This window comes from Candidatus Pelagibacter sp. PS_43 (genome assembly GCF_059417795.1).
Genome location: NZ_CM182066.1, coordinates 1 through 57,671 on the forward strand (window position 1 = coordinate 1; position 57,671 = coordinate 57,671).

Annotated in this window: 53 protein-coding genes and 3 tRNA genes (1 of these 56 running past the window's edge); 33 read left to right on the forward strand and 23 right to left on the reverse strand. The window is 28.3% G+C overall.

All coding sequences use genetic code 11. The features are described 5' to 3' along the window. Both dnaA and dnaN read left to right on the forward strand, forming a co-directional pair. On the forward strand, positions 1 to 1,413 hold the full coding sequence (gene dnaA / locus AC5SLL_RS00005; RefSeq protein ID WP_494586585.1) for a chromosomal replication initiator protein DnaA: 1,413 nt from the start codon (positions 1 to 3) through the stop codon (positions 1,411 to 1,413). Further along, the gene (gene dnaN / locus AC5SLL_RS00010) at positions 1,403 to 2,515 is read left to right on the forward strand and encodes a DNA polymerase III subunit beta (protein WP_494586586.1); all 1,113 of its coding nucleotides are present in this window, start codon (positions 1,403 to 1,405) and stop codon (positions 2,513 to 2,515) included. The genes dnaA and dnaN overlap by 11 nt, the downstream gene beginning before the upstream one ends. Here dnaN and AC5SLL_RS00015 read toward each other — a convergent pair. The 3 genes from AC5SLL_RS00015 to argH form a co-directional block, all read right to left on the reverse strand. Beyond that, positions 2,512 to 3,213, reverse strand: coding sequence for a lysophospholipid acyltransferase family protein (locus tag AC5SLL_RS00015; RefSeq protein ID WP_494586587.1), 702 nt, complete (start codon positions 3,211 to 3,213; stop codon positions 2,512 to 2,514). The two genes, dnaN and AC5SLL_RS00015, sit on opposite strands and share 4 nt — an antisense overlap. 12 nt (positions 3,214 to 3,225) lie before the next feature. Beyond that, on the reverse strand, positions 3,226 to 4,440 hold the full coding sequence (lysA, locus tag AC5SLL_RS00020) for a diaminopimelate decarboxylase (RefSeq protein ID WP_494586588.1): 1,215 nt from the start codon (positions 4,438 to 4,440) through the stop codon (positions 3,226 to 3,228). Between the two features lie 117 nt (positions 4,441 to 4,557). Beyond that, a complete protein-coding gene (gene argH, locus AC5SLL_RS00025) occupies positions 4,558 to 5,946 on the reverse strand; it encodes an argininosuccinate lyase (RefSeq protein WP_494586589.1) in 1,389 nt (462 codons plus the stop codon). 24 nt (positions 5,947 to 5,970) lie between these two features. Between argH and AC5SLL_RS00030 the strand changes: the two genes are divergently transcribed. After that, the gene (locus tag AC5SLL_RS00030) at positions 5,971 to 6,486 is read left to right on the forward strand and encodes a TlpA family protein disulfide reductase (protein WP_494586590.1); all 516 of its coding nucleotides are present in this window, start codon (positions 5,971 to 5,973) and stop codon (positions 6,484 to 6,486) included. Here AC5SLL_RS00030 and AC5SLL_RS00035 read toward each other — a convergent pair. Beyond that, positions 6,483 to 6,686, reverse strand: a complete 204-nt coding sequence (locus AC5SLL_RS00035; RefSeq protein WP_271517065.1) for a twin transmembrane helix small protein — start codon at positions 6,684 to 6,686, stop codon at positions 6,483 to 6,485. The two genes, AC5SLL_RS00030 and AC5SLL_RS00035, sit on opposite strands and share 4 nt — an antisense overlap. 49 nt (positions 6,687 to 6,735) lie before the next feature. On the opposite strand from AC5SLL_RS00035, the gene AC5SLL_RS00040 reads away from it, so the two are divergent. Together AC5SLL_RS00040 and AC5SLL_RS00045 are read left to right on the forward strand one after the other, a co-directional pair. After that, entirely contained in the window at positions 6,736 to 7,392 is a 657-nt protein-coding gene (locus tag AC5SLL_RS00040) for an alpha/beta hydrolase (RefSeq protein ID WP_494586591.1), read from the forward strand. A 47-nt stretch (positions 7,393 to 7,439) separates the two neighbouring features. Further along, complete coding sequence (locus tag AC5SLL_RS00045) at positions 7,440 to 8,006, forward strand: HNH endonuclease (protein ID WP_494573188.1); 567 nt, start codon at positions 7,440 to 7,442, stop codon at positions 8,004 to 8,006. Here AC5SLL_RS00045 and AC5SLL_RS00050 read toward each other — a convergent pair whose 3' ends face one another. From AC5SLL_RS00050 to AC5SLL_RS00060, 3 genes are read right to left on the reverse strand one after another with little or no spacing between them, the layout of a single operon-like run. Next, positions 8,007 to 8,540, reverse strand: coding sequence for a demethoxyubiquinone hydroxylase family protein (locus AC5SLL_RS00050; RefSeq protein ID WP_494579905.1), 534 nt, complete (start codon positions 8,538 to 8,540; stop codon positions 8,007 to 8,009). It lies immediately after the preceding gene. Next, a complete protein-coding gene (locus AC5SLL_RS00055; protein ID WP_494586592.1) occupies positions 8,524 to 9,009 on the reverse strand; it encodes a disulfide bond formation protein B in 486 nt (161 codons plus the stop codon). The genes AC5SLL_RS00050 and AC5SLL_RS00055 overlap by 17 nt, the downstream gene beginning before the upstream one ends. Next, positions 9,010 to 9,606, reverse strand: a complete 597-nt coding sequence (locus tag AC5SLL_RS00060) for a YqaA family protein (RefSeq protein ID WP_494586593.1) — start codon at positions 9,604 to 9,606, stop codon at positions 9,010 to 9,012. It lies immediately after the preceding gene. Between the two features lie 67 nt (positions 9,607 to 9,673). Here AC5SLL_RS00060 and AC5SLL_RS00065 point away from each other — a divergent pair. Then, positions 9,674 to 9,758, forward strand: a tRNA-Leu gene (locus AC5SLL_RS00065). 7 nt (positions 9,759 to 9,765) lie between these two features. Further along, positions 9,766 to 11,469 (forward strand): AMP-dependent synthetase/ligase, encoded by a 1,704-nt coding sequence (locus AC5SLL_RS00070; RefSeq protein ID WP_494586594.1) that lies wholly within the window; start codon positions 9,766 to 9,768, stop codon positions 11,467 to 11,469. A gap of 355 nt (positions 11,470 to 11,824) precedes the next feature. Here AC5SLL_RS00070 and AC5SLL_RS00075 read toward each other — a convergent pair whose 3' ends face one another. The 6 genes from AC5SLL_RS00075 to AC5SLL_RS00100 form a co-directional block, all read right to left on the reverse strand. After that, positions 11,825 to 12,733 (reverse strand): CarD family transcriptional regulator, encoded by a 909-nt coding sequence (locus AC5SLL_RS00075; protein ID WP_494586595.1) that lies wholly within the window; start codon positions 12,731 to 12,733, stop codon positions 11,825 to 11,827. Next, positions 12,675 to 13,001 carry a ferredoxin FdxA gene (fdxA, locus tag AC5SLL_RS00080; protein ID WP_494579913.1) on the reverse strand — a complete coding sequence of 109 codons (327 nt, stop codon included), beginning with the start codon at positions 12,999 to 13,001 and terminating at the stop codon, positions 12,675 to 12,677. Before fdxA ends, AC5SLL_RS00075 begins: the two co-directional genes overlap by 59 nt. Further along, positions 12,998 to 13,426 carry a tellurite resistance TerB family protein gene (locus AC5SLL_RS00085; protein ID WP_494586596.1) on the reverse strand — a complete coding sequence of 143 codons (429 nt, stop codon included), beginning with the start codon at positions 13,424 to 13,426 and terminating at the stop codon, positions 12,998 to 13,000. The genes fdxA and AC5SLL_RS00085 overlap by 4 nt, the downstream gene beginning before the upstream one ends. Then, positions 13,426 to 15,906, reverse strand: coding sequence for a helicase-related protein (locus AC5SLL_RS00090; RefSeq protein WP_494586597.1), 2,481 nt, complete (start codon positions 15,904 to 15,906; stop codon positions 13,426 to 13,428). The genes AC5SLL_RS00085 and AC5SLL_RS00090 overlap by 1 nt, the downstream gene beginning before the upstream one ends. A gap of 134 nt (positions 15,907 to 16,040) precedes the next feature. Beyond that, the gene (locus AC5SLL_RS00095; protein WP_494573197.1) at positions 16,041 to 16,466 is read right to left on the reverse strand and encodes a PaaI family thioesterase; all 426 of its coding nucleotides are present in this window, start codon (positions 16,464 to 16,466) and stop codon (positions 16,041 to 16,043) included. Between the two features lie 121 nt (positions 16,467 to 16,587). Next, positions 16,588 to 16,664, reverse strand: a tRNA-Arg gene (locus tag AC5SLL_RS00100). A 74-nt stretch (positions 16,665 to 16,738) separates the two neighbouring features. Between AC5SLL_RS00100 and AC5SLL_RS00105 the strand changes: the two genes are divergently transcribed. From AC5SLL_RS00105 to AC5SLL_RS00120, 4 genes are all read left to right on the forward strand, one after another. Continuing rightward, on the forward strand, positions 16,739 to 17,926 hold the full coding sequence (locus tag AC5SLL_RS00105) for an acetyl-CoA C-acetyltransferase (protein ID WP_494586598.1): 1,188 nt from the start codon (positions 16,739 to 16,741) through the stop codon (positions 17,924 to 17,926). A 129-nt stretch (positions 17,927 to 18,055) separates the two neighbouring features. Then, positions 18,056 to 21,091: a pyruvate dehydrogenase (acetyl-transferring), homodimeric type gene (aceE, locus tag AC5SLL_RS00110; RefSeq protein WP_494586599.1), complete on the forward strand. Its 3,036-nt coding sequence runs from the start codon at positions 18,056 to 18,058 to the stop codon at positions 21,089 to 21,091. 1 nt (position 21,092) lies between these two features. Next, entirely contained in the window at positions 21,093 to 22,364 is a 1,272-nt protein-coding gene (locus AC5SLL_RS00115; RefSeq protein ID WP_494586600.1) for a 2-oxo acid dehydrogenase subunit E2, read from the forward strand. 6 nt (positions 22,365 to 22,370) lie between these two features. Next, on the forward strand, positions 22,371 to 23,258 hold the full coding sequence (locus tag AC5SLL_RS00120; protein ID WP_494586601.1) for a DMT family transporter: 888 nt from the start codon (positions 22,371 to 22,373) through the stop codon (positions 23,256 to 23,258). Here AC5SLL_RS00120 and AC5SLL_RS00125 read toward each other — a convergent pair. Further along, complete coding sequence (locus tag AC5SLL_RS00125; protein ID WP_494586602.1) at positions 23,255 to 24,022, reverse strand: undecaprenyl-diphosphate phosphatase; 768 nt, start codon at positions 24,020 to 24,022, stop codon at positions 23,255 to 23,257. The genes AC5SLL_RS00120 and AC5SLL_RS00125 overlap by 4 nt on opposite strands. 183 nt (positions 24,023 to 24,205) lie before the next feature. Here AC5SLL_RS00125 and AC5SLL_RS00130 point away from each other — a divergent pair, with 183 nt between their 5' ends. From AC5SLL_RS00130 to AC5SLL_RS00140, 3 genes are read left to right on the forward strand one after another with little or no spacing between them, the layout of a single operon-like run. Continuing rightward, positions 24,206 to 25,645, forward strand: coding sequence for an NAD(P)-dependent oxidoreductase (locus tag AC5SLL_RS00130; protein ID WP_494586603.1), 1,440 nt, complete (start codon positions 24,206 to 24,208; stop codon positions 25,643 to 25,645). Further along, positions 25,645 to 30,150 carry a glutamate synthase large subunit gene (gene gltB, locus AC5SLL_RS00135; RefSeq protein ID WP_494586604.1) on the forward strand — a complete coding sequence of 1,502 codons (4,506 nt, stop codon included), beginning with the start codon at positions 25,645 to 25,647 and terminating at the stop codon, positions 30,148 to 30,150. Before AC5SLL_RS00130 ends, gltB begins: the two co-directional genes overlap by 1 nt. A 1-nt stretch (position 30,151) precedes the next feature. Next, complete coding sequence (locus tag AC5SLL_RS00140; protein ID WP_494586605.1) at positions 30,152 to 31,033, forward strand: NAD-dependent epimerase/dehydratase family protein; 882 nt, start codon at positions 30,152 to 30,154, stop codon at positions 31,031 to 31,033. On the opposite strand, the gene AC5SLL_RS00145 is transcribed toward AC5SLL_RS00140, so the two are convergent. Beyond that, positions 30,998 to 31,753 (reverse strand): alpha/beta hydrolase, encoded by a 756-nt coding sequence (locus AC5SLL_RS00145; protein ID WP_494586606.1) that lies wholly within the window; start codon positions 31,751 to 31,753, stop codon positions 30,998 to 31,000. The genes AC5SLL_RS00140 and AC5SLL_RS00145 overlap by 36 nt on opposite strands. Before the next feature lie 42 nt (positions 31,754 to 31,795). Here AC5SLL_RS00145 and AC5SLL_RS00150 point away from each other — a divergent pair, with 42 nt between their 5' ends. The 13 genes from AC5SLL_RS00150 to AC5SLL_RS00210 all read left to right on the forward strand — a co-directional run bounded on the left by AC5SLL_RS00150 (position 31,796) and on the right by AC5SLL_RS00210 (position 44,025). Next, positions 31,796 to 32,950 (forward strand): glycosyltransferase family 4 protein, encoded by a 1,155-nt coding sequence (locus AC5SLL_RS00150; protein WP_494586607.1) that lies wholly within the window; start codon positions 31,796 to 31,798, stop codon positions 32,948 to 32,950. Beyond that, entirely contained in the window at positions 32,951 to 34,867 is a 1,917-nt protein-coding gene (gene thrS / locus AC5SLL_RS00155) for a threonine--tRNA ligase (protein WP_494586608.1), read from the forward strand. Beyond that, a complete protein-coding gene (infC, locus tag AC5SLL_RS00160; RefSeq protein ID WP_494586609.1) occupies positions 34,868 to 35,413 on the forward strand; it encodes a translation initiation factor IF-3 in 546 nt (181 codons plus the stop codon). Between the two features lie 53 nt (positions 35,414 to 35,466). Then, positions 35,467 to 35,673: a 50S ribosomal protein L35 gene (gene rpmI / locus AC5SLL_RS00165; RefSeq protein WP_168606837.1), complete on the forward strand. Its 207-nt coding sequence runs from the start codon at positions 35,467 to 35,469 to the stop codon at positions 35,671 to 35,673. Position 35,674: 1 nt separating this feature from the next. Then, positions 35,675 to 36,031 carry a 50S ribosomal protein L20 gene (gene rplT, locus AC5SLL_RS00170; RefSeq protein ID WP_271516858.1) on the forward strand — a complete coding sequence of 119 codons (357 nt, stop codon included), beginning with the start codon at positions 35,675 to 35,677 and terminating at the stop codon, positions 36,029 to 36,031. A gap of 43 nt (positions 36,032 to 36,074) precedes the next feature. Further along, positions 36,075 to 37,142 (forward strand): phenylalanine--tRNA ligase subunit alpha, encoded by a 1,068-nt coding sequence (gene pheS / locus AC5SLL_RS00175; RefSeq protein WP_494586610.1) that lies wholly within the window; start codon positions 36,075 to 36,077, stop codon positions 37,140 to 37,142. Beyond that, complete coding sequence (pheT, locus tag AC5SLL_RS00180; protein WP_494586611.1) at positions 37,139 to 39,547, forward strand: phenylalanine--tRNA ligase subunit beta; 2,409 nt, start codon at positions 37,139 to 37,141, stop codon at positions 39,545 to 39,547. Before pheS ends, pheT begins: the two co-directional genes overlap by 4 nt. A 2-nt stretch (positions 39,548 to 39,549) precedes the next feature. Next, positions 39,550 to 41,355, forward strand: coding sequence for a translation elongation factor 4 (gene lepA, locus AC5SLL_RS00185; protein ID WP_494586612.1), 1,806 nt, complete (start codon positions 39,550 to 39,552; stop codon positions 41,353 to 41,355). 3 nt (positions 41,356 to 41,358) lie between these two features. Continuing rightward, on the forward strand, positions 41,359 to 41,880 hold the full coding sequence (locus AC5SLL_RS00190; RefSeq protein ID WP_494586613.1) for a Gfo/Idh/MocA family protein: 522 nt from the start codon (positions 41,359 to 41,361) through the stop codon (positions 41,878 to 41,880). 28 nt (positions 41,881 to 41,908) lie between these two features. Continuing rightward, entirely contained in the window at positions 41,909 to 42,382 is a 474-nt protein-coding gene (locus tag AC5SLL_RS00195) for a hypothetical protein (protein ID WP_494586614.1), read from the forward strand. Further along, positions 42,375 to 42,845, forward strand: a complete 471-nt coding sequence (locus AC5SLL_RS00200; protein ID WP_494586615.1) for a hypothetical protein — start codon at positions 42,375 to 42,377, stop codon at positions 42,843 to 42,845. Before AC5SLL_RS00195 ends, AC5SLL_RS00200 begins: the two co-directional genes overlap by 8 nt. Before the next feature lie 14 nt (positions 42,846 to 42,859). After that, positions 42,860 to 43,183, forward strand: coding sequence for a hypothetical protein (locus tag AC5SLL_RS00205; protein ID WP_494586616.1), 324 nt, complete (start codon positions 42,860 to 42,862; stop codon positions 43,181 to 43,183). Positions 43,184 to 43,338: 155 nt separating this feature from the next. Further along, positions 43,339 to 44,025 (forward strand): class I SAM-dependent methyltransferase, encoded by a 687-nt coding sequence (locus AC5SLL_RS00210; RefSeq protein WP_494586617.1) that lies wholly within the window; start codon positions 43,339 to 43,341, stop codon positions 44,023 to 44,025. On the opposite strand, the gene AC5SLL_RS00215 is transcribed toward AC5SLL_RS00210, so the two are convergent. From AC5SLL_RS00215 to AC5SLL_RS00225, 3 genes are read right to left on the reverse strand one after another with little or no spacing between them, the layout of a single operon-like run. Then, positions 44,015 to 44,338, reverse strand: coding sequence for a glycosyltransferase 61 family protein (locus AC5SLL_RS00215; protein WP_494587079.1), 324 nt, complete (start codon positions 44,336 to 44,338; stop codon positions 44,015 to 44,017). The genes AC5SLL_RS00210 and AC5SLL_RS00215 overlap by 11 nt on opposite strands. Next, positions 44,299 to 45,093 carry a glycosyltransferase family 61 protein gene (locus AC5SLL_RS00220; protein ID WP_494586618.1) on the reverse strand — a complete coding sequence of 265 codons (795 nt, stop codon included), beginning with the start codon at positions 45,091 to 45,093 and terminating at the stop codon, positions 44,299 to 44,301. The genes AC5SLL_RS00215 and AC5SLL_RS00220 overlap by 40 nt, the downstream gene beginning before the upstream one ends. Positions 45,094 to 45,105: 12 nt before the next feature. Further along, positions 45,106 to 47,142, reverse strand: coding sequence for an outer membrane protein assembly factor BamB family protein (locus tag AC5SLL_RS00225; RefSeq protein WP_494586619.1), 2,037 nt, complete (start codon positions 47,140 to 47,142; stop codon positions 45,106 to 45,108). Positions 47,143 to 47,212: 70 nt separating this feature from the next. On the opposite strand from AC5SLL_RS00225, the gene AC5SLL_RS00230 reads away from it, so the two are divergent. The 3 genes from AC5SLL_RS00230 (at position 47,213) to AC5SLL_RS00240 (ending at position 50,757) form a co-directional block, all read left to right on the forward strand. Then, positions 47,213 to 47,302 (forward strand) — tRNA-Ser (locus AC5SLL_RS00230). Positions 47,303 to 47,416: 114 nt separating this feature from the next. Then, the gene (locus AC5SLL_RS00235; RefSeq protein ID WP_494586620.1) at positions 47,417 to 49,474 is read left to right on the forward strand and encodes a DNA gyrase subunit B; all 2,058 of its coding nucleotides are present in this window, start codon (positions 47,417 to 47,419) and stop codon (positions 49,472 to 49,474) included. A 2-nt stretch (positions 49,475 to 49,476) separates the two neighbouring features. Continuing rightward, positions 49,477 to 50,757 carry an ActS/PrrB/RegB family redox-sensitive histidine kinase gene (locus tag AC5SLL_RS00240; protein WP_494586621.1) on the forward strand — a complete coding sequence of 427 codons (1,281 nt, stop codon included), beginning with the start codon at positions 49,477 to 49,479 and terminating at the stop codon, positions 50,755 to 50,757. Here the strand turns inward: AC5SLL_RS00240 and AC5SLL_RS00245 are convergent. From AC5SLL_RS00245 to AC5SLL_RS00255, 3 genes are read right to left on the reverse strand one after another with little or no spacing between them, the layout of a single operon-like run. Further along, positions 50,754 to 52,562, reverse strand: coding sequence for a cobaltochelatase CobT-related protein (locus AC5SLL_RS00245; protein WP_494586622.1), 1,809 nt, complete (start codon positions 52,560 to 52,562; stop codon positions 50,754 to 50,756). The genes AC5SLL_RS00240 and AC5SLL_RS00245 overlap by 4 nt on opposite strands. Continuing rightward, positions 52,563 to 53,537, reverse strand: a complete 975-nt coding sequence (cobS, locus tag AC5SLL_RS00250; protein ID WP_494586623.1) for a cobaltochelatase subunit CobS — start codon at positions 53,535 to 53,537, stop codon at positions 52,563 to 52,565. Then, positions 53,527 to 54,054, reverse strand: coding sequence for a J domain-containing protein (locus tag AC5SLL_RS00255; RefSeq protein WP_494586624.1), 528 nt, complete (start codon positions 54,052 to 54,054; stop codon positions 53,527 to 53,529). The genes cobS and AC5SLL_RS00255 overlap by 11 nt, the downstream gene beginning before the upstream one ends. A 25-nt stretch (positions 54,055 to 54,079) precedes the next feature. Between AC5SLL_RS00255 and AC5SLL_RS00260 the strand changes: the two genes are divergently transcribed. Further along, positions 54,080 to 54,340, forward strand: a complete 261-nt coding sequence (locus AC5SLL_RS00260) for a BolA/IbaG family iron-sulfur metabolism protein (protein ID WP_494586625.1) — start codon at positions 54,080 to 54,082, stop codon at positions 54,338 to 54,340. On the opposite strand, the gene aroB is transcribed toward AC5SLL_RS00260, so the two are convergent. Next, the gene (gene aroB, locus AC5SLL_RS00265; protein WP_494586626.1) at positions 54,329 to 55,435 is read right to left on the reverse strand and encodes a 3-dehydroquinate synthase; all 1,107 of its coding nucleotides are present in this window, start codon (positions 55,433 to 55,435) and stop codon (positions 54,329 to 54,331) included. The genes AC5SLL_RS00260 and aroB overlap by 12 nt on opposite strands. Beyond that, positions 55,422 to 55,934, reverse strand: coding sequence for a shikimate kinase (locus AC5SLL_RS00270; RefSeq protein ID WP_494586627.1), 513 nt, complete (start codon positions 55,932 to 55,934; stop codon positions 55,422 to 55,424). The genes aroB and AC5SLL_RS00270 overlap by 14 nt, the downstream gene beginning before the upstream one ends. Before the next feature lie 38 nt (positions 55,935 to 55,972). Here AC5SLL_RS00270 and AC5SLL_RS00275 point away from each other — a divergent pair, with 38 nt between their 5' ends. After that, positions 55,973 to 56,170 carry a hypothetical protein gene (locus AC5SLL_RS00275; RefSeq protein WP_494573224.1) on the forward strand — a complete coding sequence of 66 codons (198 nt, stop codon included), beginning with the start codon at positions 55,973 to 55,975 and terminating at the stop codon, positions 56,168 to 56,170. Then, positions 56,145 to 57,671, forward strand: the 5' portion of a protein-coding gene (locus tag AC5SLL_RS00280) for a hypothetical protein (protein WP_494586628.1). Its footprint extends 237 nt past the window's final position; the window shows 1,527 of its 1,764 coding nt (coding positions 1–1,527); it begins with the start codon at positions 56,145 to 56,147; its stop codon lies beyond the right edge, outside the window. The genes AC5SLL_RS00275 and AC5SLL_RS00280 overlap by 26 nt, the downstream gene beginning before the upstream one ends.

Here is a 57,671-nt window from a genome sequence, read left to right on the forward strand (position 1 = left end):
ATGACAAGCAACAAATCAACACAAAGTACAAAAGATGTATCTTCTGAAGCTTTAGACTGGGTTGTAATTCAAAAGGATATGAAAAATAAACTAGGTAGCGATATATATGAAAGCTGGCTTAGAAAGATAGACTTTGTTGAAGAGATGAATAGCTATGTCTTACTTTCGGTTTCTACCAGATTTATCCGAGACTGGATTACCTCAAGATATTTAGATCAAATTTTGCAAATAATAAAAACTTATAAGAAAGATTTAACAAGAATAGAGTTTAAGATTATTGAAAAAAATTCTGAAAATGAAATAGAAAATAATATTACTAAAAATCAAAATAATGAAAACATATCCTTCATTAAAGATACATACTTGCAATACAACAGAATAGACCCAAATAAAAGATTTGATAGTTTTATTACAGGAACAAGCAATAAACTTGCTTATGAGGCATCTATGAAAGTTTCAGAAAATATTTCTCACTATAATCCACTTTATATTTATGGAGGAGTTGGAATGGGAAAAACACATTTATTAAATTCAATTGGTCTTTCATTAAAAGAAAAAAACAAAGTCATGTTTATTTCTGCTGAGAGATTTATGTATCAGTTTGTAAAATCAATTAAATCTAATGATATGGTAAAGTTTAAAGAGTACTTTAGAAATACTGACATATTATTGATAGATGATATTCAATTCATGAATGGTAAAGAAGCAATGCAAGAGGAGTTTTTTCATACATTTAATGCACTATTAGATAAAGGCTCACAAGTAATAATCTCTGCCGACAGAGCTCCAAACAAATTATCAAGAATCCAAGATAGAATTAAATCAAGATTTGCTGGAGGTCTTGTTGTTGATATACAAAAACCAGATTATGAACTTAGAAGTAAAATTGTTAAGCAAAAAACAGAAGAATTAAACATTTTTTATTCAAATCAAGTAAATATTTCAGAAGAAATACAAAAATTTATAAGCACAGAAATAACTACCAGTATTAGAGAGTTAGTAGGAGCAATTAATAGAGTTGTTTCCTTTTCAAGAATTTACAACAAAGTTCCAAATTTATCAGAAGTTAAAGTAGTTTTAAAAGATCTATTAAATATTGGTGAAAATAAAGTAACAATAGATTTAATACAATCAACTGTATGTAAGTTCTTCAAAATTAGTAAAAATGAGATGTTGTCCTCAAGAAGATCAAGATATTTAGTCAGGCCGAGACAAACAGCGATCTATTTAACTAAAATATTAACCTCAAAATCCTTACCAGAAATAGGTAGAGAGTTTTCAAATAGAGATCATACAACAATTATTCATTCTGTTAAAACCATTGAAAAATTAAAAGAAAAAGATCCAGAAATGACTAACAATATTAATAACTTAAAAAATCAGATATTGTATAATAAAGAAAATGAAATTTAACGTTAATCAACAAGATCTGCAACAAGCCCTTAATTATTGTCAGGGTGTGATAGAAAAAAGAAGTACACTTCCAATTTTATCTAATGTTTTGTTAAATGCCAGTAACTCAAACTTAACTATTACAGCAACAGATTTAGATTTAATTTTTATTCATCAAATTAATAATGTTGAAGTGTTAGAAGAGGGAAATACGACCACCACTTCATCTATTATGTATGATATTATAAGAAAATTTTCCTCTGGAAAAAAAATCAATTTATCTTTAACCGATGTTAGTAAGCTTCAAGTAGAGTCTGAAAAATCAATTTTTAATTTAAATTGTATTAGTGCATCCGAGTTTCCTTTGACTGATGAAAACTTCAATCAAAATGAGTTTATAATAAAATCAAAACAGTTATTAAAACTATTAAATAAATGTAAATTTTCAGTCTCTAATGATGAAACAAGACATTATTTAAGTGGAATTTTTTTTCATCAAACCCAAATAGAAGATAAAAACTTTCTAACAGCAGCTGCCACTGATAGTCACAGAATGTCTATATCTAAAATAAAATTAGATCAAAAGATTGATTTTGAGCCAATAATTCTTCCAAAGAAAACAATCTTTCAATTATGCTCATTGTTAGAGAGCTATGATGGGGATGTTAAGATTTCAAATGTTAAATCTAAAATTAAGTTTGAATTAAATAATAGTATTTTGATTTCCAAGTTAATAGATGGAAAATTTCCAAATTATATTCAAGTAATACCAAAAAATAATCAGAAAAAATTGGATATAAATTTAAAACTTTTTCTAGATTCAGTCGATAGAGTAGCATCGGTGTCATTAGATAAAAAAGATGGTGTGAAATTTAATTTATCAAAAGATGTTTTAAATTTATCTGTAAACAATACAAATAGCGGAGATGGAAAAGAAAGCTTAACTGTAAAATTCGATCATGATTTAGAGATAAGCTTTAACTCAAGATATTTAATTGACGTTGCTTCACAGCTTGATGGAGATAAAATAGAGATTTTCTTTAATGACACTGGCTCACCAGCATTAATTAAAGATCCGGGTGACTTTGACAGTATATTTGTAATAATGCCTATGAAAGGCTAATTAATAGCATCGAGCTCGCTATAAATTACATTTTCAAGCTTGTGTAAAAAGACATTTTTTTCTAATCCAGGTTCAATTGGTTCTAAAATTGAAATAGTTATAATTTTATCAATTTTTTTAGGTCCTTTTTTTGGCCAAGTATTTCCAGAATTAATAGCTATAGGTTGGCAAGATATTTTGAGTTCCTCATAAATTCTGCCTGAACCTTTTTTAAAAGGTGTGCGTTCCTCTGGAGACAATCGTGTACCTTGTGGAAAAATTATTAATGGTCTATCAGATGCATTTATTTGTTTTGATATATCATTAAAGAAGCCAAGATTATCTTTAGTTACTTTATTTCTTTTTATTGATATTGAACCAATTTTTTTTAAATACCAGCCAAATATGGGCATCATTAATAATTCCTTCTTAAGAATAAAAACTGGAGATTTAAAAATTGTTTGTAAATAAAAAGTTTCAAACATTGACTGATGAGAGGCAGCTATAAAAAACTTTCTATTATTGATAATATTTTCTTCTCCTTTAATTATAATTTTTGTTGATAAAAAAGTTTTTAAGCAAAAAGAAGTCCAGTATCCCATGATCTTACCACCAAATAAAACAATTTTTTTGGGAAGAAAAAGTGATGGTAGAAATAATAAAGAAATAAAAATAATTCCAATATAAAAAAATAGAGAGAATAAAAAATTTCTTATCATTTTAATCAAAAACTAGATTAATTGATCAAGTTTTTGTCTTTTTTTAATAACATTAATTTTAGTTCCTTTGATCAGTATTTCTGCAGCTTTTGGTCTGAGGTTATAGTTTGAACTTAAAGACATTCCATACGCTCCAGTATCACACATTACAACAAGGTCTTTCTCTTTTAATTTTTGAAACTTTTTTAAAGTTGTAAATTTATCTGTACTTTCACAAATTGGACCAACAAATTCATAAGTTTTCTTTGAAAGCCTGTTGTGTTTTGTTGCAGGTAAAGTTTTATGGTTTGCACCATACAAAGCTGGTCTCATTAGATCATTCATTGCAGCATCAAGTATTATAAAATCTTTTTTTTCATTTTGTTTTATATAAACAACTTGAGAAATTAGTGATCCTATATCACCAACTATAGATCTACCTGGTTCAAATATAATCTTAGATTTATGTTTTTTTAAAAATTTATTTATAGCCACATTGTATTTTTTATAGTTTAGTTTTTTACTATTTTTTTCGTAAGATATTCCCATTCCCCCACCAAGATCAATAAACTCAAAATTATGATTACTTTTTTTAATAATTTTATCTATAACATTAAGCATTTTTTCATATGGCTGATGATCTAAAATCTGACTACCAATATGAACACTTAGACATTTCAATTTTATATTTTTTGATAGTTTTGTGTAATTAATTAGTTCAAAAAATATTTTTTCATCTACTCCAAATTTATTTTCTTTTTTACCTGTGGAAATTTGTTTTAAAGTTTTGGCATCTGTATTAGGATTTAGTCTAATTCCTATATCAATTACTTTCTTTTTGTTTTTTGCAATTCTTTCTATTTCAATAATTTCACTTTTTGACTCTGCATTTATTAATAAAATTTTTTTATCAATAGCATAGCTTATTTCCTTAGCCGTTTTACCAACTCCTGAAAAAACAATTTTTTTTGGATTTACACCAGCTTTAAGGGCCATCATCAATTCTCCCATTGAAACAACATCTGCGCCCAGGCCTAATTTTCTAATTTCTTTAATTAAATTTACATTAGTATTTGATTTAATTGCAAAACAGACCAGCGGAGAAAATGATTTAAAATTATTTTTAAAATTATTTATATTATCTTTTAGTCTTTTATAAGAATAGCAGTATGTAGGTGTCCCAAATTTTTTGGCAATATCCTCAACTTTAATTTTTTCTATAGAAAGTTTTTTATTAATATATTTCATTAATTAATAGACTTAGGAAAAACCATTTCGTTCCCAACATATTTAGGGTCTCCTTTTTTTCCACAGGCAAATAACAAAGAAGAAAATATACAGATTAAGATTAATTTTTTCATCATTTTATAACTTCTTATATTTCATTATCATTTTTTTAATATTATCAAAAGATGTTCCACCATAGGATTTTTTTGAATTTACAGAGTATTTTACATTAAATACCTTTAAGACTTCAGTTGTAAGCTTTGGTTCTATTTTCTTTAATTCTTCAATGCTCAATTCATTTAATTTTTTATTTTTTTTCTCTGCAAAATTAACAATCGATGCAGTTGTTTGATAAGCTTTTCTAAATGGCATTGAATGATTTTTAACAAGATAGTCCGCTAAATCAGTAGCTGTGATGTAGCCTGAATTTGCAAGGTCTAGCATTTTTTGCTTGTTAGGTTTTAAATTTTTCAAAACTTCATTTAAAATTACTATGCAATTATTTAATATCTCATTAGATTTGAATAATATTTCCTTATCATCCTGAAGATCTTTAAAATAGGATATTGGAAGCCCTTTTAATATTGTTAACATCGAAAATAAGTTTCCATAAGTTGATCCTGTTTTTCCTCTTAAATATTCTAATAGATCAGGATTCTTCTTTTGTGGCATTATTGAAGAACCAGTAACAACTTTGTCCGATAGAACAATTAAATTGAAAGCATCAGAGTTCCAAATAATAAGCTCTTCAGCAATTCTTGAGATGTGCATTGAACAAACAGAAGAACTATACAAAAAATCTAATACAAAATCTCTATCTGCTACTGTATCAATAGAGTTATTAGTTGGTTTTTTAAATCCTAATTTTTTTGACGTAAAATTTCTATCAATATTAAAAGAGGTTCCTGTTAATGCTGCTACACCTAATGGACATTCTGATAAACTTTCCAGGTTATGTAAAAATCTTTTTTTATCTCTACTAAACATCTCTACATAAGCCATTAAATAATGAGCAAATGAAACTGCTTGAGCGTTTTTCAAATGAGTAAATCCTGGCATTATAGTTTCAATATTTTTTTCAGAAATTTTGAGAATTGTTTTTATAAGACTATCTAAATTTTTATTAATTTCTTTAGTAGCAGATGTTGTCCACATTTTAAAATCAGTAATTACCTGATCATTTCTTGATCTAGCAGTATGAACATAGCCAGCTTCTTCTCCTATAATTTGAAATAATCTTTTTTCAATATTCATGTGAATATCTTCATACTTTTTGTTAAATTCAAATCTATTTTTTAAAATTTCTTTTTCAATTTTGTTTAGTCCATAAATTATTTTATTTTTAATTTTAAAACTAATAATTTTTTGTCTAAAAAGCATCTCAACGTGTGCAATAGAACCTAAAATATCCTCCCTAAAAAGTTTTTTATCAACATCGATTGAGTTACCAACTTTTTGAAATAAGGTGGAAGCATCTTTTTTTATTCTTGTTCCCCATATTGCGGTATTGTTTTTATTTTTTAGCATGATAATTAATTATACATATTTAGTATGAAATTATTAATAATATTTATTTATTTAGTGGCTAGCACCTTTGGCCATGCAGAAGAAAAGCTAGATATAAAAAATTTGGTTTTAACTAAAAAACCTAAAACGTATGAAAATGTAATTTTTAACGATGCAAATCAGAATAGTGTTAATTTGAGTGATTTTAAGGGAAAATTACTAATACTAAATTTTTGGGCTACCTGGTGCGCTCCTTGTCGAGAGGAAATGCCATCACTCGATAATCTTCAGGTAAATTTAGAGCTTAATAATCTAAAGATTTTTCCAATTAATATCGGCCGAGAGGATATTTCAAAATCTGAGTCTTTTTTTAAAGAGTTAAATATTAAAAATTTAGATATTTATTTTGACTCGCCAATTACTTTGGCAAAAAAATTTTCCTTAAGAGGAGTTCCAACAACAATTTTTTTTAATAAAAAAGGTGAAGAATTTGCTCGTTTAATAGGATCAATCGATTTTAATGATGAAAAATTTATTAAATGGTTAAAAAATTATAATTAATTTTTAAAGAAGTAGGCAAAACAAACTAATGCTACTATAGCTAAAAATTGCAACAATACTCTAAGTTGCATTAGCTTATTGGAATATTTTTTACTTGTTTCACCACCTTTAAATAGAGTGCCAATTCCTAGAATCAAAACAACAGCCACCACTATCAAGAGAACTATACCAAGTATTTTAACTAATGTTCCTGAAATCATAATTATATTGTAGAGTGTTTTTTTTATATTAAAACATAATAAAATATCTATGACATTTTGCCTATCAACAACAATTGTAAACCCTGAAAAAGATATTCCAATTAAATATGCGGTTATTTTGCTTCATGGATATGGTGGTGATGGAAAAGACATAAGCATGCTAACACTAAACTGGAAGAGATTTTTACCCAATGCTATTTTTTTATGTCCAAACGGACATGAAAAATGTGAAATTAATCCAGGTGGCTACCAATGGTTTGATTTAACAAAAGATGATCCAGAATATATTTTAGAACAATCCAAAAAAGCAGAAACTAAACTGCATGAATTTATTGAAGAAATTAAAGAAAAATACAATTTAGAAAATTCACAAATTTGTTTATCTGGTTTTAGCCAAGGCTGCATGATGTCCATAAATTTAGGTTTAACAAGTAGTGAGAATTATAATTGTGTAGTTGGATTTTCAGGTAAAATAATTAATCAAGATGATTTAAAAAAAAGAAAAAAATCTTTAACAAAAATGTTTTTAATACATGGAGACAAAGATGCTGTTGTATCCCCTACTCATTTATTAGAGGCAAAAGATTTCTTAATTAGAAATAATGTAGAGGTAGAAACAAAAATGATTGAGAATTGCGAACATCATATTCCAATTGAAGCCTCAAGTGCTGCATTAAACTATATAAAAAATAGTTTTAATATTTAAAATTCTATTCATTGATAAAGTAATAATTTTCAGTTAAAGTTTTATTAATGATTTTTGGTGATCAAAATTTATCCTTAGAAAAGTGTCCAGCTTTAGTTTTAAATGCTGATTATAGACCTCTAAGTTATTATCCGTTGTCACTATGGAGTTGGCAAGATTCTATTAAGTCAGTTTTTTTAGATAGAGTTTCTATCGTTAGCAATTATGATAAAATAGTTAGAAGTCCATCTTTTAACATGCGATTGCCAAGTGTAATTGCTTTAAAGAGTTTTATAAAACCTCAGGCAAATCCAAGCTTTACGAGATTTAATGTATTCTTGAGAGATAGATTCTCTTGTCAATATTGTGGAAGTGCTGAAGAGCTAACTTTTGATCATTTACTTCCAAGGTCTAAAGGAGGTCAGACTAATTGGGACAATGTTGTAACTGCATGCTCGTCATGTAATGTAAAAAAAGGTGGTAGGTTGTTAAAAAATTCTGACATGACTCTTAATCAAGCACCATATCAGCCAACAACTGAAGATTTGCATAAAAATGGTAAACATTTTCCTCCAAACTTTCTTCATAAAAGTTGGATGGATTATTTATACTGGGATGTTGAGCTTGAAGCTTAATTATACTTTTTCAGATATAGAAATTGCAATCTTTGAGCCTGTTTTTATTATTTTATCTAAAATAGAATAAGCGCCTTGTTTTGTAGCACCTTCCTCGTATGCAATATCTTTATGATGTAATTCATCTTCTCTAAATTTGATTATTTTTTTCTTAAGTTCCTTTTCATCACTCTCTAGTTCATAAATTTGACTCGAGTAATGTTCATCAATAACTTCTTCAACAGATGCTGTACATAACATAGCTGCTTTTTTTCCTAAAATAGCCGTGCCAAAGCCAAGTCCAACACCAAGAATATCCCATAAAGGTAGAAACTTAGTAGGCTGAATATTTCTTTTTCTTATTTCATTTTCAAAATAATCACAGTGTTCTTTTTCATGGACTTTCATTTGTTCAATTTTTTTTTTTAAATCATCGTCTTTTATAAATGTATTAAGTGCTAGCAATTGACCTTCATAAATTTTTATTGCACCTCGCTCACCAGCATGATCTACTCTAATAAATTCTTTAACTCTATTTTTATTTGTTTTTTTCATAATTTAAAAAAAGTTTTATAACTATAACACTAATTATTAACGAGATAAAAATATTAAAAGTCGCAAGAGATAAGCCAAAAATTTTAAAAGTTACATCTTTACAGCTTATTGTTTTTTGCTTTAATTCATTTAGGATAGTCTCTTTTGTTAAATTTGTATTTGTTGAGCTTAAATCACAAACTAAAGACTCTTTAATAAATCCCTGTTCTATTCCAAAATGATAGAGGGATATGATAAATGCACTCATAAATATTATTATCAAAACTATCAAAAGTATTTTTTCAATTTTTTTAAAAATTAAGATAGCAGAAATAATTATTATAGAAGAGATATATGGAATTCGTTCAATTAAACAAAGGTTACATGGTTGATGTCCCAGCACATATTGAATAAAATAAGCAGATAAAATTGCAATAATACTAAATATTAATACTAGTTTAAGAATTGTTTCTCGTTTTATATTATTCATTTATTTAATAAAAAAATATATTACAGCAAAAATTATTATAATTAGAATACCTAAAAACATAAACCATTTAGCCGCATCAGTTTTCATAAAATTACTAAAAGCATCACCTAATTTATAAGAAAAATAAGCAACAATAAAAAATCTTAATCCTCTAGAAATTAAACAAATAAAAATAAATATAAATAAGTTAAAACTAATCATGCCACTTGTTATGGTAAAAACTTTAAATGGCAGAGGTGTAAAACCAGCAAGAAATAGGGTGGCAAGCCATATATAAAGACCACTACCCTTTGTTAAGTTTTCTTTCAAATTAAAGAGTTTTTCTTCATAGCCATAGAATTCTAAAACACTCATTGCAATTTCTAAGAAATAAAAACCTATAAAATATCCCAGTATTCCACCAAGTGTGGAAAATATTGTTGCTATCAAAAAAATTTTGAAATAATCGTTTTTTTTTGCAATGACCATTGGCACAATCATAACGTCTGGAGGAATAGGAAAAAAAGAACTTTCAATAAAAGATACAAATGCAAGAAATTTTTTAGAACTCTTATGAGCAGCTAGTTTTAAAGATTTCTGATACAATTCATTAAACATTTTTTCGTTTTAGTATAAATTAAGTTCTTATACTATTTAATTTTATAGTTATAATAATGATAATTAAGGGCGAATGGCGGAACTGGTAGACGCGCACGACTCAAAATCGTGTTTCGCAAGAAGTGAGAGTTCGATTCTCTCTTCGCCCACCATTTTTTTATGAAGATAGACAACATTAAAAACTTATTAGAATTATTTCAACACCAATACCAAAAAAAAAATAAAGAGGATATTTTTTTAAAATCGTTAAAACGACCCCAAAAAGAATATTCTTGGGAAAGTGTTTACTTGAATATTATAAAATTATCTGAAGAAATAAATAAATACATCAATAAGGGCGATAGATGTTTGTTAGTATCAGAAAATAGACCTGAGTGGCTGATATCCGACCTTTCAATTATGCTTTCAGGTGGAATAACTGTACCAGCATACACTACTTATACTGAAAGAGATTATGAATATATTATTAATGATTGTACTCCAAGCATTCTAATTATTTCTGATAAAACTTTATATTCAAAGATTAAAACAATAATTCCTAAAAAAAAATTTATAAAAAAAATTATTTTTTTTGAAAGTATAGATGATTTTGATAGTACATTTCATTTAAACATAGATGAAATTTTTGAAAAAAAAATTAGTAGTAGTAAAGATTTCTTTAATTTAGATATTCAAAGAAAAGATATAGCATGCATAATTTATACTTCTGGAACACAAGGAAACCCAAAAGGTGTAATGTTAAGTCATGGAGGTATTCTTAATAATTGTGAGGGTGCGAATCTATTATTAAAAGAGTTTATTTCTAAAATTCCAAAGTTTTTAACTTGGCTACCGCTTTCACATTCATATGAGCATACAGTTCAATTTGTACAGATAGTGGTTGGTGCACAAGTTTTTTATGCAGAAAGCATAGATAAACTTATAAAAAATATGGGTGATTGTTCCCCAGAAATAATGACAGCTGTTCCAAGATTTTATCAAAATTTATATCAGAAAATTAATTCAACATTTTCAAAATCAACGGGTTTAAAAAAACTGCTAGTAAATCAGACTGTCATATTGGGTAAGAAAAAATTAAATAAAGAAAAATTATTATTAAGTGAAAGTATTGTTAATTTTATTTGTGAGGCTTTAGTAAGAAAAAAAATTAAGAAACAATTTGGGGGAAATTTAAAAGCCTTTATTTCAGGAGGTGGAGCTTTAGACTATGAAGTTGGTTCGTTCTTAAACGCAATTGGTTTACCAACTTTACAAGGTTATGGTTTAACAGAAACATCACCAGTAGTTAGCTGTAATTCTATAAAAGATATTCGAGTTGATACGGTTGGAAAACCATTTATGGGAAATTCAGTAAAATTAGCAAATGATGGAGAAATATTGATCAAGGGTGAAAATGTGATGCTAGGTTATTGGAAAAATGAAGAAGAGACCAATAAAGTTTTAAAAAATGGATGGTTATCTACTGGAGATATTGGAAAATTTGATGGAGAGTTTTTAAAAATAACAGATCGAAAAAAAGATATAATTATTACACCTGGCGGAGATAATATTTCACCAATAAAAATTGAAAATGATTTAAATAAATCTAAATATATCGAACAAAGTTTAGTGTTCGGCGACAACAAACCTTTTTTAGTTGCTTTATTAGTACTAAGCGCAGAATACAATGACATTAGTGTAGATGAAGTTCAAATTGAATTAGAAAAAATAAATATTAATTTATCAAGAATAGAAAAAATAAAAAAATTTTTAATAATAAAAAAGCAATTTACAATTGAAAACAACATGATGACTCCAACATTAAAATTAAAAAGATATAAAATTATAGAAACTTATAAAAATGAAATTGAAAAACTTTTTTAATTTTTTTCAAATGGATTATTAATCGCATAAACTATAACTTTTTTTACTTAAAAAAATTTAAAGAAATAAAAATTTTTTTAGAAAAAATTTAAAATTGTTATTGAATTAAAGAATTGACATCACTTGCATAAAAAAATAAAAATAAGTAATCAACGAATCAATTTGATTCGTTTAACTTAAACAGGGAGCTAAAGATGGCTACAAGAAGAAAAGCTAAAAAAGCTAAAAAGAAAACTAAGAAAAAAGCTAAAAAAGCTAAAAAGGCTAAGAGAAGAAAAAGATAGTATCTTAATCTTTTCAAAAAACGCTTCTCATAACGTTATGTGTGAGGGGCGTTTTTTTTTGCTCTAATTTTTTAATCCTCAGTGTCGGTAATTGGATCAGCCTCAGGCTCATCAGGTTCTACAGCTTTAGTAGGAGCTGCTACAGCAGCCTTGGCTTGTCCTTCAAGATTTCTCTTAAGTGCCTTATCTAGTTTTTTCTGTGTATCCTCTAGTGATACACCCATTACTATTTGAAATTCAGATAAAATTCTTTCGTATGCTTTTTCAAAAAGTTGTCTTTCGCTATAAGATTGATCAACCATCAAATCATCACCTTTATTTAAATCTCTTACAACCTCAGCAAGTTCATAGATTTTACCAGAAGATATTTTTGCTTCATACTCTTGGGCTCTTCTACTCCACATTGATCTTTTGACTTTTGGTTTACTTTTTAAAATGGATACACATTTGTTAACTTGGTTGATGGTTGCAAGCGGTCTAAGGTGAGACTGTTTATTTACTGGCACCATTCCATTAGCTTTATCTTTTTCAAATTTAAGGACGTAAGTTTCAACATCTATTCCACCAATGTTGATTTTTTTAAATTCAGTAATTTGACCAACGCCATGTTTTGGATACACAACATAGTCTTTTACTTTGTATTCTTTTTTTTCAGTTTCTTGTTTTTTTACCTTTATAATTTCAGGTTTAATTTCATTACTTTTTGAAATTCTTAAATTATCAGTCTTAATTTCATTATTTTGAGGCGCAGTTTTTACTGAAATTGTTTTTAAATTTTTTTTTATTTTTACTGTAGTCTTTTTAATAACTTTAGTTTTTTTTGAAGTAACTACTTTTTTAACTTTTTTTATTTTTGGCTTCGAGACTTTTTTTACCACTTTTGCAGCAGTTTTCTTTTTAGTTTTTTTCTTAGTAGATTTTTTAAAGATTTTCGCCAAAATATTTGTCGTACTTGTTTTCTTCATTTTTATATTTTTCATTATCCTCAGGAGGATTTTTTTTAACTGTTATATTCGGCCAGATTTCTGAATACTTTGTATTTACTTCAAGCCATTTTTCGCTACCAGACTCAGTGTCAGCTACTATAGCGTCAACAGGGCATTCTGGCTCGCAAACGCCACAATCTATACACTCCTCTGGTTTAATTACAAGCATATTTTTTCCTTCGTAAAAACAATCGACAGGGCAAACCTCAACACAGTCCATTAATTTACATTTAATACATTTTTCATTTACTAGGTATGTCATTTTTTTAATTCTTGTTTTATTTTTTCTTTTAAATCACCCATTATTTTAGGATTTATATATAACAAACCAGCAAGTCTTCGCATTAAGTTTGCTTCATACATATCTGCATTATTATTTGAATAAATAATTTTCCATAATGATTCAATAATTTTAATTTTATCAGACTCTGGTGAATTTTTTATTTCTCTAGTAAAATCAAGTATTTGATTGGAATTTTCTTCAATAGTAGTTGCTTTTGAAATGATGTCATCTATGCTTGATTTTTCTGCTCCTAGTTCAATTAAAGTTTTTTTAATTATATCTTTTTCAGTCTCTTCATAATTTTCATCAATTTTTGCAGCATGTATAAGTAGAGCTGTAATCTTACATAATGAGTCATTATCTCCTGAAATGGTTTTTTCTTTATTTTTAAAAAAATTAATCATTAATTAAAATTAAAATTTTTTAGAACTTTAAAAGGACTATTTGAAGTTTCTTTCTTTTTAAAAGCTTTTTTAATTTGTCTTTTTGGATTATATCTAAAATATATCTCCTTATCTTTTTCTATTATTTTATAATTCATTTTCTTAATTAAGTTTTTAAAGTTATCCTTGCTGCATCCCAATAAATTTAGCATTTCAGGAACTAGTTTTATATCTTTATCTTTATCATTATTTGAGTTTATTATCTGAACAAATAACCTTTCTAAAATATCGATCCTAACATAATAATTATCAAAATTTTCAAATCCACAAAGAAGCATAAAATTTTTATTCTTAATATCTTTATCTTCTAAAAAATTTAAGCCAAATGTTGGAGGTGTTAGATCAAAGTATTTTTGATTAAAGTTTTTCCACAATAAAGTTCTTAAGGAGACAGCTTCTGGTTTTAGTAATCTAAATAAGAAAACATGATATCTCCCAAATTTAACACCCATATCTCTTAAAATCTTTCTTTCATCCTGGCCAAGTTTTTTTAAATAGTTAGAAACAATCTCTCTTTTTATAACGCCATTATTTTCATATAGCTGATAAGCCAAAGCTTTTATTGATGAATTACTTTCTTTTAGATTTCTTAAATCAATCAGACTTTTTAGTATGTAATTAATTTTTTCTTTAATCCATTTTTCAAGAAAATCAGATAGTTTTTGCTTATCATTATTTTCTAAAATATCATCTACAATTAAAAGTAAATCTGGATTGAGATAATCCTTACCAGTAGTTAATTTTGCAATAGGAAAATCTTTCCAATAAATTTTAAAATCATCTTTTATTTCTATTAATCCAGTTTCTATGATCGATCCAATCCGTTTTTGTAATTCTGGACCTACAGTTTGTCTGGCTGCTTTTTTTAGTGACTTAATATCAGTTTCCAAGGCTCCAACTTTTAAATCCATTTCAAATTTCAAGCCTTTTAAGCTACCAATAAATTGATCATCAATTATTACTTTATTATCTTCCATTATCTCAGTTTTAAATTCTATATCTTGTTTTAATCCTCTTGCTAGCACACTGGCTCTTTTGTCGATAAAAGTTTTGGTAAGCTCCTCATGTAATCTATCAGACAATCTATCTTCTAATAATTTTGTTTTTTCAATCCAATACCCCTGATTTTCAACCCAGTTAATTTTATTAGAAACATATGACCAAGTTCTAACATTTGCAATTCTATTTGATAAAGAATCTACATTTCCTTCTAATTTATCTAATTTCATCAGTTGTAGACGCATAAAATCATTAGTAATTCTGCCTTCTTTACTATTTAAAAAACCAAAAACTTTACTCACAACCTCTATATGATTGCCATACGTCTTTTTTACAAAGTCAGGTATTTGACAGCATTCCCACAGCAATTCTAGGGTCTCTTTATTGTTTTCAATATTAAATCTTTTTAAATCTTTTAAAAAATATCTTAAAACCTTTTCATCTCCACACTCATGTATTTTTCTTAACCAATGTGTATTTGGTTTTTCTTCTAGTGATTTAATTAAACTTAAAGCATTATTAAAATTTAAATTTGAATTTCTCCAAAACAACATTCTAATCTCTTCAAATTTATGACCTTCAAGTAATTCAACTTCTTCTGCAGCAATTTCTTTGCAATCTCCAGTAATACCAAAATTTCCATCATTTAAATATCTGCCTGCTCTTCCAGCTATTTGACCAATCTCAGACATATTGAGGCGTCTTTGTTTTTTTCCATCAAATTTTTTTAAATTTGAGAAATAGACATTCTCTAAATCCATATTAATACCCATTCCTATCGCATCAGTAGCAACTAAAAAATCAACATCACCTGATTGATAAAGTTCTACTTGTGCGTTTCTAGTTTTTGGACTTAAAGAACCCATAACTATTGCTGCTCCACCTTTTTGTCTCCTTACAAGTTCTGCGATTGCATAAACTTCTTCAGTAGAAAAAGCTATTATAGCTGTTTTTCTATTTATTCTTGAAATCTTTTTATGGCCCACATATGAAAGTTTAGAAAGTCTTTCTCTATTAATGAATTCGGTATCTTCATCTAATTTGTTTATGATATCTTTAATAGTGCTAGACCCCATAAACATAGTTAGCTTTTCTCCACGAAGGTTTAATAGTCTGTCAGTAAAAATATGACCTCTTTCATGATCTGCACACATTTGTATTTCGTCAATTCCAACGAAATCTAAATGTTTGTTAACTGGCATTGACTCTACCGTACAAAGAAAATATTTTGCATTTGCTGGAATAATTTTTTCTTCACCAGTAATTAGTGCAACTTTATCTAGGCTAATTTTTTTTATTATCTTGTCATATACCTCTCGTGCAAGCAGTCTTAATGGAAAACCAATCATTCCCGAATCAAATGATAGCATTGTTTCAATCGCTAAATAGGTTTTGCCAGTGTTAGTTGGACCGAGAACAGCAGTAATTTTATTTTTACTCATTTCTATTTATGGTATCTTTAATTTATACCCCACCATATGTTGTTAGTGATAAAGAACAAAAATAGGTTAAAACATGACCGAATCGTTAGGGAAAAAGTTCTCATTTTTTTGTTTAATATTAGATTTGTTAAAACTTAACCACCAGGACCTAAATTAGATGGTTTTATTTTTAGAATTTTCCACAAACCTGATGCCGAAGTTATAATTTTATCGTTACACTTTAGCTCACAAAATAAAAATACTAGTGTATTTGTTTTTTTTAATATTTTTGTAAAACCAATTATTTCATCACCTACTTTTGAAGAACCAATAAATTTTAAATCTAAAGAAATAGTTACACACGGTGCATTTCCAGCAGCCCTGTGTGCTGCTGTGCCTGCTCCTGCATCGATTAAAGCTGAAAGAAAACCTCCATGGGTAATTCCAGCAGCATTTAAATGATTTTTATTAATTGTAGTTTTAAATTCATATTCAGTATCAGAAATAGTTCGGAATAAAACACCACCGTTGTGCTGCATAAAGCCAGGTTTAATACTTATCTGTTCAAATTTGTTGCTCATGGTTATTTATAATGTGAAAGTTAAAATTAATAAGATTATAAAAACTATAATAAAAAAATATATTACTGATTTTTGTAGTGATGATTTTAATAACCAATCTAACATTTTATTTTATCCTTTTTGGTGGACCGCCCAGAACTCGAATCTGGAATCTCCCGGTTCGTAGCCGAGCGCCTTATCCAATTTGGCCAGCGGTCCTTATTAAATAATTTACCCAACATATCAAAGTTTTTAATGTAAATTAACTTATAAAATATTATGATGTATTAGCAATGACCAAAAAATCAAACGATGTGGTGATTACAGCTGCATTGAGAACACCAATAGGCTCATATAAGGGATCGCTAAAAGATATTAGTGCTGAAAAATTAGGTGCATCAACTATTAAAGAGGTAATCATTAGATCAGATTTAAAACCTAACGAAATTGATGAGATAATCATGGGTCACGTTCTTACTGCTGGACTTGGACAAAATCCTGCAAGACAGGCATCAATTTATGCTGGAGTTCCAATTTCAAAACCTGCCCATATTATTAATCAAGTATGTGGATCTGGATTAAGAGCAATAGTTTCAGGATATCAATCAATCAAATTAGGAGAAAATAATATTATTATTGCAGGTGGTCAGGAAAACATGTCTAGGGCACCTCACTCTATATTCTTTAGAGAAGATAAAAGATTAGATGAAAAAAAACTATTAGATACAATGCTAAACGATGGATTAATAGACTCATTTAACAATTATCACATGGGAGTTACTGCTGAAAATGTTGCTGAAAAATATAAAATTTCTAGGGATGAACAAGATATTTTTGCTTTAAATTCTCAAGAAAAAACTCAGAAAGCAATAAGTAAAAATAAATTTGATAATGAAATAATCAAATTAGAATTTGATATTGATAATCATAAATTAATTCTGGGTAAAGATGAACATCCAAGGGATAATTTAAATATAGAAGATTTAAAAAAATTAAAAACTGTATTTAAAAATAATGGAACAGTCACAGCAGGAAACTCATCAGGAATAAATGATGGTGCAGCAGCAACTGTATTGATGTCAAGAAAAGAAGCAGAACTACGAGGCATTGAACCATTAGCGAAGATAACATCTTGGGCAACTTGTGGGGTCGATCCAGCATTAATGGGACTGGGTCCAATTCAGGCTATTAATTTGGCATTAAAAAAGGCTGGCTGGAATATTGAAGATATTGATCTATTTGAAGTTAATGAAGCTTTTGCAGCACAATGTATTGCAGTTATAAGGGAACTTAAAATACCAAAAAAAATTGTTAACGTTAATGGTGGTGCAATCGCATTAGGTCATCCAATTGGCGCATCTGGAGCTAGAATAATGGTAACCTTAATTCATGAAATGATTAGAGAGAACAAAAGTAAGGGCTGTGCCTCTCTTTGTATTGGTGGTGGAATGGGCATAGCTATGTGCATTGAAAGAACTTAAAACTTTATTTTTATATAAATTGATAAGATTTATTAATTTTTTAAATAAAGTTGTTACAAAAAAGCCTATTTATTTCCATAAAATAATACCAATGTTAGGTTATATTCAGTGTATAAGTCATTTTAATATATGAGTGAAAAGCTGCTTGTCCCAGATATTGGAGATTTTGAAAAAGTTGAAATTATAGAACTTTTAGTAAAAGTTGGAGATGAAATTAAAGTTAATGATCCAATAATTACTATAGAGAGTGATAAATCTAGTGTTGAAATTCCAGCAACAGTTTCTGGAAAAGTAGAATTTTTAAATGTTAAAGTTGGTGACAAAGTATCCAAGGGAGATTTAATACTTAATATTAAATCTACAAATGATGCACCAGTTGAAAAGATTATACCTAAAGACACTGAAAGTATTATTAAAGAAGCGGAGTCTACTTTAGTTGCTGAAAAAGAAAAAACGTTATCACCAGAGCCAATTAAAGAAAAAAAACAATCTTCAATTCAAGTTATTAGTGAAAATGATATCGATCCTTTAGAAACTCAAGATTGGATAGAATCTTTATCTGCCGTTGTTGAAAAAGATGGAAATCAAAGAGCTCATTTTTTAATTAAAGAATTAATCAATAAAGCATATCAAAAAGGGGCCAATATTCCTTACACTCAAAATACACCTTATATTAATACAATCCCACCTGAAGCTGAAAGTAAATCAAATGGTGATCAAAATATAGAGAGAAGAATAAGATCATTAATTAGATGGAATGCAGCTGCAATGGTTGTTAGAGCAAATAAAAAATTTCCAGAATTGGGAGGACATATAGGTACCTTCGCATCTGCAGCTACTTTATACGATGTTGGAATGAATCATTTTTGGAGAGCAAAAAATAATAAATTTGGTGGGGACTTAATATATTTTCAAGGCCACAGTGCACCTGGCATGTATGCTAGAGCATTTTTGGAAGGTAGATTGAATGAAAAGCAGCTTGATCGCTTTAGGCAAGAAGTAAAGCCAGGTGGACTTTCATCATACCCACATCCCTGGTTGATGCCAAAATTTTGGCAGTTTCCAACTGTCTCAATGGGTCTAGGACCAATGCTTGCGATTTACCAAGCAAGATATATGAAATATCTAATTAATCGGGGTTTAATTAAAGATGAAGGTAGAAAAGTTTGGGCATTTCTTGGTGATGGAGAAATGGACGAGCCCGAATCTTTAGGTGCTATAGGATTGGCAGCAAGGGAAAAACTAGACAACTTAATCTTTGTAGTAAACTGTAATCTTCAAAGATTAGATGGGCCAGTAAGAGGTAATGGAAAAATTATTCAAGAATTAGAGGGAAGTTTTAGAGGCGCTGGATGGAATGTAATAAAAGTAATCTGGGGCTCATATTGGGATTCTTTAATTGCTAACGATAAAACTGGTCACTTAGTTAAACTTATGAATGAAACTGTTGATGGTGAGTATCAAGCAATGAAAGCTCGTGATGGTGCTTATGTTAGGAAAAAATTTTTTGGAAAATTTCCTGAAACTAAAGAAATGGTTTCTAGTTTATCCGATAAAGATATTTGGAGACTTAATAGAGGAGGTCATGATCCACATAAAGTTTATGCAGCTTATGACAAAGCATCAAAAAATATAGGTAGCCCAACAGTTATAATAGCGAAAACGATTAAAGGCTATGGAATGGGTAAAACAGGGGAAAGTGTTAACACTACTCACCAAACAAAGAAACTGGATGTAGATGATTTACTATATTACAGAGATCGTTTTGATGTTCCTTTAACAGACGAACAGGTAAAAAATATTGAATACTACAAACCAGATGAGAAGTCTCTGGAGATTAAATACATCAAAGAGAGAAGACTAAGTCTTGGTGGATACCTTCCAGAAAGAACCAGTTATGCAAAACCGATTAAAGCACCTCCAAAAGATATTTTTGATTTTATGAAAGTATCAACTGGTGAAAAAGAAATGTCGACAACCATGGCAATGGTAAGAATGTTCACAAATTTATTAAGAGACAAAAATGTTTCGCCAAGATTAGTTCCTATAATTCCTGATGAAGCACGTACATTTGGAATGGAAGGTTTTTTTCAAAAAATTGGGATATATGCACATGAAGGTCAAAAATATGAACCAGAAGATTCAGCTCAATTGAGTTCTTACCGAGAAGATAAAAGTGGTCAGGTATTAGAAGAGGGAATTAATGAGGCGGGCGCAATGTCTTCATGGATTGCAGCTGCTACAGCATATACAAATCATGATATTGAAATGATACCAATCTATATTTTTTATTCGATGTTTGGTTTTCAAAGAATAGGCGATCTTGCTTGGGCTGCTGGAGATAGTCAGGCTAGAGGATTTTTAATTGGGGCAACAGCAGGAAGAACAACTTTAGCAGGTGAAGGATTACAGCATCAAGATGGTCATAGCCACTTAATAGCTTCAACAATACCGAATTGTGTAACATATGATCCAACATTTCATTATGAATTAGCAGTAATTTTTAGAGAAGGCCTAAGAAGAATGCATGAAAAAAATGAGAATGTTTTTTATTATATTACAACAATGAATGAGAATTATTCACATCCAGAAATGCCAAAAGATAAAAATTGTGAAGAGGGAATTCTTAAAGGAATGTATAAAATTAAAGAATTTACAAAATATAAAAAAACAAAAATACAACTTTTAGGTTCTGGTACAATTTTAAGAGAGATGATGATTGCTGCTGAAATTCTCCAAAATGAATACCAAATAGATAGTGAAATTTGGAGCGTTACTAGCTTTAATGAACTTAGAAAAGATGGAATGGAAGTTGAAAGATATAATCTTTTAAATCCTGATAAAGAACAAAAAGTTTCATTTGTTGAAAAATGTCTAGGTAAAAGTGAGGGTCCTATTTTATCTGCATCAGACTATATGCGAATGAATTCAGATCAAATTAGACCTTACACAAATAAAAGCTTTTACTCATTAGGAACTGATGGATATGGCAGAAGTGATACTAGAAAAAATTTAAGAAAATTTTTTGAAGTAGATAAAGAACATATAGTTGCTTATGGGTTAAGTGTCTTAGCAAAAGAACAGTTAATTGCTTCAAAATATGCAAAAGAAGCTATAAAAAAATATAATATTGATGGCAATAAGCCGATGCCAACAAAACTGTAAGATGACTGATAAAGAAATTAAAGTACCAAATATTGGTGAATTTAAAAATGTTGAGGTTATAGAGGTATTAGTTTCAAACGGTCAGTCATTATCTAAAAATGACCCATTAATTACAATTGAAAGTGATAAATCTAGCGTTGAAATACCATCTTCTGTTGATGGTAAAATTAAGTCAGTTAAAATTAAAGTAGGAGACAAAGTTTCAGAAGGTGATTTAATTTTAACTTTAGAAGAATCTAAAGAAGAAAAAAAAGTTGTAGAAAAGGAAGTTGTAAACAAAGAAGAACCTACTGTTAATCAAAAAGATGAAAAAAAAGTTGAACAAATAAATCCAGCACATAATTTAATTAAGAATAATATTGGAGAACTTTCCTCTGCAAGTCCGAAGGTTCGTAAATTTGCTAGAGAACTTGGTGTTAATATTAATGAAATAGTAGGTAGTGAGAGGCAAGGACGAGTTATAGAGAATGATGTTAAAAATTTTATAGCAACTAAAGTTAATAGTGATCAGCTAAAAATTGAAACCCAGCCTAAAAAAATTGTAAGCGAGTTTTCTCATACTGATTTTGGTGAAGTTGAAATTAAAGATATACCAAGAGTAAAAAAACTAGCTTCTACTTATTTAGTAAATTCTTGGACAACGATACCACATGTAACCAATCATGATGAAGTAGATATAACTGAGATGGAAGATTTTAGAGCTTCGCTTACAGATATGTATACTGGTGAAAGAAAAAAAATTACTCCATTAGCATTTATTGTAAAAGCTTTAGTGGCATCATTAAAGAAATTTCCTAGTTTTAACTCTTCAATTGATGATATTGAGAATGGAAAAATAACGATGAAAAAATACTTTCACGTTGGCATTGCAGTAGACACCATTCATGGCTTAATGGTTCCAAAGATTAGAAATGCAGATAATAAAAATATTTCTTTAATAAGTAACGAATTAAAAACAGTTAGTGAACAATGTAAAAATTTAAGAATAGATAAAAAAGAATTCTTTGGTGGTTCTATGACCATTACCAGCTTAGGAGGTATTGGAGGTTCATTTTTTACTCCAATAATCAATTTTCCTGAAGTTGCAATATTAGGTGTGGGTAAAGCACAAAAAAAACAAATTTTTATTGATGGTAAGTTTAAAACAAGAACAATGCTTCCTATTTCTTTGTCGTATGATCATAGAATAATTGATGGAGCAGAAGCAGCCAGGTTTAATAATGACCTTAAAGAAAATCTGGGTAAAAATTTTGCTTATAAGTTAGCCGTATAAACCTTCATGTCAAAAACAGCCTCATTATTTAGTGCATTACTTTGCACATTGATATGGGGAACAACTTTTATTGCCCAAGATACAGGAATGGACGATATTGGTCCTTTTACATTTAATGCAGTAAGATTTTTTGTTGGATTTTTAGCAGTAACACCTTTAGCCTTTATTTTTGAAAGAAAAAATATTTCAAAATCTCTAAAAAAAGATAAAAAACAATTTATCAATTTAGCAGTATTAATAGGATTTTCATTATTTTTAGGTTCAGCTCTTCAACAAGTGGCATTGATGTATACTGACGTAGCAAATGCTGCTTTTTTTACGATTTTTTATGTACCATTGGTCCCAGTTATAGTTTTTTTGATATACAAAAAACCAATTCATTGGAGCATATGGCCCTCAGTCATTCTTTGTGTAATAGGAGGATATTTATTAACTAATTTTTATAGTGCGACAGTCAGAATTGGTGACACATTAGTAATATTGGGTGCTTTTTTCTGGAGTACTCACATTATATTTACTGGAAAGATTATAGAAAATTATAATTTACCTTTAACGATTGGGGCAATACAAACTTTAATTGTTGCGTTTTTATCTTTAATTATAGGATTATATTTTGAAGATTTTATTTGGTCAAATATTTTAAAAGAAAAATTTCAAATTTTATATGCAGGTATTTTATCAGGTGGACTTGCATTTGTTTTGCAGATTTATGCACAAAAAAATATTTCTCCTGCACCATCTGCTATAATCTTTTCTCTTGAAGGTGTTTTTGCAACAATAGCTGCATGGATCTTATTAGATCAAATTTTAGATATCAATAATCTTTTTGGATGTTTATTCATTTTATTTGGAGTTTTATTTTCACAACTAGCCCCAATAGTTAAAAAGAATTAATTATAAATTATTAAAAGTAAAATTATTCCAACTATAACTCTATAAATTATAAAAATATTTAAAGAAAATTTACTAATGTACTTTAAAAAAAACTTTACTGTAAAATAAGAAAATAGAAAAGACAATGTTATTGCTATAAAGACTAGATAATTAATTTCAAAGCTTTGTCCAATGATATCTTTTAAATTTAAAACACTTGCTCCAGCCAATGCGGGTATGGCTAGTAAAAAAGAAATTTTACTAGAATCAAACCTATTAAATCTTAAGAACCTTGAAGCTGTCATTGTAATTCCTGCTCTGCTCACTCCTGGAATTAATGCTAAAATTTGAAAACAACCAATATATAAAACTATTTTTAAATTAAGATTAGAAGAAATTTTTTTATCAAATTTACATTTATCAGCAAAATATAAAATAATTCCAAATATTAAAGTAGTCCAGGCAATTATTTTAATATCCCGTAAAAAATAAATTAGACCTGTTTTATACAAAACATAACCAACTATTATTAGTGGCATAGAGCCAAAAAATATTAATAATAATAATTTTTGATTATGTTTAATGTTAAATAATTCTTCTCTAAAAAAAAAGATAATTGCCATTAGGGAGCCAAGATGTAAACTTACATCTATTAGCAGAGAGCTCGATTTAAAATCATATAAAGTAGAAACAACAATTAAGTGTGCAGAAGAACTAATTGGCAAAAACTCTGATACACCTTGAATTAAAGATAAAATTATAATTTCAATTAAATTTGTGAGCATTAAAAGCTTCGTAGCTTAAAAAATCTTTAAATAAAACAATTCGATTTAAACATATTAGATATGCAAAAAGTATAATAAGCCTAGTAATCAAGGTATAATAAAAATTATAAGTCAGTATATATGACCTTATTTGTCTTTTTTAAAAGAAAATCCTAATATAATATACATTTTGGAATAAAAAATATGTCAGATAAAATGCTAAAATTTGTAGATATAGGTCAACAAACACCACCTAAAAGAGAAGTTGATAATAGAAAAAAAGATTTTAATGAAATTTATAAAGAATTTATAAATGAAAGAGCTAGTGAACAATCAAGCAGGTGTTCTCAATGTGGAGTTCCATTTTGCCAAGTACATTGTCCATTAAGCAATAATATTCCAGATTGGTTAAAACTGACCGCAGAAGGAAGATTAAAAGAAGCATATGAACTATCACAAAGTACAAATAATATGCCAGAAGTTTGTGGAAGAATTTGCCCACAAGACAGACTATGTGAAGGAAACTGTGTAATTGAGCAATCAGGTCATGGCACTGTAACTATTGGATCAATTGAAAAATATATAACAGATAATGCATGGGAGCAAGGATGGGTACATCCGATAAAGGTTAATAATGAAAAAAATCAAAGTGTCGGAATTATAGGAGCAGGACCAGCTGGTTTAGCAGCGGCAGAGCAACTTCGTAAACTAGGCTATAAGATTACTGTATATGACAGATATGATAGGGCAGGTGGATTATTGATTTATGGTATACCAAATTTTAAATTAGAAAAATTCGTAGTGGAAAGACGAACTAAATTATTAGAAGAAGGTGGAATTAATTTTATCCAAAATTTTGAAGTTGGTAAAGATGCAAGTTTAGATCAACTAAGAAAAAAACACGATGCATTATTAATTGCTACTGGTGTTTATAAAGCTCGTGAGATTGAATTACCAGGAAATGATTTAGGAAATATTTTTCCTGCAATGGAATTTTTAACAGCTTCAAATAAAAAAGGATTAGGTGATAAGGTAGAATTATTTGATAATGGAACTTTAAATGCTGAAGGAAAAGATGTTGTTGTAATTGGTGGAGGCGATACAGCAATGGATTGTGTAAGAACTTCAATTAGACAAAAAGCTAAATCAGTAAAATGTTTGTATAGAAGAGACAAAGAAAACATGCCTGGATCAGCTAGAGAAGTAGCTAATGCAGAGGAGGAAGGTGTTGAATTTGTTTGGCTATCAAGTCCAAAAGAATTTTTAGGTACAAATAAAGTTGAAGAATTAGTTGTAAATAAAATTAAACTTGGTGAAGCAGATGAAAGTGGAAGAAGAAAGCCAGAAATACAAAAAGATTCAAATTTTAATATTAAAGCAGATATTGTTATTAAGGCACTGGGGTTTGATCCAGAGGACTTACCCAAACTTTTTGGTTCAGATGATTTGCAAGTTACTAAATGGGGAACATTAAAAACTGATTTTGATACAATGGAAACTAGTTTGCTAGGTGTTTTTGCTGCTGGAGATATAGTAAGAGGAGCCTCTCTTGTTGTATGGGCAATCAAGGATGGAAGAGATGCTGCAGCATCCATAAAAAAATTTCTTGAAAGCAAAGAAATCAAAAAAGAAATGGTTGCTTAATGAAAAATTATAAAAAAAACCTTAAAATACTTGAAGAAGGACATGTTTATTCAAAAGAGATGGAGCATGATGCTTGTGGAGTAGGTTTAATTGCTTCCACAGAAGGAAAAAAATCAAGAAAAGTAGTTGAATATGGAATTAATGCTTTAAAAGCTGTTTGGCATAGAGGTGCAGTCGATGCCGATGGCAAGACAGGAGATGGAGCTGGGATACATATAGAAATTCCGTCTGATTTTTTTGCTGAAAAAATTGAAATTACAGGCCACGATCATGATGGATCTGAAATTTGTGTTGGAATGATATTTTTACCAAGAAATAATTATGAAGCTCAAGAAAATGCAAGAACAGTCGTTGAAAGCGAATTAACAAAAAGTAACTTTAGTATCTACGGATGGAGACAAGTACCTGTAAATCCAAAAGTTCTAGGAGAAAAAGCAAATCTTACTAGGCCAGAAATCACGCAGGTTTTATTTAAACATAATGATAAAAATTTAACTGAAAAAGAATTAGAGAGAAAAATTTACGAAACTAGAAGAAAAATTGAAAAGGAAGCAATTAAAAATGCAATTAAAGATTTTTACATTTGCTCGTTAAGCTCAAAATCAATTATCTATAAAGGAATGTTTTTAGCAGAATCAATTGCAGATTTTTATGAAGATTTAAAAGATGAAAGATTTATTTCTAGATTTGCAATATTTCATCAAAGATTTTCTACAAACACAGCACCAAGTTGGGATCTGGCTCAACCTTTTAGATCAATAGCTCATAATGGTGAGATTAATACACTTAAAGGAAACTTCAATTGGATGAAAGTCCATGAGCAAGAAATGGATAGCCCATTATTTGATGATATAGAAAACTTAAAGCCTGTTATTCCACCAGGGTCATCAGACTCAGCCTCTCTTGATAGTGTATTTGAATTATTAAATATTTCAGGTCAATCAGCGCCGCTTGCAAAATTAATGTTAATTCCTGATGCTTGGTCTAAAAAAAGCAAAACACTTCCAAAGGATCATTTACAATTATTTAACTTCTTAAATAGTACAATGGAGCCATGGGATGGACCTGCAGCAATTGCAGCAACAGACAATGAATGGGCCATAGTAGCTACCGATAGAAATGGTTTACGGCCAATGAGATACACCATTACTAAAGATAGAATATTGTGTGCCGGGTCTGAAACAGGAATGGTTGAGATCGATGAGAAAAAAATAGTTAAAAAGGGTAGATTAGGACCTGGTGAAATAATTGGTGTTAGAATTGCTAAAGGTAAAGTATTTACCAATATAGAAATTAAAGATTATTTAGCTAAAGAATTTAAACATTTTAATAATCAAATTATTGATTTAGATAAAAAATTTCCAATTAAGAATGAAAAATCTATCTTTTCAGGAGACGAACTTAGAAAAAGACAGCATGCTTTTGGATATAGTTTAGAGGATTTAGAGCTTATTCTACACCCCATGGCCGAAGATGGCAAAGAGGCCATTGGTTCAATGGGTGATGATACACCTTTAGCGGTATTGTCTGATAGGTATAGACCTCTTTATCATTTTTTTAGACAAAATTTTAGTCAAGTAACAAATCCACCAATTGACTCTCTTAGAGAAAATAAAGTTATGAGTTTAAAAACTCGTTTTGGTAATCTTGGAAATATATTGGATTTTACTAACTTAATTAAAGAAAATATATATGTTTTAGACAGTCCTATTTTATCTAATTCACAATTAGATAAGTTTATAAATTTTTTTGGTCAAAATTCTAAAACCATCGACTGTACTTTTTCAAAAGATGAAAATCTAGATAGTGCCATTGAAAGAATTCAAAGGGAGTCCGAAATATCTGCTAGGCAGGGCCTAACTCAACTGGTGCTAAGTGATAAAAATATTTCAAGTGAAAGGTTGCCAATTCCAATGCTTTTAAGCGTTGGAGCAGTTAATACACATCTTATTAAAAAAAAATTAAGAGGCTATGTGTCTATTAATGCTCAAACAGGAGAGGCTCTAGATACACATTCATTTGCAACTCTTATAGGAGTAGGAGCTACCACAGTTAACCCATATCTAGCATTAGATAGTCTATACCAAAGATTTGAAAAAAAATTATTTGGTAAATATGGATATGATGAATGCATAGAAAGATATGTGCAATCAGTAAATTATGGACTCTTGAAGATTATGTCAAAGATGGGAATTTCAGTTATCAGTTCTTATCGAGGGGGATGTAATTTTGAGACAGTTGGTTTAAGTAGGACAGTGGCATCAGCATATTTTCCTGGTGTTCTATCAAAAATTTCAGGCATAGGTTTAATTGGAATAGAAAAAAAATTAAGAACAATTCATAAAGAAGCTTTTGAAAGCACAGATTCTGTATTGCCTATTGGCGGCATATACAGATATAGAAAAAATGGTGAAGTGCATCAATATCAAGGAAAGCTAATACATTTATTACAAAGTGCTGTCTCATCTAATTCATATGAGGCATATAAAAAATATGCAGAAGGAATTTATAACCTACCACCTATTCATCTTAGAGATTTAATTGGTTTTAAAACTAAAAATTTAAAATCACCTATTCAAGTCTCAGAAGTTGAGCCAATTGAAAATATATTAACTAGATTTGGAAGTGGGAGCATGTCTCACGGAGCATTATCAAAAGAGGCTCATGAAACTTTAGCTATAGGAATGAATAGAATTAAAGGCGCATCTTGTAGTGGAGAAGGCGGAGAAGATGAAAAAAGATTTGTAAAAATGCAAAATGGAGATAGTGCAAATTCAAGAGTAAAACAAATTGCATCAGCTAGATTTGGAGTAACTTTAAAATATTTAAATAACTGTAATGAAATAGAAATTAAAATTGCACAAGGAGCAAAGCCTGGAGAGGGAGGACAATTACCTGGATTTAAAGTTACAAAAGAAATATCTAAGTTAAGACATTCAACACCTGGAGTTACATTAATATCACCCCCCCCTCATCATGATATTTATTCAATAGAGGATTTAGCACAGCTAATTTATGATTTAAAGCAAGCAAATCCCAAAGCAAGAGTTGGAGTAAAATTAGTAGCATCTTCAGGAATTGGAACAATAGCAGCCGGTGTTGCAAAAGCTAAGGCCGATATAATTTTAATCTCAGGACACAATGGTGGCACAGGTGCAACGCCTCAAACAAGTGTTAAATATGTAGGCATACCTTGGGAAATGGGATTGACAGAAGCCAATCAGGTTTTAACTTTAAATAATTTGAGACATAAAGTTACATTAAGAACAGATGGGGGAATTAAAACCGGAAGAGATGTGGTTATTGCAGCCATGATGGGAGCAGAAGAGTATGGAGTAGCAACTACAGCACTTGTGGCAATGGGATGTATAATGGTTAGACAATGTCATTCAAATACATGCCCAGTCGGAGTTTGTACTCAGGATGAAAAACTAAGAGAAAAATTTACAGGCACTCCTGATAAAGTAGTGAATTTATTTAGATTTATTGGTGAAGAAGTAAGAGAAATTTTAGCAGAATTAGGGTTTAAATCTTTAAATGAGGTAATTGGCAGAACTGACTTATTGCGTCAGATCAGTAAAGCATCACCCAATCTTGATGATTTAGATTTAAATCCACTTTTTGTTCAAACAGATGCTGGAGATAATACAAGATATTGCACAACACCAGAAATAAATGAAGTTCCAGATACTTTGGATCAAGAGATTTTACCTGAAATAAAAGATAAGATAGGAAAAATAAAAGTTTTAGAAAAAGAATTTATTATTAAAAATATACACAGAACTGTTGGAACTAGAATTTCCAATCACTTATACGAAAAATATGGATCAGAAGCTTTAGAGGAAAATTTTTTAACTTTAAATTTTAAGGGAACAGCAGGACAATCTTTTGGAGCCTTCGGTATAAAAGGACTGAAACTCATTTTAAAAGGAGATGCAAATGATTATGTTGGTAAAGGACTTTCAGGAGCAACAATAGTTGTTAAACTTCCAGATGAAAGTAATCTTGTTTCATATGAAAATACAATAATTGGAAATACGGTTTTATATGGAGCAACTTCAGGTAAGCTTTTTGCAGCTGGTCAAGCAGGAGAGAGGTATGCTGTTAGAAATTCAGGCTCAGTATCAGTTATTGAGGGTTGCGATTCTAATGCATGTGAATATATGACAGGGGGAACAGTAGTTGTTTTGGGTGATGTTGGAGACAACTTCGGGGCAGGTATGACGGGAGGTATGGCTTTCGTTTATAATATTAATAATGAATTTGATAAAAAAGCTAATCCAGAAAGTATAATTTGGCAAACGCCAGAAACAGAATACTGGATTAATTATTTAAAAGGATTAGTCAAAGAGCATCATATTGAGACAAATTCAAATTTATCTAAAAAGATAATTGAAAATTTTGATCAAGAAATTTCTAACTTTATTCAAATTTGTCCAAAAGAAATGATTGATAAACTTGAAAACCCTTTAAGCATAAAACCCATTATAAAAGAAGTAAGTTAAAGTGAAGGAAATAAATATTTTTTGTTTTGGTTTTGGCCAAGTAGCAAAAAATTTTATTAAAAAATTAAGTACAGAGAACTATAAACTTAATTTATCAGTAACTTCTAGGTCAGAATCATCAAAAAAAACCTCTAATGGTATTGAATATAATAATTATCTTTTTGATGATAAAAAATTTGATAGAGATTTATTAATTAAATTAAATCAAGCAACTCATATCTTAATTTCTATACCTCCAATTAATAAAGAAGATATTGTTTTAAAAAATTTTTCCGAATTCATTAAAAGTTCAAAAGTAAAATGGATAACTTATTTATCTTCAACTAGTGTTTATGGTGATCATAAAGGAGAATGGGTAAATGAAAGTAGTGAAACAAACCCATTTACAGATAAGGGTTTGGCAAGACTTAAATCAGAAAATTCTTGGATCTCATTTGCTAAAAATAATGAATTGCCGATTCAAATCTTTAGGTTGTCAGGAATTTATTCTAATGAAAAAAATACTCTTTCACGCTTAAAATCAAGTGAAGTAAATATAATTAATAAAACAGATCACTACTTTTCAAGAATTCATGTAGTGGATATTGCAAACTTTTTATTTGCTTCAATTTTTAAATTTAAATCAGGAGAAATATATAATCTAGCAGATGATAAACCCTCATCCTCTGAGGAAATTATATTATATGCAGCAAAATTATTAGGAATTAAAAATGTTAAAAAAATTGAAGTAGATGAAATAAAAAGTGAAATGTTAAAAAATTTTTACAAAGAGTCAAAAAAAGTGAGTAATGAAAAAATTAAAGATTATTTTAATTACAAATTAAAGTTTCCAAGTTACGTAGAGGGCTTAAGCTATATTAGAGACAATTTTATTAAGTTCTAAAATTATTTTTTTCAGCCCCTTTTTTGTTGAAAGGCTGTGATCACCATCTTTAATTATTGCTAATTTCTTTTTTGCATTAGTAAATATCTTTAAAACTTTTTTTGAATATATTTTTGGAACAACCTCATCTTTACTTCCGTGGATCATCACAACGTCTATAAAAGATTTTATTTTTTTGTTTAAAATTCTATTTTTTCTTCCATCTTTTATTAACTGATAAGTAATTGGATATTCATAAGTGCCATGTTTTAAATGATAAATTCCATTTTTAATTGTTTCTTTTTTCATTGGTTTGGAGAACTTTTTCCACATTAGGTTTTGTAAAAATTCTGGAGCTGAACCAATGCCTAAAAAACCTTTAATTTGATTTCCAAAAAATTTAAATTGGTTAAGTGAAAGCCATGCACCCATACTTGAACCTACTAAGATAAATGGATTTTTACCTACTATTTTTTTTATAGTTATTTTTACTTCTCTAGTCCACTTGCTGATATTGCCATCTGTAAATTTACCAGTTGATTTTCCATGACCTGAGTATTCAAGTGCAAGAAAACCCAGTTTGTTGTTTTTGGTATATTTAAAAATAGCATTTGGTTTTTCACCCTCAATATTTGACATAAAACCGTGTAGAAAAACAACGTATAAGTTTTTCCTATAATTATTGGTAAGATATCTTATTTGTTTGTTATTTGAAATTTTGAGATATTTAAATTTATTCATATCAGTTTATTAGAGTTCATTCTTAATATATAGTTCTATCAAATGTCTTCAAAATTAAAAGTTTTGCAAGTAATTCCAAAGCTTGGATATGGTGGGGCAGAAACAGGTTGTTATGATCTTGCACATTATCTACCAGAAAATAATTGCTCGTCTTATATAGTTACTAGTGGAGGGGAGTTATTAAAATTCATAGATAAAAAAAAAGTTAAATTAATTAAACTTCCTGTACATAGTAAGAATCCATTATTAATAATTTTTAATTCTATAGCTTTAATCTTTATTATTTTGTTAAATAATATTTCGATAGTGCACGCAAGAAGCCGTGCACCAGCGTGGTCATGCTTAATTGCAACCAAAATAACTAGAAGAAAATTTGTTACCACATTTCATGGAACATATAATTTTAATAATTCAATTAAAAAATTTTACAATTCAGTAATGGTTAGATCAGATTTAATTATAGCAGGTTCCAATTTTATTTTTTCACACATCAGTCATAATTATAAAAAGTATCTTAATGTAAAAAAAAAATTTTTAGTAATATTTAGAGGAATTAATGTAGATTACTTTGATCCTTCTACAACTTTAGAAGACCAGGAAAACAAACTTATTTCTCAATGGGAATTAACTAGAGGTAAAAAAATAATATTAATGCCTGGTCGTTTAACCTCATGGAAGGGACAGGAGATTTTTATTGAAGCATTAAACTTTGCTAACAAAAAATTAGGCTTTCAATCATTTTATGCCGTCATTCTTGGAAGTGACCAGGGAAGAGATATTTATACAAAAAAAATAAAAAGATTAGCAGAGCAACATAGACTAACAGGCCAATTAAAATTTATAGAACATTGTAAAAATATGCCACTTGCATATAAAATATCTAGTTTAGTTGTTTCAGCTTCTATAGAGCCAGAGGCCTTTGGTAGGGTTGCAGTTGAGGCTCAATCAATGGAAAAGCCAATAATAGCGAGCGACATAGGTGGATCTAATGAAACAATCATTGATAAAAAAACAGGTTTTTTATTTAAATCTAGTGATCCAGAATCTTTATCTGAAAAAATAGTAGAAGTTTTACAATTAGATGAATCTAGATTGAAATCTATTGGTATTGAAGGTAGAAAAAATATAATTAAGAAATTTAATGTTGAAAAAATGTGTTTTTCTACATATTCAGAATACAAAAAATTATTAAATTAAATGCCATTAATTACATTACCAGACGGAAACACTTTAGATTTTCCAAATAAAGTAACAGGTCTTGAGGTTGCAGAAAAGATTAGCAAGTCTTTATCTAAGCAAGCAAGCATAATTAGTGTAAATGATGAGCTTAAAGATTTAAGTCACGTTATAGATAAAGATTGTACAATTAAAATTTTTACCTCCAAAGATAAAGAAGGCCTAGAAACCATTAGGCATGATACAGCTCATATAACAGCAATGGCAGTTCAGGAACTTTTTCCAGGAACACAAGTGACCATAGGACCAATTATTGAAAATGGTTTTTATTATGATTTTTCAAGAAAAGAACCTTTTACAGAAGAAGATTTAAAAAAAATTGAAAATAAAATGAAAGAGATTGTTGATAGAGACGTTCCAACAACAAGAGAAGTTTGGAAAAGAGATAAAGCAATATCTCACTTTAAAGAGATTGGAGAGGTGTATAAAGCTGAAATTATTGAAAGTATTCCCAAGGGAGAAGATGTTTCTATATATTTTCATGGTGATTGGCATGATTTATGTAGGGGTCCACATTTACCTTCAACAGGAAAAATTGGAAAATATTTTAAATTAACTAAAGTATCAGGAGCTTATTGGAGAGGAGACTCCAATAATGAAATGTTACAAAGGATTTATGGAACAAGTTGGGCTTCACAAAAAGATTTAGATGAATATTTAAAAAGAATAGAAGAAGCAGAAAAAAGAGATCACCGAAAGTTAGGAAAGGAAATGGACTTATTTCATTTTAGAGAAGAGAGTCCAGGAGCAGTTTTTTGGCATGAAAAAGGTTGGAAATTATTTCAAAAGTTAGTCGCTTATATGAGGGGGAGACAAGAGAAAGCTGGCTACAAGGAAGTAAATACTCCAGAAGTTTTAGACAGAGCTCTTTGGGAAAAATCTGGTCATTGGGAAAAGTATGGTGAGCACATGTATACATCTGAGACACCAGATGAAAAAGTATTTGCTATTAAACCAATGAATTGCCCAGGCCATGTACAGGTTTTTAATCAAGGTTTAAAAAGCTATAGAGATCTTCCATTAAGGATTTCAGAATTTGGAAAGGTGCATAGATATGAACCTTCAGGAGCTTTACATGGTCTATTAAGAGTTAGAGCTTTTACTCAGGATGATGCACATATATTTTGTACTGAGGATCAAATTACTGAAGAATGTCTGATAGTTACTAATTTAATTTTAGATATTTACAAAGATCTCGGATTTAAAAATGTAATATTAAAATATTCAGATAGGCCCGATTTAAGAGTTGGTGATGATAATGTTTGGGATAAAGCAGAGAAGGCTTTATTAGATGCTGTTAAAGCATCAAAACTTGAATATACAATTAACAAAGGTGAAGGAGCATTTTATGGTCCAAAAATTGAATTTGTTCTAAGAGATGCAATTGGTAGAGATTGGCAATGTGGAACATTGCAGGTTGATCTTAATTTACCTGGAAGATTAGATGCCTCCTTTGTTGATAAAGACGGAACAAAAAAAATACCTGTAATGTTACATAGAGCTTTGTTTGGTTCTTTAGAAAGATTTATAGGAATTCTAATAGAAAATTATGCTGGAAAATTTCCTTTTTGGATAGCTCCTTTACAAGTTGTTGTAATTCCAATCTCAGAGGAGTTTGATAACTATGCAAAAGAAGTAAATGAAAAAATTAGAGAAGCTGGCATGAGCTCTGAAGTTGATTTAAAAAATCATAATTTAAATTATAAAATTAGAGATCATTCTTTATCAAAAATACCACTTTTATTGATTTGTGGTAAAAAAGAAGTTGACAGTAACTCAGTAACGATTAGAAGATTGGATACTAATAAACAAGAAAATATGGAATTAAACTTATTTTTAAAAACTTTCTCAGCTTTAAACAAAGCATCTTCAAACTAAGTGGCTGATTTTAAACAAAATTATTTTCAAAGAAGAACTAAAGATAAAGGTCCCAAGTCTAATAATAGAATTACGGCTCCAGAAGTACAAGTAATTGGAAGTGACGGAGAAAATATTGGAATAATAAATACTAACGAAGCCATTTCAATGGCTAAAGAACAAGGCTTAGATTTAATCGAGATAGCTCCAAATGCTAAACCACCTGTATGTAAAATTATCGACATGGGTAAATTTAAGTATGATGCTCAAAAAAAAGCTAACGTTGCTAAGAAAAAACAAAAAATTGTTTTGTTGAAAGAGATCAAAATGAGACCTGTTACAGAAACTCATGATTACGATTTTAAAGTTAAAAATGCCAAAAAATTTATTGGAAAAGGCGATAAAGTAAAATTTACAATAAGATTTAAAGGTAGAGAGCTGCAGCACTCACATCTTGGTAGGGAATTAATGGACAAGATAAAAGCTGATATGCAAGATATTGGCAAAGTAGAGCTACACCCAAAATTTGATGGTAAGCAAATGATTATGGTTATTCAGCCTTTATAGGCCTTAATAGAGGTTGTAAATCTATTACAATATTTGTATAAGACCGCAGAATTATGCCGAAATTGAAAACAAAAAGTTCAGCAAAAAAAAGATTTAAAATCTCAGCTACAGGTAAAGTTATGATGGCCCAGGCTGGAAAAAGACATGGTATGATTAAAAGAACAAATTCACAAATTAGAAAATTAAGAGGCACAACTACTATGTCAAAACAGGATGGCAAAATAGTTAAATCATATATGCCTTACAGTTTAAGAGGATAATATGGCAAGAGTTAAAAGAGGTGTCACAAGTCACGCGAAACATAAAAAAGTTTTAAAAGCTGTAAAAGGTCAGTGGGGCAGAAGAAAAAGTACAATAAGAGTTGCAAAGCAAGCTATGGAAAAAGCTATGCAGTATGCCTACAGAGACCGAAGAACAAAAAAGAGAGAATTTAAATCATTGTGGATTCAAAGAATTAACGCAGGTGTTAGATCTGAAGGTTTGACATACTCAAAATTTATTAATGGTTTAACAAAATGTGGTATTAAGCTAGATAGAAAAATATTAGCTGAAATAGCATACGATAGTCCAGAAGCCTTTAAAACTATTGTTCAAAAGGCTCAATCAGCACTAAATTAATCTTCACTATTGTTTTTCTTCGGTGAAGAAATAATCTCTCAATATGTCTGATATTAAAAAAATAAAAGATGATTTTCTTTTAAAGCTAAAAGGTAATTTAGACCTTAATCAAGTTAATCAAATCAAGACAGATTTATTTGGTAAAGCTGGTCTAATTAGTTCTCAATTTAAAATGCTGGGAAAGGTAGCTGAAGAAGAAAGAAAGAAATTTGCATCAGACTTAAATCAGTTAAAAGATGAACTACAAAATTTAATATCCGAAAAAATTGATGATATTGAAACAAAAGAAATAAATCAAAAACTTGAAAAAGAAAAAGTAGATATAACTTTACCAGAGAGACCCTTCACACAGGGAAAGATACATCCTGTGTCACAGGTCATAGATGAAATTTCCTCAATTTTTTCGGAAATTGGATTTAGTGTTGAAGAGGGGCCCGATGTAGAAAATGAATATAATAATTTTACAGCATTAAATACACCTGACAATCATCCAGCAAGAGATATGCATGACACTTTCTATCTAGACGATAAAAAAGAATTATTGTTAAGGACCCATACTTCTCCAGTACAAATTAGAACAATGTTAAATGATAACCCACCTTTTAAAATAATAGCACCAGGTAGAACGTATAGGTCTGACAGTGATCAAACACATGCACCTATGTTTCATCAAGTAGAAGGACTACATATTGATAAAGATATTAACATGGGTCATCTAAAGGGGTGCTTAAGTTATTTTATTAAAGAGTTTTTTGAAGTTGATAAGATAAAAATGAGATTTAGACCTAGTCATTTTCCATTTACAGAACCTTCAGCTGAAGTTGATATTGGTTATGAAATTAAAGATGGAAAAATAGTTATTGGAGAAGGTGATAAATGGCTTGAAGTTTTAGGATGTGGAATGGTTCACCCAAATGTTTTAAGAAATGTGAAGGTAAATCCTGATGAGTTCCAAGGCTATGCATTTGGAATAGGTATAGATAGATTGGCAATGCTTAAGTATGGCATAAATGACTTAAGAGCCTTTTTTGATTGTGACTATAGATGGTTAAATCACTTTGGATTTGATCCAATAGATGTACCAACAAATTATAGAGGTCTAAGTAGATGAAGATTACAACTAACTGGCTCAAAGAACATTTAGACACAAAATTAAATGAAAACGAAATTATAGATAAACTTACCGATATTGGTTTAGAAGTAGAAAGTGTAGATAAGCAATCAGGTGAGCTTGATGCATTCATAGTAGCTAAAATTTTAAAGGCAGAAAAACATCCAGATGCAGATAGACTAAAAGTATGTGATGTTGATATAGGCTCGGGTAATCCTGTAAAAGTAGTCTGTGGTGCACCAAATGCAAAAAAAGGATTGTTAACAATTTATGCTCCACCAGGTGCAGTAATCCCAAAAAATCAAATGAAGTTAGTGGTTAGCAAAATAAGAGGAGTTACCTCATCAGGGATGCTTTGTTCAGAGTCTGAGTTAAATTTATCGGAAGAAAGTGATGGCATTACAGAGCTTTCAACAAAAAAATATGAAAAAAAAATTGGTAAAAATTATTTTCCAAAAAATGATTTAAATGTAATTGATATTTCTATTACCCCTAATAGAGCAGATTGTTTGGGAGTGAGTGGTATAGCAAGAGATTTAGCAGCAGCAGGAGCTGGCAAACTAATAAAGAAAAAAGAGCAAAAATTAAAAAAAAAAGGAAAACAAACTGTTAATGTTAAAATTTTAAATGAAAAAGGTCAGGCCTGTACATCATTTGGCAGTTGTTTAATTAAAGGTGTAAAAAATACAGAAAGTCCTGATTGGTTAAAAGAAAAGATAATATCCCTTGGTCAAAAACCTATATCTGCAATAGTTGATATTACAAATTATGTAATGTTTGATTTAAATAGACCTTTGCACGCATATGATGTTGATAAAATTGATAAACAAATCATTGTTAGAAATTCTAAAAAAGGTGAAAAATTTGAGGCATTAGATAATAAAGAATACGAATTAGAAAATGACATGTGCGTAATTTCTGATAATTCAGGTGTATTAGGTCTTGGTGGTATAATAGGTGGAATAAGAACAGGAACAGAGTTTGATACAAAAAATGTATTAATTGAGTCAGCGTATTTTAATCCAAGATCAATTAGAAAATCTTCTAAAATTTTAAATATAGATACTGATGCAAAATTTAGATTTGAAAGAGGTATTGATCCGCTATCCATAGAGCAAGGTCTTGAAAAAGCAGCTAGATTAATTAAAGAAATTTGTGGTGGAGAAATTAGTGAATTCGATATCCAAAAAACAGAAAAAACAAAAAACAGTAATATAAAATTTAATCCTGCTTTATTTGAAAAAATCACTGGATTTAATATTGCAAAAAAAGAAATGATACAAATTTTAGAAAATTTAGGATTTGAAGTTAAAAAAACTAAAAACTTTTTTGATTTGATAATTCCATCATGGAGACCTGATATTTCTCAAGAAGTAGATGTAGTAGAGGAGTTGGTTAGAATTAAAGGCTATGATCAAATTAAAATAATTGAGCCTGAAAAGAATAGAGCCAAAGACACTTTAAATTCAAAACAAAAACTATTTCATTTTTTACAAAGATCTATAGCTTCTAAGGGATATCTAGAGGCAATAACTTGGTCTTTTACAGACAGCAAGATTAATCAATTATTTTTAGAAAAAGATAAAGAAATTAAGATAGTTAATCCCATCAGTTCAGACTTGAACGTGTTAAGGTCTTCAATTTTTTCAAATTTGATTATTCAATTAAATAAGAACTTAGGAAGAGGATTTAAGGATTTATCAATATTTGAGATTGGCCCCACTTTTCAAGGAAGTCAACCAGGTGAACAACAGACAGTAATTAGCGGCTTAAGATCAGGTAAATTGTCTAGACAGAGCTGGATTGAAAAAGAAAGGTTAGTTGATGTTTTTGATGTAAAAAGAGATGTTGTTCAAAGTTTAGTTGAAGCAGGATTTAATAAAGATAAATTTTATATAGATGATGAAACACCCAATTATTATCACCCAGGAAAATCAGGAAGAGTTTTCTTAAATAAAGGTAAAGAAAAAGTAATAGCTTTTTTTGGTGATATTCATCCAAAGATTTTAAAGAAATTAGATATTAAATCAGAAGCTTTAGTTGGTTTTGAAATTTTTTTAGACAATATTAAACATCCTAAAAAATCATTAAAAGATCAAAAAACTCAATATAGATATTCAGACTTTCAAAAATCTGAAAGAGATTTTGCTTTTGTGTTGGATAAAAATTTTAAAGTACAGGAACTAATAGATATTATTTCCAATGTAGATAAAGAATTAATAAGATCAGTTAAAGTTTTTGATGTTTATGAAGGTATAAATATTCCAGAAAATAAAAAATCAATTGCACTTAATGTAACTATCCAATCCTTAGAAAAAACATTAAATGAAGAAGACCTTAATAAAATTAATCAACTTATTATATCTGCTGTAGAAACGAAAACTGACGCAAAGATTAGATCATAGTTATGGCAAAGATTGATCATATAAGAAACTTTGCAATTATTGCACATATTGATCACGGTAAATCAACAATTGCTGATAGAATAATACATAGTTGTGGAGGGCTTACTGAAAGGGAAATGAAGGCTCAAGTATTAGATTCAATGGACATAGAAAGAGAAAGAGGAATTACAATTAAAGCTCAAACAGTAAAGCTTAATTATAAATCTAAAGATGGTAAAGATTATATCTTGAATATAATTGATACACCGGGTCATGTTGATTTTAGTTATGAGGTGAGCAGATCTTTGTATGCCTGTGAAGGATCAATATTGATTGTTGATAGTACACAAGGTGTCGAAGCACAAACACTAGCAAATGTTTATCAAGCATTAGATATAAATCATGAGATTGTACCAGTTCTAAATAAAATTGATTTACCAGCTTCAGACTTAGAAAAAACAAAAACACAAATTGAGGAAGTAATTGGTATTGATACTGTAAATGCTATTCCTTGTTCAGGAAAAACAGGTGAGGGTATTAATGAAATTCTAGAACAAATTATTGTATCATTACCAGCTCCAGAGGGAGAAAAAGATGCCAATTTAAAATGTTTACTTGTTGATAGTTGGTATGACACTTATCTTGGTGTAGTTATTTTAGTTAGAGTTATTGATGGAAAAATTTCCAAAAATATGAAGATAAAAATGATGTCAACAAATCAAGAATATATTGTTGAAAAAGTTGGTGTATTCACTCCTAAAGCAACTGATATGAAAGAATTAAATGCAGGTGAAATTGGTTTTATAACAACTGGAATAAAAGTTTTATCAGAAACAAAGGTTGGGGATACCATTTGTGATGCAACCAAACCATTACAAGAAGCACTTCCAGGTTTTAAGAGAAGTAAACCAGTAGTTTTTTGTGGACTGTTTCCAGTTGATAGTTCTGAGTATCAAAAACTTAAAGATGGTTTAGGTAAGTTACAATTAAACGATGCCAGTTTTTCTTTTGAAGCAGAATCCTCATCAGCTTTAGGATTAGGTTTCAGATGTGGTTTTTTAGGACTTTTACATCTAGAAATAATTACCGAAAGACTTGAAAGAGAATTTGATATTAATTTATTAACAACCACACCAGGCGTAGTTTATAAAGTTCATATGAACAAAGGGGAAATAATAGAGCTACAAAATCCTTCAAGTTTACCAGAGCCTACTCTAATCAAATTTATTGAAGAGCCTTGGATTAAAGCAACAATTATTACACCAGATCAATATTTAGGAGCAATCATAAAAGTTTGCCAAGATAAAAGAGGAGTTCAAACAAACTTGAGTTATTCAGGCAACAGAGCAGTTTTAAATTATGAAATACCATTAAATGAAGTTGTTTTTGATTTTAATGATAGGCTTAAATCAATGACTAGTGGTTATGCAAGTTTTGATTACGAGATTATAGGGCATAGAGAGGGTGATTTAGTAAAATTAGGAATTCTTGTTAACGCTGAACCAGTAGATGCTTTGTCAATGATGGTTCACAAAGATTTTGCTCAAACTGTTGGAAGAGAAGTTTGTGAAAAATTGAAAGATTTAATTCCACGTCATAACTTTATGATTCCAGTGCAAGCTGCCATTGGAGGAAAAATTATAGCAAGAGAAACAATTAAAGGTTTCAAAAAAGATGTATTAACTAAAATTCACGGTGGTGGAGCTAGAGATAGAAAAAGAAAACTTTTAGATAAACAAAAAAAAGGAAAAGCTAGAGGGAAGCAATTTGGTAAAGTAGAAATACCACAAGAAGCATTTATTGGAGTTTTAAAAATTCAAAAAGAGTGATTTATGGAAAAAGTTAATTGGGGAATAATTGGTTTAGGGAAAATAGCTGAAGTATTTTCTAATGCATTTGAAGAAGCAGAAAATGCACAATTATTAGCAGTAGCTAGTAGAGAGCAAAAAAAACTAAATCAGTTTAAAGATCGTTTTAATTTAAAAAATAAATTTTTGTTTGATAATTATGAAGACCTTATTTCATGTAATGATATTGACATAGTGTATATTGCGCTACCTAATTCTTTACATCATCAGTGGATTATAGAATGTATTAAAAATAAAAAAAATATTTTAGTGGAAAAACCTGCAACTTTAAATTTTGCTACAGCGATAGATATTAAAAAAAATTTAGAAAATAAAAATTTATTTTTTGCTGAAGCTTTTATGTATAGATATCTTCCTCAAATAAATTTAGTGATAAATGCAATAAAAAATAAAGAAATTGGAAATCTTTTATCGATAGAAACTTCATTTGGAATGAATTTACTAACAAAAAAAAATTTTTTTTATTCAACAAAAAAAAAAAATTAATTATGAAGGAAGGAAATTTAACAAGAATTTGGGTGGTGGTTGTATCTTTGATTTAGGCTGTTATTCTTCATCATTTAGTTTACTGATAGCTTCACTTATAGATAATCATAATATTAATAATCTAAAATTAATTAATATCCAGAATGAAATTGGTGAAACAGGTGTTGATATTGATTCTTATGCTGAAATCCTTTTTGAAAATGGGTTTAAATCAAAAATTAGATCATCATTTAAAAGAAATCTAGGATATCAAAGTACTATATCAGGAGATAAAGGTAGTTTGATTATTAAAGATACATGGAAGGGCAATAAAATTATTAAAAAGACTGATAATTTCAATGAAGAGTTAGAGTTAAATACTTTTAAAAATATTTATACACATCAAATAATACAAATCAGCAAAAATATAATTAATAACGATAATAAACCAAATTTTCCTGGAATGAATTTAGATGAGACTATATTAAATGCAAAGATAATTGAAAAATGGGCACATGCATAAAAGTAAACTTTTGGATTGTATAACTTTTTTTGATAATAATTTAATATTTGAAATTAGATATAATGTTTTATCTGAATTCATAGATTACTTTGTAATATGTGAGTCAAAGTTTGATCATAAAGGCAATCCAAAAAAACAAAATTTTATATATAAAGATTATTATGACAAACAAAAAATAAAATATTTACTTGTAGACAAACCATTTCCTAAAAATACAAATGAATGGGAAAACCAAGCTATTCAAAGGGAAGAACTTTTAAAACAATTGAATTTTGCTGATCCAGATGACTATATTTTCTTTTCAGATCCAGATGAAATTCCTAGACCTGAATTATTGATCGATTTTAGTTTAAAAAAAAAATATGGAATATTTTTACAAAGTTGTTTTAATTATAAATTTAATCTTTTTAATCCGTTTGAATCTCCTTGGGAAGGCACAAGGGTAACAAAAAAAAAAATTTAAAATCAATTGATTACATGAGGCAAAAAATAAAATTAAAAAATTTAAATTATAGTTTTTTTAGACTTGATAAGGAAAAAAATATAGAATTGTTTAACAACGGGGGTTGGCATTTCCATAATGTTATGGAGCCTGAACAAATTTCCCTTAAATTAAGAACATTTGCACACTCAGAGTTTTCAGATGAAAAATTTTCTAAAGTAGAAATTATTAAAAATAAAATAAATGAGCAAATAGATTTATATGAAAGAGGTCACAAATATATGAAAATAGAGCTAGATAAATCGTTTCCAAAATTTATAGTTGATAATAAAATGTTGTATAAAAAATGGATATTATAACCAATAATTTTTTATAATTTTTACTGTGAATAAACTTAAAAAAATTTTGAATTAATAAATTTTTATTTCAGAAATTATATTCATTAAATTTTTATATATAAAAAATATTATCATTATTTATTGCAGAGTTTAATGATTAAGATAGTATTTTAATAATGGAAATTATAAATAAAAGACAGTGGAAGATAAATAAAATTCTTCATTATATCCTAAGAGAAAGATTCACAAAAAAAATTGAATTTAATTTTCCTAAAAATATAGATAGATGGAATTTAATAAATGAAATAATTTTTTTTAAAAATTTTTCTTCATATCTAGAAATAGGCTGTGATAACGACGATGCTTTTTCCAAAATTAAATTAAACGACAAAATAGGTGTAGATCCGTATTCTGGAGGAAATTTTAGAGGTACTAGTGATTTGTTTTTTCAACAAAATAAGAAAAAGTTTGATTGTATTTTTATTGATGGTCTTCATGAATACGATCAAGTTAATAAAGATATACTAAATTCACTAGATAGTCTGAATAAAAATGGAATTATTTTATTACACGACTGTTTGCCTCAAAGCATGAACCAACAAGCTGTACCAAGGTTTCAATGGGTATGGAATGGTGATGTTTGGAAAAGTATAGTAAAATTCAGATGTATAAAAGAATTAGACATTGTCACTTGTAAAATTGATCATGGTATATCTATTATTAGAAAAATAAATAATAAAGACCCTCTTTTGTTAGATATTAAAAATTTTAAAGAATTAAAATTTGAAGATTTTTATTATAATCATAATAAATATATGAGAATTTTAGATTACGAAAAGTTAATAGAGTATATTAAAAATTAATTTTCTTACCTAGTATTTTTAAATCAACAAAAATATCTCCATTTTTATTTTTAAGATATTTTTTTTGAGATTCTATTAAGCAATAATGTAAATTATTTACTTTTGATATTCTTTGGTAATATTTACCTGGATGTCCAAAAGGTTTCAATTCTATAACTTTTGTTTTTGGTTTGCAAAAAACAAGATTTGTCAACGCTGCACCGTGTGCTCCAATAATATTATTTGCGTTCCAAAACATATATATTTGTTTTACAAAACTTTGATTGGTTAATTTTACAATTTTAAAATTTTTTTTTTTAAATATTCTTTTAATTCTAAATGATTAATAATTTGGCAATGTGAAAACTTTGAGTCTGTTCTATCTATATAAATATTTTTGCTTATTCTAAATTTTTTTTTAAATTTTAGAAAAGTTTCTTTTATCCAGATAATTTGCCAACTTGGTAAATTATTTGATTGGTCATGAAACCTACCTTTGGAATACCATGGATGGGTTACAAAAAATAATTTTTTAGCATAAATATGTTTATAAATTTTACTTTTGATGATTTGTTTTTTTTTAATTCCTATTAATTTTAAACTTTCTTTCTGTGATGAAGTTAGGTTGCCTACATAAAGATAATTAATTTTATTAATTGAATAATTTGATGTAAATATTCTAATTTTAGGCAATATATCCATCAACCAATGAAAATAATTTTCTGTACTTGCTCCTTGAATTAAGGATAAAATATTACCGTTATATTTTTTCTGAAAGTTAGTTAATCCTTTTTTTAAAACTGAATTATTTTTTAGAGAAATTATTTTACCATTTCCATGCTGGAATGAACATTTAGCATATAATTTCTTGTCACTTATTGCTGCAACATTCTCTGTATTATCAGTAAAAACTGATCCATTTGTTATCAAGTATATAAAATATTTTCTTCTTTTAAAAAATTTATCTTTTACTTTAATTTTTGTAATTAACTTTGAATTTTCTTCATTATCAATCGTAATATCACCATATAAACATTTAAAAAATATTTGTATTAATTTTTTATAAGTTTTTTTCAATAAATTTTTCATTATAAATAAAAACTATTCCTTAAGTTTAAAAGCTATTAGTAGATTTCCATCATTTACTAGATGGGGATAACCTTGTTTCAAAGTTCTTCCTCCACTAGAATGTAAAACTATATATTGTTTATTTTCATAAAGATAAGTTGAGGCTGGAGCTGATCCTATAAAAGGTAATTCTTCACTAAATAAAATATCTCCATTTTGGCTATCAAAAACATATAATTTTTTATCTAGCGTGCCAGTTGCTATTGCAATGTTTCCAGCTGTAGCTGTAACACCTCCAAAGTTTTCAGTGCCTGTAGCCGATAAACCTTTTTTCTTAAGATAATCAAACTCTCCAAACGGAACTTGCCATATTATTTTACCATTATTTAAATCTAAAGCTGTAAGGGATCCCCAGGGCGGTTTAATAACTGGATAGCCATTTTTATCCAGAGCTCTATTAAAATAGCTTGAGTATTTTGGTATTAAACTTTTTTTATCTTCAATCTTTTTAATTCCAGTTTCCCATAATATATTGTTACTAGTAACATACATTATACCATTATCATGGTCTACTGATCCACCCATCCACTCAGCACCACCGTTAAAGCTGTATTGTAGTGTTTTTTTTCCTATTTCATAAGGTTGATAAAAACCAAAAATATAATTTTCATATTTAATATCTGTTTCTTTTTCAATTTCTTCATCATAAGACCATAAATCATCTTTAGAAAATTTGTTTTTACCAAAAGGTTCTGGAAATTCCAAATCCGGTTGATAAAAACTAGTTTTTTCACCTGGTAATTTTGATATTGGAGCTTTACGAAATCTAAAATCAAAAATTGGTTCTCCTGTTAGCCTATCAAGAATTAATGTATTAGATTTTTTTGTAGGTGTTACGACAACATCAATTTTTTTATTATCTTTGATTATTGATGTTAAAATTGGTGGAGCAGGCAAGTCAGAATTCCATATGTCATGCGAAGTTTCTTGAAAACTCCATAGAAATTCTTTTTTTTCTAAATCAATTGCAATTAAGCTACTTGAATTAGGATTATTTCCTGGTCGTTGTGTACCATCAAAATAAAAATGAGGATTACCTGTTGTAAAATATAATATTCCTCTTTTTTTATCTAGTGAAATCCCTCCCCAGGAATTTGAACCATTGTTATTAAATTTTTTTCCTCCAAATCTTTTTGATATTTTTTTTATATATTTTAATTTCCATTTTGTTTTTCCTGAATACAAATCATATACTTCTATGGCTCTATCCCAAGTAACAATTATAATATTATCTTTATAAATTACAGGTGTGGTAACATTGAGACCTGTTCTTTTTACTAGACCATTTCTCCCAAATGATTTGATAAAATTTCCATTTTCTGCATTTAAAGAAATCAACTCCTCCCTATCAGAAAATATTATTCTTGCAATTTTATCATTACTATCTTTGTGATATAGTAAACCTCGTCTTGCTACTGAATTACTAAATTTCTTTGACTTCCAAATTAAATTTCCAGATTTTCCATCAAGAGCGACTATATATCCACCAGCAACTGGTGTGTATATTATTCCATCTACGATTATAGGGTTAGCTTGAATATCTCCTTTATAATTTTTCATTTCAAATGTCCATGCAATTTCTAAGTTGGATGCATTTTTGTTATTAATTTTTTTCAAATTTGAAAATCTATTTGAAGAGTCATTACCATGACTTCTTTCCCAATTTGAAAGATTTATAGGATTATTGTAAATATTTTTTGTAAATTCTTTTTTATTTTTTAAAATTTTATATTCTGGAAGCTTATCCCTTCCATCATTATTAGAATTCCAATAATTTTTATGTTTATCAAAATATTTAACTAAAATATTCTCTAAAGTTCTATTATATAATTTATCAATTTTTTTTAAGATTTTGTTGTTTACATTTTTGATATCATAAGTCACGATACTTTGATTCAAAAAAGAGATATCAATTTTTTTGTAATCTTTCCAAACCAAAAAAAAAATTAAAAATAAAAATAACAAAAAAAGTTTTTTTTTATTATTTTTTAATTTATTTATTAAATTCATATATTTATTTTCTTAATATATGATAAATCTACAAAACAAATATGATAAATCTACAAAACAAAATATAAATGGAGAGGTGGCCGAGTGGTTGAAGGCGCACGCTTGGAAAGCGTGTAAAGGAGAAATCCTTTCATGGGTTCGAATCCCATTCTCTCCGCCATCAAATAAGCCAATATTTACAATCTTAATTAGGCTTTTTTAACTCAATTAATTAAAGATAAATCAGCATTTTTTTTAAAAAATGTTATAATTTTATTTTCCAAAAAATTAAAAAATGACAAATAAAAACACATATCAGGCAGATTCTATTAAAGTTTTAAAAGGTCTTGAGGCCGTTAGAAAAAGACCTGGAATGTATATTGGTGACACAGATGATGGCACTGGTTTGCATCATATGGTTTATGAAGTTGTTGATAACTCAATTGATGAAGCTTTAGCAGGGCATTGTAAAAATATAGAAGTTAAAATTAACTCTGATGGAACAATTACAGTAAGAGATGATGGTAGAGGAATACCTGTAGACATGCATAAAGGTGAAAAAATGTCTGCAGCTGAGGTTATCATGACCCAGCTTCATGCGGGTGGAAAATTTGATCATGATTCCTATAAAGTTTCAGGTGGTCTTCATGGGGTTGGAGTTTCAGTAGTTAATGCCTTATCAGAAAAATTAAAATTAGAAATTGATAGAGATGGCAATAGATATTATATGGAATTTAAAGACGGTGTTTCAATAGCTCCGCTTAAAATTAAAGGAAAATCAAAAAATACTGGCACACAAATAACTTTTTTACCGTCAAAAGAGATTTTTTCTTCAATAAAATTTTCACCTAATATTATTATTAAAAGAATGCGAGAACTTGCATTCTTAAATAAAGGAATAAAAATCACAATCAATGATTTAAATCAAAAAAAAGAAAAGGTAATTGAATTCAAATTTGATGGTGGGGTTTTAGAATTTGTAGATTTTTTAGATGAAAAAAGAGAAAAACTTTTAAACAAAACAGGAAATGATTTGTTTAAAAAACCAATTTATATAGAGGGCAAAAAAGATAATATAGAAATTGAATGCTCTCTAAAATGGAATGCAAGCTATGGTGAAGATATTTATCCTTATACTAATAATATATATCAAAAAGATGGTGGAACCCATTTACTAGGATTTAGAAGTGCACTTACAAGAGTTATCAATAAATATGCTGCTGAACACAATCTATTAAAAAAAAATAAATTAAATATCTCAGGTGACGATATTAAAGAGGGATTAACTTGTGTAATTTCAGCAAAAATACCAGATCCTAAATTTTCATCACAAACAAAAGATAAACTAGTTTCATCAGAGGTTAGAATGATTGTGGAAAATATTATAAGTGAAAAATTATCAATATGGTTTGATCAAAACCCATCAATTTCTAAAATTATTTTAGCAAAAGTAATGCAAGCAGCTTTAGCAAGAGATGTTGCTAGAAAAGCTAGGGAGAATGTTAGAAGAAAAGGTGCATTAGAGTTAAGTGGTTTACCTGGAAAACTTGCTGATTGCCAAATAGGCAAACAAGAAGGTACTGAATTATTTATAGTAGAGGGAGATTCTGCGGGAGGTTCGGCAAAACAAGGGAGAAATAGATCTAATCAAGCTGTTTTACCATTAAGAGGAAAAATACTTAATACGTATGTTGAAGAAATTGTTCTCAAAAAAAATAGTAATAAAGATGGGAGCGAACATAGAACAAAGGCATTAGCAAAAATGATGTCATCAAATGAAGTGGTAACTTTGATTAATGCGCTTGGTTTAGACCCAAAGGTTCAAGATATTGATTTAAAAGATCTAAGGTATGGTAAAATAATTATTATGACCGATGCTGATGTTGATGGATCTCATATTAGAGCTTTGTTGTTAACATTTTTTAATAATAAGCCATTTAATAAATTGATTGAAAATGGTCATGTTTATCTAGCCCAACCACCTTTGTTTAAAATAAATAAAGGTACAAAAGGGATTTACATTAAAGATGAAAAAGAATTAGAAGACTATATTTTAAAACATAGCAAAGAATTACAAAAAATAAAAAAAGGAACAAAAGAATTTATGAGAGCTTATGAGGAAGAAAAATCAAGAATGAGCATTCAAAGGTTTAAGGGATTAGGAGAGATGAATCCAGAAGAATTGTGGAGCACGACTTTGGATCCTGAAACTAGAAATTTATTACAAGTTCAATATTCAAAAGACTTAAAAAAAGACCAAGATTTAATTCACACTTTAATGGGCAATGATGTTGCCTTAAGAAAAGATTTTATTGTGTCAAATGCAATTAATGTTCAAAATTTAGATATCTAATAATGAAGTTTTTCGAAACTTCAAAATATTTTTCATTAAAAAAATCTACTTACATAAATTTAAGATGGATTGCAATTATTGGTCAACTTATAACAGTCAACCTTATTTATTTTGTTTTTGATTTTAGATTTAGTCTAATTTTAGCAAATTTAACAATTCTATTTGGAGTGCTAAGTAATCTTTATTTAATCTATATTAACCAGAACACTCAACTAAGAGATAAGATAGCATTTCTTTTTTTATTTATTGATATTTTACAGCTGAGTTGTTTGATTTATTTATCGGGTGGAATTATAAATCCTTTTTCAATTTTTTTGATTATCCCAGCTATATTTTCATCGTCTAATTTAGGATTTAGAAGCAATTTATTATTAGTTTGCCTCACAGTTTTAATAATTATTTTTCTTACCTTTTTTAATCAACCTTTACCCTATCCAATTAAAGAATATTTTCACGTAGACAGCTATTATTACTATTCAATTCCAATAGCATTAATTATTGCTTTACTTTTTTTGAATTATTTTGCTTCAACCTTTGGATCAGAATCCAGAATAAGAAAAGAGGCACTAAATAAAATGGAAGAAATCATGTCGAAAGAACATGAGTTATTATCATTAGGAGGACAAGCCGCTGCTGCCGCACATTCTCTTGGAACTCCATTTTCAACTATTAAAATTATTTCATCAGATTTATTAAAACAATTTAATGATAATATTGATGTTAAAAAGGATATTGAATTGTTAGTCAGTCAGATAGATAGGTGTAGTGAGATACTTAAAAAGCTTACATTAAACCCAATAATAGAGGATACTTTTATTGATAGTAATCTTACATTGTCAAAATATATAGATGAGATTGTTAAATCATTTCAAGAAATAAGCAAAAAAGAGTTTATTGTAAATTATGATCAAAATTCTAATCCATTAAGATTTAATAAGTCCATAGAGGTAATTTATGGCTTGAGAAATTTTATTGGTAATGCAAATAAATTTTCAAGAAAAAAAGTTTTTATAACACTTAAAACAAATAGTGAGTTTTCTGAAATTATGATCGAGGATGATGGTGAGGGGTATCCTAAGGATGTGCTAAGTAAAATTGGTGAACCTTATGTTAAATCTCTAAAGTCATCTATAAAGTCAAAATCTGGATTAGGACTTGGAATGTTTATAGGAAAAACTTTGCTTGAAAAAAATCATGCAAGTATTTTATGTAAAAACTCAGAAACAAGAACAGGTGCTGAAGTGAATATAAAGTGGAAAAATCAAGATCTTTTAAAACTTTAATGTAATTTATTTTTAGTTTCAAATAAGCCACTTAATTGGGATATCATAACATCACCAAGTTCATGAACATCTGTTATTTTAATGGCCTTATCATAGTATCTCGATACATCATGACCAATCCCAATTGCAAGAATTTCAACATCAGTTTTGACCTCTATGAACTTGACTATTTTTTTTAAATGTTTTTCTAGAAAATCTCCAGAATTGACAGATAAGGTTGAGTCATCCACAGGAGCCCCATCTGAAATTACCATCAAAATTTTTCTTTCCTCTTTTCTTTTTTTTATTCTATTGTAGGCCCACGATATAGCCTCACCATCTATATTTTCTTTTAAAAGACCTTCCTTAAGCATTAGACCTATATTATTTTTAGTCTGTCGCCATTGAGTATCCGCACCTTTATAAATTATATGTCTTAAATCATTTAGTCTTCCAGGATTCTTTGGCTTATTTCTTTTTGTCCAAGCTTCTCTACTTTTTCCACCTTTCCAATTTTTAGTGGTAAAACCTAATACTTCAACTTTAACAGAACACCTTTCTAAAGTTCTAGACAATATATCTGCACAAAGAGCAGCAATAGTAATTGGACGTCCACGCATTGAACCTGAGTTATCGATTAGAAGTGTTACTATAGTGTCTTTAAAATCAAGATCTTTCTCTTTCATAAATGATAAAGAATTATATGGATCCATAATTACTCTTGTTAACTTTGAGCTATCCAACAAACCTTCCTCTAAATCAAATTCCCAGGATCGATTTTGTTTAGCAAGAAGTTGTCTCTGTAATTTATTAGCAAGCTTAGTTATAAGATCTTGAAAACCAATTAACTGTTGATCTAAATTTTTTCGTAGTTTTTGAGTTTCTTTTAAGTCTTCTAAAATTTCTGCTTTTGCAATTTCATCAAATTCATTTGTATAGATTTTATATTCTTGATCAATATTGTTAAGATTAGATTTTTGAAGAACACTCTCTGAGCTTTCTTCTAATGATTCAGAGTCCTCTAGCTGTTCATTCATTTGTTGATCACTAAGATCAAATCCTGCATCAAGACTAGCTTTTATCTCATCTTGTTTGTTTTCATCTTCTTTAGCATCTGATTGATTTTCATCATTATTCTCAGATTTATTATCTTGATGATTATCTTTTTCATCTTCATTCTTATTATTTTCTTCATTATTTGAATTAAAAATATCCATATTTTCTAAAATTTCAGAAAATTTTAAGCTGTAATTGTCTTGATCTTCTAAGTTTTCATTTAAAAAATCTATGTGCTTATCAATAAATGTTGAAAAATCTTTCTCCCATACACTTAACATTTTGGATGATGTTGAGTTAAGTTTTAAATTAAAAAATTTTTTTAGCATAAATAGTTCAAATGCCTCAGCAACAGGAACATCATCCTTGTTTTTGACTTGATCTTTATGATTAGAATTAATTTTTTGTTTATAATTTTCGTTTAAATTTTTTCCAACACCTTTGAGCATTTTTCCGCCCAAAACCTCATATCTAATTTTTTCTGCAATATTATATAAAGATTTACAAGATGGATTATTTGGCAGGTTTTTATTAAATATATCTTTATTTGAAAATTTTTTCTTTAAAGCTTCCGAATCTGTTTCTGCTCTCAATCTAATAAAATCATTTTTATTAGATAAATTGGTTACATCAAAAAAATCAATTTTTTTATTACTTAAACTTTTATCAAGTTTTTTTACATTCAACTTATAATCTTCAGAAATTACCTTTGCAGTTGAAATTAAAGCTTGTTTAAATTGCTCTTTAAAATTATTTTCTTTGCTGCTCATTTAAATCTGAATATTAACCATAGACTCTGGCAGTTCCTCGCCAAAACATCTTTGATAATATTCAGCTATAGTATTTTTTTCAATGTCATCACACTTGTTTAAGAAGGTAACTCTAAATGCATAGCCAGTGTCTTTAAAGATTTCAGTATTTTCTGCCCAATGCAATACTGTTCTGGGACTCATCACGGTAGATATATCTCCAGCTATAAAGCCTTTTCTAGTTAAAGAGGCTACTTTAATCATGTTTGCAATTTTTTCTTTACCTTTTGAATTATTCAAATTTTTATTTTTTGCCAAAACAATCTCCATTTCTTTATCAAGACTGAGATAGTTCAGCGATGTTACAATATTCCATCTATCCATTTGACCCTGGTTAATCTGCTGGGTTCCATGATACAATCCAGTAGTATCCCCCAATCCTACAGTATTAGATGTTGCAAATAGTCTAAAAAATTTATTTTGCTTTATTACTTTATTTTTATCAAGAAGAGTAAAATTTCCTTCTGCTTCTAGAACTCTCTGAATAACAAACATAACATCTGGTCTACCAGCATCGTATTCATCAAAAACAAGAGCAACTGGGTTTTGTATTGACCAAGGCAAAATACCTTCTTTAAATTCAGTAATCTGTTTTCCATCCTTTACAACTATTGCGTCTTTACCAATTAAATCAATTCTACTTACATGACTGTCTAAATTTACTCTAATACAGGGCCAATTTAATCTAGCAGCAATTTGTTCTATATGAGTTGATTTACCAGTTCCATGATAACCCTGAACTAAAACTCTTTTATTAAATGCAAATCCCGAAACTATTGCAAGAGTGGTGTCTTTATCAAATTTGTAATTTTTGTCTATTTCTGGGACATACTCACTTTTTTTGGAAAAAGCATCCACTTCCATATCTGAGTCAATTCCAAAAGATTGTTTTAAAGATATTTTGATATCTGGCTGTATATTTAAATTAGGTGTCAATTTTTTCCCTATATGTATTCTTTAGCTGGGTGTAAGCTAAAGTAATTAATTTAAGTTTTTCTTCGTATTCTTTATTTCCTAAATTAATATCAGGGTGAAATTTTTTGACAAGAGTTTTGAATTTGTTTTGTATTTGTTCCCATTTTAATCCAACAGAAACACCTAAAATACTAAAAGCTTTAATATCATTAGCATCAAATTTAAATTGATTCATATGATTATATTCACCTCTAAGTTTTGTTTTATCAAATTCATCCTTTAAAGTTGTGTTCCACAAAACTTTAAAAAAATTATCAGAAGAACTAAAGCTTTGAGTTGGTTTATGCCATGTCATATCAGATTTAAGAAAATCAAAGACCTGCTCATCATCCATACCTTTAAAATAATTCCAATTCTTATTGAATTCTTTGACATGTACCAAACAAAGTAATCGGTATTTCTTACTATTATCTTTTTCAATTGGTGCTTTATATTCACCTATTTCAAAACAATTATTCCAATCACAAATATTTTTCATGCTATATAATAATAAGTTATTATTTATGAATATAAACGAATTAATTACAATTGTTAAAAATAAACTTCAAAAGGAAATCATAATTCAGGATTTAAAAATTGAAGATAAAAGTTTTCTACATAAAAACCACAAGCAAAATCAAGAAGGAAGGTACCATTTAAAATTGACCATTAAATCTAATGAGCTTGCTCAATTATCTAAAATAGAATCAACAAAAAAAATTTATAATATCTTAGATTTAGAACTTAGAAATTATATACATTCAATACAAATATTATTGAATTAATTCTTTTTGTAAAAAAGTAGCAATTCTTTTTTCATTGAATTCAAGTTTATGAATAGGGGTACCAATTTTTTTTAATAAAATTAAATTAATTTTTTTTGTATTGTTTTTTTTATCCTTTTTCATAAAAGATAAAATCTTATTAAGATCCTTAATTGAAAAAAATTTATTAATATCACTGAGAAGATTTAATTTATTAAGATGATTTTCAATTATTTGAAAATCTTTTATATTTAAATTTTTATTTATTAGACTGAACTTTGCTGCTGTTTTTACTCCCAGTATAACAGCCTCACCGTGATTTAATCTTTTTGAGTATCCAAGTGTTGCTTCGAATGCGTGAGCAAATGTATGTCCGAGGTTTAATATTTTTCTTATCCCCATCTCTTTTTCATCTTCCTCAACCACTCTTTTTTTTATTAAACAGCTTTGATAAATAGCTTTTTCAATGAATGGGCTTTTTAATCTTAAAATGTTAGTTCCATTTTTATTCAAAAATAAAAAGAATTTCTTATCTTTAATCAGAGCGTGTTTAAGTACCTCTCCATAACCACAAACGATTTCCCTTTTTGGCAAAGACTTTAAAAAATTAATATCAGAAACAACTAAACTTGGTTGATAGAATGATCCAATTAAATTTTTACCATACGGGGTATTTACACCAGTCTTGCCACCAATTGATGAGTCGACCTGTGAGAGTAAAGTAGTTGGAATATTAATAAATTTTAAACCTCTTTTATATATACTTGCTGCAAACCCCGAGACATCTCCTGTTATGCCCCCTCCAATAGAAATTAAACAATCGTTTCTGTTAAAGTTTTTTTTTAAAAGAATTGATAAAATTTTTTGTACACTATTTTGATTTTTATTTTTTTCACTCGCATTAAAATAGTGAATTATAGTTGAGTATCTTGGTAAAGATTTAAGTACTTCTTTAATCAATTTTTTGGGGACATTTTTGTCTGCCACAACAAGACAATTATTTAAATTTATAGAAGTGTTTTTTAAAAAATTATTTAATTTATTTAAAATATTATTTCCGATATAAATAGGGTATTCTTGATTGGCAGTATTCACTTGTATTTTAATTAAGCTCATAAATTTTTAATATTTTTTTTTGTATTTCAGTTTTTGTAAGTTTATTACAGTTTATCTTAAATTGTGCTTTAGAATATACCTTAATTCTTTTTTTAATAATTTCTTTAATTTCCTTATCGGTTGATTTAAAAACTAATGGTCTTTTTTTACTATTTCTTATTCTTTGAAGCAAAATTGATTCATCCCAATCAAGCCAAAAACTGATATGATTTGACAAAACCTCTTTTCTAACATTATCATTTATAAAACCACCTCCACCCAGAGCAATCACATTTTTTTTATTTTTTAAGGATTTAAGTGTGATTTTTTCTTCTAATTTTCTGAAATAATCTTCTCCTTTATTTTCAAATATTTCTGTAATTGACATCCTTAAAGACTCCTCAATTAAATTATCAATATCGATGAATGGAAGTTTTAGTTTTTTTGACACTAAACTTCCTATAGAGGATTTTCCAGATCCCATCATTCCTAAAAAAATGATGTTTTTATTTGAATCCATAAGCTTTCTTTATTGAAAAAACACAAATATGTCTTAATTTGAAATTAATAAAAGATTATATGCAATTTACAAAAAATACAAGTAGCAGCAGAACTAGAGGTCTATTAATTAAAGTATTATTGATTTTAGTTGTTGTTGTAGTTGCCACAATGTTTTTAGGAAAAATAGAAGTCCCATATCCCAACAAAGATGTTGAAAAAATTATCTCAAATGAAAAACTTAAAATTGTTAAATAGAAAATGTTTTATAATTTTTCTGTTTTCCTTTTTTATAAGTCTTAATGTTCAATCACAAGAACCTATTGATATCTGGAGCATAGAAGATAAGAGCAATACCAATAAAGTCTTAAATACCAAAAATGATGATGACAAAGAAATTCCTCAGAACAGTATTTATGAAATGCAATCTCAAAGTAATAGTGAGTTAAATATAGAGCAATCACAAACTTTAGTCTCAAAAGAGGTAAAATTAGTAGGCTTATATGATCCAGAAGAAAATGGGCTAGATATAAATATGTGGTCTAATTCTAATGGTGATCAAATTTTAAATATTTTTAAACGCATAGATAAGCTCAATTTATCTCAAGATGCTTCAGAAATAATGGATATTTTACTTTTGACCAATGCATATTATCCCAAACAAAATATTACAGAAGAACAGTTTTTAGAAATAAAGTCTAACTGGCTTATTAAAAAATCAAATTATCAATTAATTGAAAATTATTTATTAACAAATCAAATTATCAATGAGAATTCAAAATTAACTAAATATTTAGTTGATTATTATTTGTCTGAATCAAATGTTAAAAAAGCTTGTGAAATATTTTCTGAAATTAAAGATTCCATAGAAGATGTTTATTTGTCTAAATTTAATATTTATTGCCTCATTCATAATAACAAAAAAGAAGAAGCTCAACTACTGATAGATTTAAAAAAAGAACTTAATGATTTTAATGATAAGTTTTTTGAAAAAAAAATTAATTATTTGATGGGTTATACCAACGAACCTGATACAGAAATATCAGAAAATACAATATTAAATTTTCATTTATCTCATATAACTAACCCAGATTTTAAATTTGAACCTAAAAACTCAACAGCAAAAGAAATATGGCGATATTTGTCGACATCAAACCTTTTATATAAAATTAATGATATTGAAATTAATGAATTAGATAAAATTACAAATATTGAAAAGGCCACTCATGATGGCAATTATTCAGAAAAGGAATTGTTTGAACTTTATAAGAGATTCCAATTCACCATAAATCAACTACTCAACATTAAAGAATCTACAAAAGTACTCCCTGCTATTGAGTCTAGGGCTTTAATTTATCAAGGAATTTTGATTACAACAAATATAGAAAAAAAACTTGAACTAATGAATGCACTAAAAAACTCCTTTAAAATCGATGAAATGGAAGACGCATTTTCTGATGAATTAAGAAACCTTTTAAGTGATATTGATGAACAAGAAGTCCCATCTAATTACACAACTTTTTATCAAAATTATATTGATAAAAAAGAAAATAAATTAACTAATATTAAAATAAATAATAAAATTTTACATCAATCAAAATTGATTAATCATTTTATATTAGAAAATGGCTTAAGTGATATTAACAAAGACGTAAACAATTTATTAAAAAAAATTAAAAAAGATAAAAAATATTTTTTCTCAAAAAAAGATATTATTTTAATTGAGTCTTTAAAGTCTGATGGAGTAAAAGTTCTTGAT

What these genes read in the sequence shown, in the direction of transcription:
- AC5SLL_RS00090 (WP_494586597.1), bottom strand. Translation starts at nt 15,906, where the DNA reads ATGAGTAAAAATAAAATTACTGCTGTTCTCGGTCCAACTAACACTGGC.
- AC5SLL_RS00205 (WP_494586616.1), top strand. Translation starts at nt 42,860, where the DNA reads ATGAGGCAAAAAATAAAATTAAAAAATTTAAATTATAGTTTTTTTAGA.
- dnaN (WP_494586586.1), top strand. Translation starts at nt 1,403, where the DNA reads ATGAAATTTAACGTTAATCAACAAGATCTGCAACAAGCCCTTAATTAT.
- AC5SLL_RS00035 (WP_271517065.1), bottom strand. Translation starts at nt 6,686, where the DNA reads ATGATTTCAGGAACATTAGTTAAAATACTTGGTATAGTTCTCTTGATA.
- aroB (WP_494586626.1), bottom strand. Translation starts at nt 55,435, where the DNA reads ATGAGCTTAATTAAAATACAAGTGAATACTGCCAATCAAGAATACCCT.
- AC5SLL_RS00055 (WP_494586592.1), bottom strand. Translation starts at nt 9,009, where the DNA reads ATGAATAATATAAAACGAGAAACAATTCTTAAACTAGTATTAATATTT.
- AC5SLL_RS00125 (WP_494586602.1), bottom strand. Translation starts at nt 24,022, where the DNA reads ATGCTCACAAATTTAATTGAAATTATAATTTTATCTTTAATTCAAGGT.
- AC5SLL_RS00190 (WP_494586613.1), top strand. Translation starts at nt 41,359, where the DNA reads ATGGAAAAAGTTAATTGGGGAATAATTGGTTTAGGGAAAATAGCTGAA.
- AC5SLL_RS00130 (WP_494586603.1), top strand. Translation starts at nt 24,206, where the DNA reads ATGTCAGATAAAATGCTAAAATTTGTAGATATAGGTCAACAAACACCA.
- AC5SLL_RS00120 (WP_494586601.1), top strand. Translation starts at nt 22,371, where the DNA reads ATGTCAAAAACAGCCTCATTATTTAGTGCATTACTTTGCACATTGATA.
- AC5SLL_RS00045 (WP_494573188.1), top strand. Translation starts at nt 7,440, where the DNA reads ATGATTTTTGGTGATCAAAATTTATCCTTAGAAAAGTGTCCAGCTTTA.
- AC5SLL_RS00070 (WP_494586594.1), top strand. Translation starts at nt 9,766, where the DNA reads ATGAAGATAGACAACATTAAAAACTTATTAGAATTATTTCAACACCAA.
- AC5SLL_RS00150 (WP_494586607.1), top strand. Translation starts at nt 31,796, where the DNA reads ATGTCTTCAAAATTAAAAGTTTTGCAAGTAATTCCAAAGCTTGGATAT.
- AC5SLL_RS00270 (WP_494586627.1), bottom strand. Translation starts at nt 55,934, where the DNA reads ATGGATTCAAATAAAAACATCATTTTTTTAGGAATGATGGGATCTGGA.
- AC5SLL_RS00105 (WP_494586598.1), top strand. Translation starts at nt 16,739, where the DNA reads ATGACCAAAAAATCAAACGATGTGGTGATTACAGCTGCATTGAGAACA.
- AC5SLL_RS00015 (WP_494586587.1), bottom strand. Translation starts at nt 3,213, where the DNA reads ATGATAAGAAATTTTTTATTCTCTCTATTTTTTTATATTGGAATTATT.
- AC5SLL_RS00245 (WP_494586622.1), bottom strand. Translation starts at nt 52,562, where the DNA reads ATGAGCAGCAAAGAAAATAATTTTAAAGAGCAATTTAAACAAGCTTTA.
- AC5SLL_RS00235 (WP_494586620.1), top strand. Translation starts at nt 47,417, where the DNA reads ATGACAAATAAAAACACATATCAGGCAGATTCTATTAAAGTTTTAAAA.
- AC5SLL_RS00260 (WP_494586625.1), top strand. Translation starts at nt 54,080, where the DNA reads ATGAATATAAACGAATTAATTACAATTGTTAAAAATAAACTTCAAAAG.
- aceE (WP_494586599.1), top strand. Translation starts at nt 18,056, where the DNA reads ATGAGTGAAAAGCTGCTTGTCCCAGATATTGGAGATTTTGAAAAAGTT.
- AC5SLL_RS00200 (WP_494586615.1), top strand. Translation starts at nt 42,375, where the DNA reads ATGCATAAAAGTAAACTTTTGGATTGTATAACTTTTTTTGATAATAAT.
- lysA (WP_494586588.1), bottom strand. Translation starts at nt 4,440, where the DNA reads ATGAAATATATTAATAAAAAACTTTCTATAGAAAAAATTAAAGTTGAG.
- AC5SLL_RS00060 (WP_494586593.1), bottom strand. Translation starts at nt 9,606, where the DNA reads ATGTTTAATGAATTGTATCAGAAATCTTTAAAACTAGCTGCTCATAAG.
- AC5SLL_RS00240 (WP_494586621.1), top strand. Translation starts at nt 49,477, where the DNA reads ATGAAGTTTTTCGAAACTTCAAAATATTTTTCATTAAAAAAATCTACT.
- gltB (WP_494586604.1), top strand. Translation starts at nt 25,645, where the DNA reads ATGAAAAATTATAAAAAAAACCTTAAAATACTTGAAGAAGGACATGTT.
- AC5SLL_RS00225 (WP_494586619.1), bottom strand. Translation starts at nt 47,142, where the DNA reads ATGAATTTAATAAATAAATTAAAAAATAATAAAAAAAAACTTTTTTTG.
- thrS (WP_494586608.1), top strand. Translation starts at nt 32,951, where the DNA reads ATGCCATTAATTACATTACCAGACGGAAACACTTTAGATTTTCCAAAT.
- argH (WP_494586589.1), bottom strand. Translation starts at nt 5,946, where the DNA reads ATGCTAAAAAATAAAAACAATACCGCAATATGGGGAACAAGAATAAAA.
- AC5SLL_RS00095 (WP_494573197.1), bottom strand. Translation starts at nt 16,466, where the DNA reads ATGAGCAACAAATTTGAACAGATAAGTATTAAACCTGGCTTTATGCAG.
- AC5SLL_RS00030 (WP_494586590.1), top strand. Translation starts at nt 5,971, where the DNA reads ATGAAATTATTAATAATATTTATTTATTTAGTGGCTAGCACCTTTGGC.
- fdxA (WP_494579913.1), bottom strand. Translation starts at nt 13,001, where the DNA reads ATGACATACCTAGTAAATGAAAAATGTATTAAATGTAAATTAATGGAC.
- lepA (WP_494586612.1), top strand. Translation starts at nt 39,550, where the DNA reads ATGGCAAAGATTGATCATATAAGAAACTTTGCAATTATTGCACATATT.
- AC5SLL_RS00115 (WP_494586600.1), top strand. Translation starts at nt 21,093, where the DNA reads ATGACTGATAAAGAAATTAAAGTACCAAATATTGGTGAATTTAAAAAT.
- AC5SLL_RS00145 (WP_494586606.1), bottom strand. Translation starts at nt 31,753, where the DNA reads ATGAATAAATTTAAATATCTCAAAATTTCAAATAACAAACAAATAAGA.
- rpmI (WP_168606837.1), top strand. Translation starts at nt 35,467, where the DNA reads ATGCCGAAATTGAAAACAAAAAGTTCAGCAAAAAAAAGATTTAAAATC.
- AC5SLL_RS00040 (WP_494586591.1), top strand. Translation starts at nt 6,736, where the DNA reads ATGACATTTTGCCTATCAACAACAATTGTAAACCCTGAAAAAGATATT.
- pheT (WP_494586611.1), top strand. Translation starts at nt 37,139, where the DNA reads ATGAAGATTACAACTAACTGGCTCAAAGAACATTTAGACACAAAATTA.
- AC5SLL_RS00050 (WP_494579905.1), bottom strand. Translation starts at nt 8,540, where the DNA reads ATGAAAAAAACAAATAAAAATAGAGTTAAAGAATTTATTAGAGTAGAT.
- rplT (WP_271516858.1), top strand. Translation starts at nt 35,675, where the DNA reads ATGGCAAGAGTTAAAAGAGGTGTCACAAGTCACGCGAAACATAAAAAA.
- AC5SLL_RS00210 (WP_494586617.1), top strand. Translation starts at nt 43,339, where the DNA reads ATGGAAATTATAAATAAAAGACAGTGGAAGATAAATAAAATTCTTCAT.
- dnaA (WP_494586585.1), top strand. Translation starts at nt 1, where the DNA reads ATGACAAGCAACAAATCAACACAAAGTACAAAAGATGTATCTTCTGAA.
- pheS (WP_494586610.1), top strand. Translation starts at nt 36,075, where the DNA reads ATGTCTGATATTAAAAAAATAAAAGATGATTTTCTTTTAAAGCTAAAA.
- AC5SLL_RS00085 (WP_494586596.1), bottom strand. Translation starts at nt 13,426, where the DNA reads ATGATTAATTTTTTTAAAAATAAAGAAAAAACCATTTCAGGAGATAAT.
- AC5SLL_RS00220 (WP_494586618.1), bottom strand. Translation starts at nt 45,093, where the DNA reads ATGAAAAATTTATTGAAAAAAACTTATAAAAAATTAATACAAATATTT.
- AC5SLL_RS00255 (WP_494586624.1), bottom strand. Translation starts at nt 54,054, where the DNA reads ATGAAAAATATTTGTGATTGGAATAATTGTTTTGAAATAGGTGAATAT.
- AC5SLL_RS00075 (WP_494586595.1), bottom strand. Translation starts at nt 12,733, where the DNA reads ATGAAAAATATAAAAATGAAGAAAACAAGTACGACAAATATTTTGGCG.